Annotated in this window: 49 protein-coding genes (1 of these 49 running past the window's edge); 18 read left to right on the top strand and 31 right to left on the bottom strand. The window is 70.2% G+C overall.

The window, feature by feature from the left end:
* Window positions 1-237 precede the first annotated feature (237 nt).
* The 5 genes from FCK90_RS12810 to FCK90_RS15430 form a co-directional block, all read right to left on the bottom strand.
* A complete protein-coding gene (locus FCK90_RS12810; protein WP_158034750.1) occupies window positions 238-3,852 on the bottom strand; it encodes a proline dehydrogenase family protein in 3,615 nt (1,204 codons plus the stop codon).
* Between the two features lie 225 nt (window positions 3,853-4,077).
* Window positions 4,078-6,501 carry a polysaccharide pyruvyl transferase family protein gene (locus tag FCK90_RS12815; protein WP_158034700.1) on the bottom strand — a complete coding sequence of 808 codons (2,424 nt, stop codon included), beginning with the start codon at window positions 6,499-6,501 and terminating at the stop codon, window positions 4,078-4,080.
* 31 nt (window positions 6,502-6,532) lie between these two features.
* Window positions 6,533-8,683: a glycoside hydrolase family 15 protein gene (locus FCK90_RS12820; protein WP_158034701.1), complete on the bottom strand. Its 2,151-nt coding sequence runs from the start codon at window positions 8,681-8,683 to the stop codon at window positions 6,533-6,535.
* Between the two features lie 72 nt (window positions 8,684-8,755).
* Window positions 8,756-9,652, bottom strand: coding sequence for a hypothetical protein (locus tag FCK90_RS12825; protein WP_158034702.1), 897 nt, complete (start codon window positions 9,650-9,652; stop codon window positions 8,756-8,758).
* 201 nt (window positions 9,653-9,853) lie between these two features.
* On the bottom strand, window positions 9,854-10,006 hold the full coding sequence (locus FCK90_RS15430) for a hypothetical protein (protein ID WP_181954315.1): 153 nt from the start codon (window positions 10,004-10,006) through the stop codon (window positions 9,854-9,856).
* Between the two features lie 219 nt (window positions 10,007-10,225).
* Between FCK90_RS15430 and FCK90_RS12830 the strand changes: the two genes are divergently transcribed.
* Genes FCK90_RS12830 through FCK90_RS12840 form a run of 3 tightly spaced genes read left to right on the top strand, consistent with a single transcriptional unit; the run spans window position 10,226 to window position 13,211 of the window.
* Window positions 10,226-11,224: a type II CAAX endopeptidase family protein gene (locus FCK90_RS12830; RefSeq protein ID WP_246180357.1), complete on the top strand. Its 999-nt coding sequence runs from the start codon at window positions 10,226-10,228 to the stop codon at window positions 11,222-11,224.
* Window positions 11,221-12,510, top strand: coding sequence for a sensor histidine kinase (locus FCK90_RS12835; RefSeq protein WP_220433337.1), 1,290 nt, complete (start codon window positions 11,221-11,223; stop codon window positions 12,508-12,510). The genes FCK90_RS12830 and FCK90_RS12835 overlap by 4 nt, the downstream gene beginning before the upstream one ends.
* Entirely contained in the window at window positions 12,507-13,211 is a 705-nt protein-coding gene (locus FCK90_RS12840; RefSeq protein ID WP_158034703.1) for a response regulator, read from the top strand. Before FCK90_RS12835 ends, FCK90_RS12840 begins: the two co-directional genes overlap by 4 nt.
* A gap of 40 nt (window positions 13,212-13,251) precedes the next feature.
* On the opposite strand, the gene FCK90_RS12845 is transcribed toward FCK90_RS12840, so the two are convergent.
* The 5 genes from FCK90_RS12845 to FCK90_RS12865 form a co-directional block, all read right to left on the bottom strand.
* Window positions 13,252-13,662 carry a hypothetical protein gene (locus tag FCK90_RS12845; protein WP_158034704.1) on the bottom strand — a complete coding sequence of 137 codons (411 nt, stop codon included), beginning with the start codon at window positions 13,660-13,662 and terminating at the stop codon, window positions 13,252-13,254.
* A 116-nt stretch (window positions 13,663-13,778) separates the two neighbouring features.
* Window positions 13,779-14,375: a hypothetical protein gene (locus tag FCK90_RS12850; RefSeq protein WP_158034705.1), complete on the bottom strand. Its 597-nt coding sequence runs from the start codon at window positions 14,373-14,375 to the stop codon at window positions 13,779-13,781.
* An 88-nt stretch (window positions 14,376-14,463) separates the two neighbouring features.
* Window positions 14,464-15,006 carry a DUF805 domain-containing protein gene (locus tag FCK90_RS12855; RefSeq protein WP_181954316.1) on the bottom strand — a complete coding sequence of 181 codons (543 nt, stop codon included), beginning with the start codon at window positions 15,004-15,006 and terminating at the stop codon, window positions 14,464-14,466.
* Window positions 15,007-15,258: 252 nt separating this feature from the next.
* Window positions 15,259-16,140, bottom strand: coding sequence for a universal stress protein (locus FCK90_RS12860; RefSeq protein WP_158034707.1), 882 nt, complete (start codon window positions 16,138-16,140; stop codon window positions 15,259-15,261).
* Between the two features lie 138 nt (window positions 16,141-16,278).
* Window positions 16,279-17,658 (bottom strand): MATE family efflux transporter, encoded by a 1,380-nt coding sequence (locus FCK90_RS12865; RefSeq protein ID WP_158034708.1) that lies wholly within the window; start codon window positions 17,656-17,658, stop codon window positions 16,279-16,281.
* Window positions 17,659-17,826: 168 nt separating this feature from the next.
* Here FCK90_RS12865 and FCK90_RS12870 point away from each other — a divergent pair, with 168 nt between their 5' ends.
* Window positions 17,827-18,906 carry an ABC transporter permease gene (locus tag FCK90_RS12870; RefSeq protein WP_158034709.1) on the top strand — a complete coding sequence of 360 codons (1,080 nt, stop codon included), beginning with the start codon at window positions 17,827-17,829 and terminating at the stop codon, window positions 18,904-18,906.
* Here FCK90_RS12870 and FCK90_RS15435 read toward each other — a convergent pair.
* The gene (locus tag FCK90_RS15435; RefSeq protein WP_181954317.1) at window positions 18,895-19,062 is read right to left on the bottom strand and encodes a hypothetical protein; all 168 of its coding nucleotides are present in this window, start codon (window positions 19,060-19,062) and stop codon (window positions 18,895-18,897) included. The two genes, FCK90_RS12870 and FCK90_RS15435, sit on opposite strands and share 12 nt — an antisense overlap.
* A 174-nt stretch (window positions 19,063-19,236) precedes the next feature.
* Complete coding sequence (locus FCK90_RS12875; protein WP_158034710.1) at window positions 19,237-19,647, bottom strand: RNA-binding S4 domain-containing protein; 411 nt, start codon at window positions 19,645-19,647, stop codon at window positions 19,237-19,239.
* Window positions 19,648-20,110: 463 nt separating this feature from the next.
* Between FCK90_RS12875 and FCK90_RS12880 the strand changes: the two genes are divergently transcribed.
* On the top strand, window positions 20,111-21,052 hold the full coding sequence (locus FCK90_RS12880; protein ID WP_158034711.1) for an N-acetylglucosamine kinase: 942 nt from the start codon (window positions 20,111-20,113) through the stop codon (window positions 21,050-21,052).
* Window positions 21,053-21,065: 13 nt separating this feature from the next.
* Here the strand turns inward: FCK90_RS12880 and FCK90_RS12885 are convergent, their stop codons facing one another.
* Window positions 21,066-22,490 (bottom strand): hypothetical protein, encoded by a 1,425-nt coding sequence (locus tag FCK90_RS12885; RefSeq protein WP_158034712.1) that lies wholly within the window; start codon window positions 22,488-22,490, stop codon window positions 21,066-21,068.
* A gap of 332 nt (window positions 22,491-22,822) precedes the next feature.
* Between FCK90_RS12885 and FCK90_RS12890 the strand changes: the two genes are divergently transcribed.
* Together FCK90_RS12890 and FCK90_RS12895 are read left to right on the top strand one after the other, a co-directional pair.
* A complete protein-coding gene (locus tag FCK90_RS12890) occupies window positions 22,823-24,031 on the top strand; it encodes a hypothetical protein (protein WP_158034713.1) in 1,209 nt (402 codons plus the stop codon).
* Window positions 24,032-24,103: 72 nt separating this feature from the next.
* Window positions 24,104-24,745: a TetR/AcrR family transcriptional regulator gene (locus FCK90_RS12895; RefSeq protein ID WP_158034714.1), complete on the top strand. Its 642-nt coding sequence runs from the start codon at window positions 24,104-24,106 to the stop codon at window positions 24,743-24,745.
* 3 nt (window positions 24,746-24,748) lie between these two features.
* Here the strand turns inward: FCK90_RS12895 and FCK90_RS12900 are convergent, their stop codons facing one another.
* Both FCK90_RS12900 and FCK90_RS12905 read right to left on the bottom strand, forming a co-directional pair.
* A complete protein-coding gene (locus FCK90_RS12900) occupies window positions 24,749-25,423 on the bottom strand; it encodes a nucleotidyltransferase family protein (protein ID WP_158034715.1) in 675 nt (224 codons plus the stop codon).
* Window positions 25,416-26,045, bottom strand: coding sequence for a tRNA-specific adenosine deaminase (locus FCK90_RS12905; protein ID WP_158034716.1), 630 nt, complete (start codon window positions 26,043-26,045; stop codon window positions 25,416-25,418). Before FCK90_RS12905 ends, FCK90_RS12900 begins: the two co-directional genes overlap by 8 nt.
* Window positions 26,046-26,230: 185 nt before the next feature.
* Here FCK90_RS12905 and FCK90_RS12910 point away from each other — a divergent pair, with 185 nt between their 5' ends.
* From FCK90_RS12910 to FCK90_RS12925, 4 genes are all read left to right on the top strand, one after another.
* Window positions 26,231-27,331: an XdhC family protein gene (locus tag FCK90_RS12910; RefSeq protein WP_158034717.1), complete on the top strand. Its 1,101-nt coding sequence runs from the start codon at window positions 26,231-26,233 to the stop codon at window positions 27,329-27,331.
* Window positions 27,328-28,197 carry an FAD binding domain-containing protein gene (locus FCK90_RS12915; RefSeq protein WP_220433338.1) on the top strand — a complete coding sequence of 290 codons (870 nt, stop codon included), beginning with the start codon at window positions 27,328-27,330 and terminating at the stop codon, window positions 28,195-28,197. Before FCK90_RS12910 ends, FCK90_RS12915 begins: the two co-directional genes overlap by 4 nt.
* On the top strand, window positions 28,194-30,998 hold the full coding sequence (locus FCK90_RS12920; RefSeq protein WP_343029900.1) for a molybdopterin-dependent oxidoreductase: 2,805 nt from the start codon (window positions 28,194-28,196) through the stop codon (window positions 30,996-30,998). Before FCK90_RS12915 ends, FCK90_RS12920 begins: the two co-directional genes overlap by 4 nt.
* Before the next feature lie 98 nt (window positions 30,999-31,096).
* Window positions 31,097-31,624: a mycothiol transferase gene (locus FCK90_RS12925; protein ID WP_158034719.1), complete on the top strand. Its 528-nt coding sequence runs from the start codon at window positions 31,097-31,099 to the stop codon at window positions 31,622-31,624.
* 102 nt (window positions 31,625-31,726) lie between these two features.
* On the opposite strand, the gene FCK90_RS12930 is transcribed toward FCK90_RS12925, so the two are convergent.
* On the bottom strand, window positions 31,727-32,671 hold the full coding sequence (locus FCK90_RS12930; RefSeq protein WP_158034720.1) for a hypothetical protein: 945 nt from the start codon (window positions 32,669-32,671) through the stop codon (window positions 31,727-31,729).
* Between the two features lie 239 nt (window positions 32,672-32,910).
* Here FCK90_RS12930 and FCK90_RS12935 point away from each other — a divergent pair, with 239 nt between their 5' ends.
* Window positions 32,911-33,747, top strand: coding sequence for an HpcH/HpaI aldolase/citrate lyase family protein (locus FCK90_RS12935; protein WP_158034721.1), 837 nt, complete (start codon window positions 32,911-32,913; stop codon window positions 33,745-33,747).
* Window positions 33,748-33,846: 99 nt separating this feature from the next.
* Here the strand turns inward: FCK90_RS12935 and FCK90_RS12940 are convergent, their stop codons facing one another.
* The gene (locus FCK90_RS12940) at window positions 33,847-34,548 is read right to left on the bottom strand and encodes a transglycosylase family protein (RefSeq protein ID WP_158034722.1); all 702 of its coding nucleotides are present in this window, start codon (window positions 34,546-34,548) and stop codon (window positions 33,847-33,849) included.
* Between the two features lie 204 nt (window positions 34,549-34,752).
* Here FCK90_RS12940 and FCK90_RS12945 point away from each other — a divergent pair, with 204 nt between their 5' ends.
* Entirely contained in the window at window positions 34,753-35,460 is a 708-nt protein-coding gene (locus FCK90_RS12945) for a response regulator transcription factor (RefSeq protein ID WP_181954318.1), read from the top strand.
* A gap of 97 nt (window positions 35,461-35,557) precedes the next feature.
* Here FCK90_RS12945 and FCK90_RS12950 read toward each other — a convergent pair whose 3' ends face one another.
* From FCK90_RS12950 to FCK90_RS12960, 3 genes are all read right to left on the bottom strand, one after another.
* Complete coding sequence (locus FCK90_RS12950) at window positions 35,558-36,856, bottom strand: dicarboxylate/amino acid:cation symporter (protein ID WP_158034724.1); 1,299 nt, start codon at window positions 36,854-36,856, stop codon at window positions 35,558-35,560.
* 208 nt (window positions 36,857-37,064) lie between these two features.
* Window positions 37,065-38,570 (bottom strand): tripartite tricarboxylate transporter permease, encoded by a 1,506-nt coding sequence (locus FCK90_RS12955; protein WP_158034725.1) that lies wholly within the window; start codon window positions 38,568-38,570, stop codon window positions 37,065-37,067.
* Between the two features lies 1 nt (window position 38,571).
* Window positions 38,572-39,159: a tripartite tricarboxylate transporter TctB family protein gene (locus FCK90_RS12960; protein ID WP_246180358.1), complete on the bottom strand. Its 588-nt coding sequence runs from the start codon at window positions 39,157-39,159 to the stop codon at window positions 38,572-38,574.
* A gap of 118 nt (window positions 39,160-39,277) precedes the next feature.
* On the opposite strand from FCK90_RS12960, the gene FCK90_RS12965 reads away from it, so the two are divergent.
* On the top strand, window positions 39,278-39,634 hold the full coding sequence (locus tag FCK90_RS12965) for a universal stress protein (RefSeq protein ID WP_158034726.1): 357 nt from the start codon (window positions 39,278-39,280) through the stop codon (window positions 39,632-39,634).
* An 81-nt stretch (window positions 39,635-39,715) separates the two neighbouring features.
* Here FCK90_RS12965 and FCK90_RS12970 read toward each other — a convergent pair whose 3' ends face one another.
* Together FCK90_RS12970 and FCK90_RS12975 are read right to left on the bottom strand one after the other, a co-directional pair.
* On the bottom strand, window positions 39,716-41,356 hold the full coding sequence (locus FCK90_RS12970; protein WP_220433339.1) for a sensor histidine kinase: 1,641 nt from the start codon (window positions 41,354-41,356) through the stop codon (window positions 39,716-39,718).
* Complete coding sequence (locus tag FCK90_RS12975) at window positions 41,353-42,084, bottom strand: response regulator transcription factor (RefSeq protein WP_425481711.1); 732 nt, start codon at window positions 42,082-42,084, stop codon at window positions 41,353-41,355. The genes FCK90_RS12970 and FCK90_RS12975 overlap by 4 nt, the downstream gene beginning before the upstream one ends.
* A gap of 145 nt (window positions 42,085-42,229) precedes the next feature.
* Here FCK90_RS12975 and FCK90_RS12980 point away from each other — a divergent pair, with 145 nt between their 5' ends.
* Complete coding sequence (locus FCK90_RS12980) at window positions 42,230-42,706, top strand: VOC family protein (RefSeq protein WP_158034729.1); 477 nt, start codon at window positions 42,230-42,232, stop codon at window positions 42,704-42,706.
* A 27-nt stretch (window positions 42,707-42,733) separates the two neighbouring features.
* Here the strand turns inward: FCK90_RS12980 and FCK90_RS12985 are convergent, their stop codons facing one another.
* Window positions 42,734-44,668, bottom strand: coding sequence for a glycoside hydrolase family 15 protein (locus FCK90_RS12985; RefSeq protein ID WP_158034730.1), 1,935 nt, complete (start codon window positions 44,666-44,668; stop codon window positions 42,734-42,736).
* A gap of 59 nt (window positions 44,669-44,727) precedes the next feature.
* Between FCK90_RS12985 and FCK90_RS12990 the strand changes: the two genes are divergently transcribed.
* A complete protein-coding gene (locus FCK90_RS12990) occupies window positions 44,728-46,119 on the top strand; it encodes a glucose-6-phosphate dehydrogenase (RefSeq protein ID WP_158034731.1) in 1,392 nt (463 codons plus the stop codon).
* 97 nt (window positions 46,120-46,216) lie between these two features.
* Here FCK90_RS12990 and FCK90_RS12995 read toward each other — a convergent pair whose 3' ends face one another.
* The 3 genes from FCK90_RS12995 to FCK90_RS13005 all read right to left on the bottom strand — a co-directional run bounded on the left by FCK90_RS12995 (window position 46,217) and on the right by FCK90_RS13005 (window position 50,221).
* Window positions 46,217-47,413 carry an MFS transporter gene (locus FCK90_RS12995; RefSeq protein ID WP_246180361.1) on the bottom strand — a complete coding sequence of 399 codons (1,197 nt, stop codon included), beginning with the start codon at window positions 47,411-47,413 and terminating at the stop codon, window positions 46,217-46,219.
* Window positions 47,414-47,416: 3 nt separating this feature from the next.
* Window positions 47,417-48,400 (bottom strand): glycerate kinase, encoded by a 984-nt coding sequence (locus FCK90_RS13000; RefSeq protein ID WP_158034732.1) that lies wholly within the window; start codon window positions 48,398-48,400, stop codon window positions 47,417-47,419.
* Window positions 48,401-48,544: 144 nt separating this feature from the next.
* A complete protein-coding gene (locus FCK90_RS13005; protein WP_158034733.1) occupies window positions 48,545-50,221 on the bottom strand; it encodes a GMC family oxidoreductase in 1,677 nt (558 codons plus the stop codon).
* Between the two features lie 261 nt (window positions 50,222-50,482).
* Between FCK90_RS13005 and FCK90_RS13010 the strand changes: the two genes are divergently transcribed.
* Entirely contained in the window at window positions 50,483-51,442 is a 960-nt protein-coding gene (locus FCK90_RS13010) for a tripartite tricarboxylate transporter substrate binding protein (protein ID WP_158034756.1), read from the top strand.
* 25 nt (window positions 51,443-51,467) lie between these two features.
* Here FCK90_RS13010 and FCK90_RS13015 read toward each other — a convergent pair whose 3' ends face one another.
* The 3 genes from FCK90_RS13015 to FCK90_RS13025 all read right to left on the bottom strand — a co-directional run bounded on the left by FCK90_RS13015 (window position 51,468) and on the right by FCK90_RS13025 (window position 53,729).
* Window positions 51,468-51,929, bottom strand: a complete 462-nt coding sequence (locus FCK90_RS13015) for an SNARE-associated domain-containing protein (RefSeq protein WP_158034734.1) — start codon at window positions 51,927-51,929, stop codon at window positions 51,468-51,470.
* A 125-nt stretch (window positions 51,930-52,054) separates the two neighbouring features.
* Window positions 52,055-52,840 (bottom strand): VOC family protein, encoded by a 786-nt coding sequence (locus tag FCK90_RS13020; protein ID WP_158034735.1) that lies wholly within the window; start codon window positions 52,838-52,840, stop codon window positions 52,055-52,057.
* Between the two features lie 127 nt (window positions 52,841-52,967).
* On the bottom strand, window positions 52,968-53,729 hold the full coding sequence (locus tag FCK90_RS13025) for a helix-turn-helix transcriptional regulator (RefSeq protein WP_181954319.1): 762 nt from the start codon (window positions 53,727-53,729) through the stop codon (window positions 52,968-52,970).
* 236 nt (window positions 53,730-53,965) lie between these two features.
* Here FCK90_RS13025 and FCK90_RS13030 point away from each other — a divergent pair, with 236 nt between their 5' ends.
* A complete protein-coding gene (locus tag FCK90_RS13030; protein ID WP_158034737.1) occupies window positions 53,966-55,138 on the top strand; it encodes an acyl-CoA dehydrogenase family protein in 1,173 nt (390 codons plus the stop codon).
* Window positions 55,139-55,228: 90 nt separating this feature from the next.
* Here the strand turns inward: FCK90_RS13030 and FCK90_RS13035 are convergent, their stop codons facing one another.
* Complete coding sequence (locus FCK90_RS13035) at window positions 55,229-56,212, bottom strand: 2-hydroxyacid dehydrogenase (protein ID WP_158034738.1); 984 nt, start codon at window positions 56,210-56,212, stop codon at window positions 55,229-55,231.
* Window positions 56,213-56,521: 309 nt separating this feature from the next.
* A protein-coding gene (locus FCK90_RS13040) for a superoxide dismutase (RefSeq protein ID WP_158034739.1) crosses the window boundary here: on the bottom strand, window positions 56,522-57,065 show its 3' portion. Its footprint extends 77 nt past the window's final position; only the last 544 of its 621 coding nucleotides appear in the window; the start codon falls outside the window, past its right edge — the gene reads right to left on this strand; it ends in the stop codon at window positions 56,522-56,524.

The following is a 57,065-nucleotide window of genomic DNA, read 5'->3' on the forward strand; positions in this document are numbered from 1 at the left end:
CAGAAATCATAGTCTCCCCTAGCCAGCCAGGAGAGAACCGGCGGATGAGGATACCCCCGGCACTGCCTCTCCCTCGGCGGGATAAAAGGCTCCTGGCTTGTCGAGTTCTCGGGCGTCACCGTTGAACGCGCCGTACAGCATCATATGACTCCTGGGCGGCTACGCCCACCGGCGCGGCGATTTCTGAAGTCATAAAGACACCAGGAACGGGCGCCGAGGGGCAGGCGCCCGAATTCGTTATGAAAGAGTTGTCATCAGATCGGTCTTGAGCAATTCCATGTCCGGGAAGGGATTGCCGAATCTGTGCATGGTCATCGACACGGCCTGCTCGTGCAGCATCTCCATGAGCTCGACCCGTGCCGCTCCGACCACGGGGTGCGTGAGCACCGCGATCTCGGGAGTGCCTCCCAAGGCCGCGACCAGGTCGACGTCGGAGCCGATCAGCTTGATGCGGGCACCGGCGCTCAGATCCTCCGGTTCGGCGGTGACGATACCGCCTTCGGCAGCACCCGCTGCGCCGTGGCCGGAAGCCTTGGCCTGATCCCCGGACAAGGTGCCGGACAGGGCCTGCTCCCGGAAGTCCTCGTCGGTGCTCGCGGGCAATACCGCCGCGAAGAGCTTGCGGGCCACCAGCGGCAGCTCGTCGGAGATCCGCGGCGAGGGGCTGAGCACCACGTGGGAGCCGGAGCGCCCGGCGGCCAGGCCCACGCGCACGACGTCGGTCACCGGCGCATCCTCGGCCGCTCGCACCACGACGCGCCGTGGCCGGTACCGGAACAGGTTGACCTCGGCGGTGAGTGCCGTGGGGTCCTTCGCGACCCCGAACTCCTCGTCCCAGGCGCGCTGGTCGACCGCCGCGCAGGCCCGCAGCCAGGCGATGTCGGCCTCCGGCAGGGTCATGCCCAGCTCCGGGGAGTTCACCACCTCGTCCACCACGGGATGCGAGCTGCTGCCGGGGGTCTCTCGATGGAACCCCGCCTTGTACCACGTGCCCAGCTGGGCCAGGTAGTTCGGTCCGCCGGACTTGGCGCCCAGGCCCACGGAGGATCTCTTCCAGCCCCCGAAGGGCTGCCGTTGCACGATCGCGCCGGTGATACCTCGATTGACGTAGAGGTTGCCGGCCTCCACCCGCTCCAGCCACTGCCGGATCTCATCCGTGTCCAGTGAGTGGATGCCCGCGGTCAGCCCGTAGTCCACGGCGTTCTGCCATTCGAGGGCCTGGTCCAGGTCCTTGGCCTCCATGAGCCCCAGAACCGGCCCGAAGACCTCCGTGAGGTGGAAGAACGAGCCGGGTCGCACGCCCTTCTTGATGCCTGGGCGCCACAGCCTGCCGGTGTCGTCCAGCCGCCTGGGTTCCAGCAGCCACTCCTCGCCGTCGTCGAGCTGGGTGAGCGCACGGCGCAGCTTGTCCTCCGGCTCCTCGATGACCGGCCCCACCACCGCCTGCAGGTTCTGCGGCCAGTCGACCACCATGGACTCTGCGGCGTCCAGCAGCTGCCGCTCGAAGCGCTCGGATCTGCCCACGGAACCCACCAGGATGCCGAGTGAGGCCGCCGAGCACTTCTGGCCGGCATGGCCGAACGCGCTGGTGACCAGGTCCCACACCGCCTTGTCGCGGTCGGCCGCCGGGGTGACCACCAGGGCGTTCTTGCCGGAGGTCTCACCCGTGACGGGTCGCCCGGTGCGCCATTTCCCGAAGAGCTCCGCGGTCTCGTAAGCGCCGGTCAGCACGATGCGGTCCACGCCGGGGTGAGTCACGAGGGACTTGCCGGTGTCCCCCTCCACGGCCTCGACGAGCTGCAGGACGTCGCGGGGGACCCCGGCGTCCCAGAGCGCCTCGAGGATCGCCGCCGAGCAGCGCCGGGTCTGCGGCGAGGGCTTGTGGATCACCGCCGCACCCACGGCGAGGGCCGCGACGGTGGAGCCGCAGGGTATGGCCAGCGGGAAGTTCCAGGGCGGCGTGACCAGGACCAGGGTGTCGGGGTCGAAGACGGCGCCGTCCACCTGTTCGAGCTCGAGCGCCTTGCGGGCGTACCAGCGGCAGAAGTCCATGGCTTCCGAGACCTCGGGGTCGCCCTGCGGAAGGGCCTTGCCGGTCTCGGCGGCGGCCACCGCCAGCAGGTGCGAGCGCCGCTCCCCCAGCAGATCGGCGGCACGGTTGAGGATCTCGGCCCGCTCCCGCGCACCGCGTGCCCGCCATTGCCTGGCTGCGTAGCGGCCCTTCTCGACGACGACGGCCACCCCGTCCTCGTCGAGGTCCTCCGGGAGGGGAAGGGCCCTGAACCAGCGCCGGTCCGTGACCCGCTCGGCGATACCCTGCGCCCAGCGCTGATTGGCGGGGACGGAGACGTCCGTGTCGGGTTCGTTGGCGAACGGCTCGTCCAGGGGGATGTGCCCCCGGTACCCGCCCTGCTCCTCGGCCGCGCGGTCCTGGAGGCGGTGCGGCTCAGGGGCCCCTTCACCGCCCGTCGCGATGCCCTCGGCCAGCACCTGGTCCACGGCGGTCCGGAACCGGCCCGCTTCTCGTTCGAAGACCTCGTTGCCCGGCGCCAGCTCGAAGATCCCGGACATGAAGTTCTCGCTGGCGGCGTTCTCCTCCAGCCGGCGGACCAGGTAGGACACGGCCACGTCGAACTCCGCCGGACGCACCGCCGGCACGTAGAGCAGGATGGGCCCGAGGTCCTCGGAGACCGCCACGGACTGCTCCACGGCCATGCCCTGCAGCATCTCGAACTCGATCCGGCCCCCGACGCCGCGCTGTTCTGCGAGCAGATGCGCGAAGGCGATGTCGAACAGATTGTGCCCCGCTACGCCGATCCGCAGACCGGTCAGCCGGTCGGGGGTGAAGGCCCAGGCCAGCACCCGCTTGTAGTTGGCGTCGGTGGACTGCTTGGAGTCCATGGTGGCCAGCGGCCAGTCGTGGATCTCGGCGTCGACGTGCTCCAGGGCCAAATTCGCGCCTTTGACCAGCCGGACCTTGACCTGCGCCCCGCCGTCGGCCACGCGGCGTGCCGCCCAGGCGGAGAGGCGCTGGATCGCGCCCAGGGCGTCCGGGAGGTATGCCTGGACCACGATCCCCGCCTCGAGGCGGCTCAGTTCGGGACGGCTCAGCAGGCGGATGAAGACCTCGGTGGTGAGATGGAGGTCGGAGTAGAACTCCATGTCCAGATTGATGAACTTGGTTCCGGCCGGGGCCGCGGCCGCTTTGGTGTAGAGGGGCAGGAGCCGTTCCACCACGCGCTCGACGGTGCCCTCGAACCCCCAGTGCGACAGTTGCGCGACCACGGAGGAGACCTTGATGGAGGCGTAGTCGACGTCATCGCGGTCCAGGAGCTCGTCGACGTCGGCCAGGTGCTTGTCGGCCTCGGTGCCGCCCAGGACCTCCTCGCCCAGGAGGTTGATGTTCAGGGGGTTGCCGCGCTCGGTGAGCCGTGCGATGGCCTTGCCGAACGCGGCGGGACGGGCGTCGATCACGAGGTGGCCGACCATCTGGCGCAGGCGGCCCCGGGCCACCGGGATGACCACGGCCGGGGCCAGCCGGGAGAGGCTCCCGCCCGCCACGATCTGGGAGCGGTCCAGCGCGGAAAGGCTCCTGGGCGCCAGCTTCGACACCCGTTGCAGCGCCTTCGCAGCGGCCCTGCTGTCCTCCGTACGGATCACCCGGTCCACGAAACCGGTGGTGAACTCCAGGCCCTTCGGATCCTTCAGGATCGCCGCGAGCCGGTCCGCGCCCGGGGAGCTCGCCTTGCCCTCCTGGGCCAGCTGCTCAGCGCGCCGGAGCCACGTCTCCACCTGGTCGATCGCGGGCTCGACCAGATCGGCCAGGCCGGCCAGGGCGCCGTCGTCGTTCATGTGTCCGGTATCAGCGGGCTCGTGCGAGGTGTTCGACACGTGTGCGGCCTCCCTTTCGCCTCACCCTGGGACGGAACCGAGGCATTCCCACGGTCTCCGGCCTTCCGATTCCGCAGGGTCCAAGTGGGCCGGTGACAACACTCTAGGCGACTCAGGTGTCGGCCGTGTCACAGGGAAAGTCGTCTCATCACCACGCTTATGACCGTGTGATCGCTACCCGCCGGACTACCCCACGCCGAAGAACCTGCGCAGCTTGCGCTTGATGAATCCGAAGAACGAGTTGTCCGCCATCACGTCGGCCACGTGATGCAGTTCCCGCTGCTGTTCCCGGATGAGCACGGTGAGCTCCGCGTTCTGCCGCTCCAGCACGTCCAGGCGCTGCTGGAGGCCGTGGAACTCCCGGGCCAGGTACAGCGGCAGCCCGATCCCGTTCTGGCGGGTCCATTCCTGGAAGTGCCGCTCGCGCACCTCCAGGTCGTACCGGCGATGCCGCTCCGCCTGCGCGTGCATGGAGTTGCCCAGGTGACCGGCCTGGTCGGGGCGCTGCTGCCAGAACGCCAGGGGCCGGCCGTCGATGAAACCGATGGTCGAGGCCTGGGCGAACCGGAGGTGGAACTCCCAGTCGCCGACGGCAGGCAGGGTCTCGTCGTACTCCCCGATCAGCCGGTGCATCTCCCGCCGGTACAGCAGTGAGATCGGCACCCCGCGGTTGATCATCACCAGGTCGGACAGGGTGATCGACTGCAGGTCCTTCCAGAAGGTCTCCCGCCCCGTCTCGGTGATGACCGGCGGGTCGGCGGAGAGGTCGATCTGCTCGTAGACGATCTCGGTCCGCACCATCACCCCGCCGTCGTCGCAGGAGGGACGTTCCAGATAGGCCACGGTGCGCTGGAGGAAGAGGGGATGCCACCGGTCGTCGTCGTCATGGACGCAGACGAATTCGCTGTCCGCCGCGTGCAGGCCGATGTTGGAGGCCGCCTCCATCCCGAAGGCCCGCCGGTTGTGGATCACCGAGACCCGTCCCGCGAACTCCCTCTCCCGCGCGGCCACGAGGGCCTCGACGGGCTCGGGATCGCCGCCGTCGTTGACCAGGACCAGCCGCCAGTCGGCGAAGCTCTGCGCCAGGACGTCGTCCAGCGCACGCTCCAGCAGCAGGGCGCGGTCCTTGGTCCGCATGATGATCGCGACGGCGGGCCGGTGCGATTCCGGGACCGGGGCCAAGGGGCGGGTCCAGTCCCGGCGCAAAGCGCGGGCGATCTCGGTGCCCGCACCCGAGGCGGGCACCTCCTGGACCCCCGACGGCGACGGCGCGGAACCCGTGAGCCCCACCGTGACCGCGTCCCACCACGCCGCCGAGACCTCCCGGACGTCCGCCCGGCGCGCCAGCAGATCGTCCGCGACCTCGCGGTGGGCCTCCACGGCTTCGCGGGTCCACTTCTGCGCGGCATCGCGCAGGTCCCAGGCCACGGACCGCGGGGTGATCAGGGCGGCGAGGGGCACCACCTGGCCGGTGATCCCCCACGTGGCGCAGGCACCGGTCATGCGCACCTCGGCGAACTCGTCCACCGCGATGGGCAGGACCGTCGCCCCTCCGGCCAGGCCGAAGACCACGGGGTGGTAGCGGGAGGAGACCACGAAATCGGCCGTCAAGGTCCGGCGGAGGCTCACGGCGGCGGGCTCGATCTCGTACTGCACGGATTCGCTGTGCATCCGCCGGGCGATCCGGCGGTGGAACTCCTCGTCATGGTCGTGCTCGCCGAACTGTGCCAGGTGCGGGACGAACTCCACGGCGCCGCCCGTCCGGTGCACCAGGGCGTCCAGGACGACGGCGAAGGCCTCCGCCGCCTCGCTCTTCTCGAACGCTCCTGCACCCGGGGCGAACGTCGCCACGATCCGCGGGCGGGTGGGGTCGGAGGGAACGAGATCCGCGGAGGCGGGTTCGGCGTCCGGCCCCTCCGAGACGGTCTGGTCGATCGTCGGCACCACGGAGGTCCGTGCGCTCGGGGCGTCCGAACCGTGCTTGGCCCAGGGCGCCGACAGCGCATCGAGCGCCCAGCCCACGGCGTCGTCCGGGCAGGAGCGGATGCCCTTGTGACCGGGGCACAGCGTCCGGGCCAGATGCAGGGACTCCGCCTCCCGCAGCCCCACCAGGACGGCGCTCTCCAGGGTCTGGCGCAGCACCTCCCGGTCGGGCGCGGACAGGGAGGGCCCCAGGGTCTGGCCGCTGATCACCACCGGCTTGCCCGCGGACCTGGCGATCCGGGCCACCGCGGCGCGTTCGTACAGCAGCCAGCCGAAGCCGGAGTTCATGTTGCCACCGCCGGCGATGAGCACCGCGTCCACGCCGCGCAGCGCCTCGATCAGGGCGAAGACCGGATCCGAGTCCGGCAGGACGCCGGTCTCCCCGGCCAGCACCCGGTCGATCTGGGCCAGCCGCCGCTCCCGCTGGGCCGGCGGCCACGGGAAGGGCAGGGCCGGGACGGTCTCGACGCTCTCGAAGTACGTCAGCGTCTGCGCGGCGTCGCGGGTCAGCACCACCAGGTCCGTGACCCCGCGGGCCTGGAGGGCAGCGACAGCGGCGTGTCCCATGGCCTCGTCGCCAACGTGGTAGTTGGCCTGGCCGATGTCGTTGAGGATCGCTACGCGCATGGGGGGAATTTTCCCACAGCCGGAGGTGGGCTCAGGTCTCCCGGGCACGCCGGTGGACGGCCGCGTTGCCGGCCTCACGCAGGTTGTCGTCGAAGGTGGGGACGGAGATCTCCCTCGTGCCGTGGGTCAGGTCCGCACCGTACGGCAGGGGATCGTCGTCGGGGTCGTCCAGCAGCTGCGGCGCGGCGGACCGGCCCTCGGCGCGGTCGATCGCGGCGATCGCCTGGATCAGGCTCAGGTGGGGCAGGGCCTGGGGAATGTTGCCCAGCATGCGCCCGTCCTCGCCGGGCACTCCCTCGTAGGCGGTCGAGAGCAGCCCCAGGTCGTTGCCCCTGCTCAGCACGGCGCGCACCACCTCGCGGGCTCGTTCCACCTGCCCGCTGCGAGCCCAGTTCATCGCCAGCCACAGCGTGACGCTCAGGTGCCCCACGTCCTCGCCCGCGAAGCCGTCCTGACCGATCTGGCTCTCGAAATCCTCGGGTGCGCTGCCCGGCGGCCGGTGGATGTTCTGATAGCGGCGCAGCAGGCCGCGGCTGTCGCCGAGCTCCGCCGTGATCCGGTCGACGGTCCGCGTCATGCGCTCGTCGTCCCAGGAGACGAAACCGACGGTGGGCAGCAGCAGCAGGGAGGCGTCGACGTGGGTGGAGCCGTAGTGCTGCACGAACGTGCCCACCTCGGGGTCGTAGCCGGAGGTCCAGATCTCCAGTGCCAGCTGATCGCGGTGGGTCTCCCACATCTGCAGGTCGCCGTCCAGGCCGTGGGTCCTGACCGCATCCACGCCGGCCTGGAGCGCAGCCCACATCATCACCCGCGAGTGGGTGTAGAACTGCGGTTCGCCGCGCATCTCCCACAGGCCCTGGTCGGCGTCCTCGTAGTGGCGCAGCAGGTGGCCCAGCAGGGCCTTCTGCAGGGGCCAGGACAGCTGGTCCTCCTCCAGGCCGCGACGGCGCAGCTTCTCGAAAGCCACCATGACGTGTCCCACGGTGTCCGACTGGTACACCCGCGACGCCGAGTTCCCCACTCTCACGGGACGCGACCGTTCGTATCCGGGCAGGTCCAGTGAGTGCTCGGGCGTATCCCGCTCACCGCCGAGCCCGTAGACGTTGCGGATGTCCCCCGGCTCTCCCGCGAGGGCGCGCAGCAGCCAGTTGCGCAGCTGCAGCGCCTCCCGGTCGTGACCGTGGTCCAGCATGACCTCGAGAGCGAAGGCGGCGTCGCGGACCCAGGAGTAGCGGGAGTCCCAGTTGCGGTCGCCGCCGATCCGTTCGGGCAGGGAGGTCGCCACGGAGCCCACCAGCCCGCCGGTGCGCTGATGCATCAGGGCCCTGATCACCAGGAGGGACCGGCGGATCTCGGCCTCATGAGCGCTGGCCTGCAGGCTCCCACCGGCGTCGTGGGCCGCGCCGCTCTCATCGGCGTCGGCCTCGTCCCGCCCGTCCGGGGACGCCTGCCGGGCCTCCCACTGCGCATCCCAGTCCCGCCACAGCTCCTTGGTCTCGCGCAGCTGGGCGCTGATGTCCCTCGGCGTCGGCGGCGTCCGATGCGAATCGAAGTGCGTCAGCACGAAGTCCCTGGTCTGCCCCGCCGAGACCGTGAACCTGCCGACGTGCCGGGGCCCCTGCTCGTCCCGGACGAACGCCGGCATGGGCTTGCCGTACAGGGCCATGGAGTCCGGCCCAGCCATGGCGATCACGTCGGTCCCGTCGGATTGCCCGGTCTCCGGATCCGGCGCCGATGCGAACTGCGAGATCCAGGGGACGATCTGCCCGTAGCCGAACCGCAGGCGGATCTCCTGGTGCATCTCCACCTCGCCCGTCAAGCCCTCGACGCGGCGCACCAGATCCAGGTCGGGCGACAGCGGCATGAAGTCGGAGATCCGCACGGACCCGGTGTCGGTGATCCACACGGTCTGCAGGACGAAGGTGTTCTCCGAGTAGGAGCGATCGCCCACGCGGCAGTTCTGCCGCCATTCGGGCTCGGGGAGGTCGGCGCCGTCGTCGTCGACCGTCGCCGACGGCGCCAGGAGCCACCTCCCGTCCTGGGGCGCGCCCAGGAGGGCGCCGAACACCGACGGGGAGTCGAAACGGGGGACGCACATCCAGTCCACGGATCCGCGGCGGGACACCAGCGGACCCGTCTGCATGTCGGACAGCAGAGCGTAGTCCTCGATCAGGGAAGCCATGGTTTTAATCTCGCACATTCGAGACGGGTTCGCAGACCACCGGATCCCGCGTGGCCCTGCCGGCCCCGGACCTCAGCTACGGCGACGGCGCCCGGCCACCACCATGGCCCACGCCAGCGAGGCGACCGCGACCAGCCCCGCCCCGATGATCACCACGGGATTGGCGCCCGCCCGGGTCATGGCCAGCCGGGACTCCGCGCTGGCCTGAGGTTCCAGGATCTCGGCGTCCTCCGCGGCGGATCGTTCCTGCGGGGTCTCTTCGTCCGTCCAGGTCTGCCCGGGTATCAGAGCGGAGGATTCCGACCCCAGGACCATGGAGGCCATGGGAGCGTCCGCCGGGGTCTCGGCCGGGTCGACCATGACCAGGAGGGAGTCACGGGCGGCCAGACTGGGTTTGACCTGCTGATCCTCGGACCGCACCTCACCGGACTCCACGGTGATCGGTTCCCCCTCACGGGTATGGCCCTTCACGGTCACGCCCATGGACTCCACTTCCGCGACGTCCTCCGAAGGCACGGCCACGTTGAAGCTCCCGGTCTCGTCCACGTACGCGGTGCCGAGCTCCTCGTGCGTCTCGGAGTCGGTCAAGGTCACCGTGGGCTCTTCCACCAGCTCCTGGCCGACGATGGTGCCGACGAAGAGCATGCTGGTGCTGGCGCTCTCGCCGGGATAAATGGTGAAGTCGGTCTCCTCGGCGGGGCCGGGTTCCGCACCTCCGGTAGCCCCCGGATCCGGCGGCAGGGTCTCCGCGGGCGCCGGCGGGGTGGTCTCAACCGGCGCGGTCTCAACCGGTACCGGCTGCGGGGCGGCGGTCTCCACGACCTCGGGGGCGGGAGTCGCCACCGGGGCGGGCTCGGTGGTCTCGACGGCCGCCGCGCCCGGGGCCGCGACGACCACAGCCCAGCTCACCGCGAGCATGGCGAAGCCGCTGCGGATGATTCCGCAGCGTCTGGGCTTCGCCGAGGGCATTGCCAGATCCTTTCTGGCGCACCGTGACGGCCTCTTGGTCTTCGAGCAGCGGGGAGAGCATGACCAGGGGACGTAACGGCAGCTGTGGTGGTGGTAAGAGAACCCTACTGCGTTCAGCCGTCCGGAGGGCCGATAACCGCGAAGATGGCAAGAATTACCGATCCCCGGCTTCAGACAGAGTCATCGGGGTGTCCGTGCCGGTCAGGTGGCGTCCGTCTGCTTGGGGTCCTGCGACTTGAAATGGCGCAGCGCGATGTGCAGATTGCCCGCCTGGCGCAGCAAGACCACGCCGCTGGCGAAGGCTGCTCCCGCCAGCACCACTTGGATCAGCGTTGCCATGTCGAAGTTGTTCATTGCAGCCCTCCGTTCTGTTGTTCCCTAATGCAATCGTCCCACTTGCATGTTGTATTGACCAACAGTTGCACGGTTATTGCGTCAAGATTCGATGAACCGCCGGGAATTCCTGCGTGATCAGGAGACCGGGGTTCACGGCATTGCGACTTTGGATTGAACTCCTCCCATGGGTTCCTGCGGCGCTCGATCGGTTCGCCGGACGTCCATAGCGTCGACAGCATGAACAAGAACAAGCACCGCCCACCCGCCCCTGTCGCCTCCCTGATGCCCGCCACCAGGCCGAACCCCATGGTCCGGCTCGGGCGTCTCATCCGCCGGCACCCGCTGATCGCGTTCTTCGCGCTGGCCAACGCCCTGAGCTGGACGGCGTGGTTGCCCTACGTCCTCTCCTTGAACGGATTGGGTGTCCTGCCGTTCCGGGTTCCGGAGATCCTGGGCACCAGCCAGTTCGCCGGAGCATTGCCTGGCGCCTACCTCGGGCCGATCACGGCCGCGTTCCTGGTGACGGCCATCGTCGACGGACGGAACGGGTTGCGGGCGTGGGCCGGACGGCTATGGCGCTGGAGGGTCGCCCCGCGCTGGTATGCGATCACGCTGCTGGCCGCACCCGCTGGCATGGTCCTGACGGGCATCGCCTTCTCGGGCGGTCAGATCGCGGCGCCTTCCCTCGCGGCGATCAGCGCCTACGCTCCGATGCTCCTGCTCCAACTCGTGACCACAGGCCTGGCGGAGGAGCCGGGGTGGCGCGACTTCGCGCTACCGCGCCTGCAGAGCCGGTTCTCTCCCCTCAGCGCGTCGTTCATCCTCGGCCCGCTGTGGGCGCTGTGGCACGCACCGCTGTTCCTCACCGAATGGGGCGGGTATCCCGACGCCGCCTGGTGGCGTCCCCTGGCCTTCGCCGGCTTCTGCATCGCGTTCAATATCGTGATGTCGTGGGTGTTCAATCGTTCCGGGCAGAGCCTGCCGCTCTCGATGCTCATGCACGTCAGCGTGAACACCTTCGCGTCAGTGCTGTGGTTCGAGATGTTCCCGGCGTTCGACGAGGACGGCTTCTTCGCCGCCCTATTCGTCGGCGCGGCGGTCGCTGCGGTCGCCATCGTCATCGGTACGCGCGGGACACTCGGGTGCACCATGGCACCGTCGTCCTCAACGGCCGGGACTGGAATCGCGTCGGCCGAACGGGCCGAGGAGCACGGCACCACCAGGGTCTCCCCGTGAGCCTGCACACCGTCGCCGCCACCCGTTACCATGAACGGGTGGCGGCGGAGCGACTCGACCTGGGAGGAACCGCGGTCATCGCGGCCGCAGCCGCATTGGTCTCCCTCGGAATCCTCGGAATGATGGCGATGGTCCTCCGCGAGGATCCCGCCGGGGACGCTCCGGCCGTCACGGCCCTGGCGTTGAGTTCGACGACCGCCACGGTCTCGCTCCAGTCCCTGACGCTGCTCTGGCTGGCCCGCGCCCCGGGCGTGAGCCTCCTGATCGCAGCCGGCCTGCCGGTGATCCTGGCGTTCCTCGTCCCCAACGAGCTGTACAGCACGACCGCGGTCCCTGTGGCGGTGGCGGCGTTCTCGGCGGGGCTCCGGATGCCCTTCCGCCGAGTGCGCCGGTCGGCCGCCGGGGCGGCCATGCTCTTGGGCGCCGGCCAGGTCGCGAACAATTTCGGCTCCGGCCGATCGGATCCGTTCGCGGTGCTGCTGGAGTCCCTCGCCCAGGCCGTCATCGTCGTGGGGCTGCCCCTTGTGCCCGCCATGGCCATCGCGGCGCAGCGCACGGTCCGGGCCGCTCAGAGCGAGACCATCACCGCTCTGAGACGTGAGCGCGACGCTCAGGTCGGCGAAGCCATCGCGCTCGAACGGGCGGCGATGGCGCGCGAACTGCACGACATCGCCGCCCACCACCTCTCCGGAATCTCGCTCATGGCCTCCGCCGTCGCCCGCCAGGTCGAATCCGACCCGGGAGGCGCGCGAGCCGGAGCCATGCAGATCCGGGAGCAGAGCACGGCGATCCTCCAGGATCTCCGCCGCCTGGTCGGTCTTCTGCGAAGCGAGACGGACGGCGAGTCATCGGTGAAGACCCTGGCCGCCCTCCCGGCGCTCGTCGAGTCCGCCGAGCGCACGAGCGGTACGGTCCTCCTGGATCTCCGTCTCGCCGACGACCGAGATCCATGGCGGGGCATCGGCCCCCTCGCCCAGCTGGCGGCCTACCGTATGGTGCAGGAGTCGCTGACGAACGCCGCGCGCCATGCACCGGGGGCAGCTCGCACCGTCGTCGTCGACGACACCGATCCCCGGCACCTGCTCCTGAGCGTGGGCAACGCCTCCTCGCCAGCATCGCTCCGCTCGGTCGACGGCACCGGATTCGGTCTCATCGGCATGCGGGAGCGGGCCACACTGGTCGGCGGCGCTTTCGAGGCGGGCCCCACCCCGGGCAACGGATGGAAGACTCTGATGACCATCCCCCGTGATTCCGGGCATCGTGACGCACAGGAGGCATCGCCGTGATCCGTGTCCTCGTGGCCGACGACCAGCCACTCGTCCGCGCGGGCCTCTCGGCTCTGTTGGGCGCCGAGAACGACATCGAGGTCATCGGAGTCGCCGAAAACGGTGTCGAGGCACTCGCTCTCGCACGTCAGCTGGTACCGGATGTCGCCTGCCTCGACATCCGGATGCCTGAGATGGACGGCATCGAGGTCGCGACCCGCCTCTGCGGCCCCGACGCCGACCCGCGGATCCCGGTGCTGGTCCTGACCACCTTCGATATCGACGACTACGTATTCCGCGCGCTGGAGGCCGGCGTGGCGGGCTTCCTGCTCAAGGACTCCGACCCCGATGAGATCCTGCGCGCCGTTCGTCATATCGACGGCGGGCGCGGCACCCTCGACCATGCGCTCACCCGCCGCATCGTCGATGAATACGTTCAGCATCGCCGTCTGCAGCCCGTCTCCGCCGGACGAGCACTGGAGATGCTCACCGCCCGGGAGCACGACATCCTGCTCCTGCTGGCGGAGGGAATGTCGAACGAGCAGATCGCCGCGTCCCTCTTCGTCGAGGTCGCCACCGTGAAGTCGCATCTCACCCGGATGCTTCCCAAACTGGGGGTGCGGTCCCGCTTGCAGGCGGTCGTCTGGGCGTACCAGAACCGCGTCGTGGAGGTTCCCGACCCTCCTCGGGATCGGCCCGGCCGAGATCGAGGCCCCCGGTGATGCCGTCAGCGGCGGGGCTTCGGGCTCCCCGCGGGTCCTACTACTCCGGGTACTTGCGCCGGCCGTACTGCGGGCCCTCGTCGCCCTCGTCGCCCTCGGGCGGAGTCGCCGGCCGCTGCGGCTTCGAGGTGTCCTGCGCCTGGCCGGACTGCCGCTTGGCTCGGCGTTCCGCATAGAGCTTGGCGGAGGACCGGTTGACCCCGGACCCTTCGCCGAGACCGGGATCGTTGGGCTTATCCAGCATCATCAGGGTCGCGCAGACCACCACGGAGGCGATGAAGGCCACTCCCCCGACGATCAGCCCGAGGTCCAGGCGCATGCCGTCGTCCGTACCGCCGGCGGCCACGAAACTGGTCACACCGCCCGCCACCAGCGCCAGCACAGCCGAGACGGCAAGGGGGCCCTTGACGTCGGGCGCGCGCCGTTGCGACTTACGGGTCTGGCGTGACACTTGGGGGTCCTCCTGGAATGGCCTCGGGCTCACCCGGGGGTCTCCCGGGCTTTCAGCACACCGGCCTAGTCTACGCGGCCACGGGAGGGGCACTCCACGCGCCGCTCCTCGGGCGGTCAGGCGTCGTCGGGTCGCGCTGAGACCTCGCGCTGCCGTGCGTCATGCCGCAGGGTCAGCCCCGAAATCAGCAGGAAGACCCCGGAGATGATCGCGGAACCGCCCGTCACGCCCAGGACGGCGTGCATGTCGATGCCGGAGACGAGCAGCACCCCGATGGCCGCCCCCGTTCCCACCAGGCCCGTGAGCAACCAGTCACGGCCCAGGGGATGCGACCCGCGCCGGGTGGAACCGACCCACAGCTCCGGTAGGCCGATCAGGACGAGCACCAGGGAGACCACCAGGGACAGTCCGGTCAGGGATCCGCCGAAGGCGATCGTCGCCACCGCCCCCAGCAACGCGAGGTAGCCGGTGGATCGCTGCGAGGCGTCCAGGGCGCCCAGGCTCAGGCTCTCGTGCCCCGACCCCCGGCGCTCCGTCCACAGGATGCCCAGGCCGGTGCCCGCGAACCACAGCGCCAGCAACCACGTCCCCGTCGTGTGCGACGGCTCGGTGATGAAGATGGTGCAGGCCGCGAAGGCCAGGGTCACGCCGGCGCGTACCAGGGTGGGAACGGCCAGGGCGCGGAGTGCGGCGGCGGAATGCTCCTGGGTCACGGAGTCCTTCTTTTCAGCGATACCGGTCGGCGATCGCGCCGGCCGGGCCGGGTGGCGATCATGTCCCAGCCACTGTAGACCGATCCGCTCAGGCGTCGAACGCCGCCCCGGAGGGATCGGGCTCCATGGCGCACAGGACCAGCAGGATGATGCCGCCGACACCCGGGATGAAGGACAGGAAGTAGTACCAGCCCGATTTACCGGTGTCGTGCAGGCGACGGACGGTCAACGAGATGTTGGGGACGACCAGGGCCAGACCGATCAGGCTGATCACCGCGAGCAGTCCGAACATCATGGAGACCGCCCCGGCATTGGGCTGACCCCCGGCGCTGTTCTCCGCGCGGGTGACGACGACGACCACCGCGACCACCCAGACGACCGCCATCGCGAGCAGCAGCAGCACCTGAGCCAGGTAGGCCCACCAGAACTCGGACCGGGAGGCCCGGCCGGAGAACTGGGCGTACTTGCGGAAGAAGTTCCTGACGGCACCCGCGAAGGTGACCGGCTCACCGGGCTGGGACCCGGTGGGGTACGGGTAGGGCTGCCGGCCGTAGGCGGCCGGGGTGAACGAAGGTGCGGATGCGCCGGCATGGCCGGGTGAGGATTCCTGGGGGTCGATGCCGTAGCTCATGTCTGCTCCCTGGTGAGGGCCGATTTTGACAAAGGCAAACGTAGACCCGGGAGCAGGCGGCCCCATGCACGTGACGTTAAATTACAAGTGCAAATGTATGGAAAGACAAAAGGATTTGGGGCCGGGGCCGACACGGCGAGGGCGTGCGCTCGAGCGCCTTCGTCATCGAATGCACACGAGCACACGCCCTGAGCGCCGGGGCGGACCTACCCCGTGCCCGTTCCGATGGGCTGGGGTAGGCCGCTGGCCGCGCTATTCGGCGTCGGCCTCGTACTTGTTGGGAACCACCATGACCGGGCAGGCGGCGTCCACGAGGACGGCCTGGGAGACCGAACCCACCAGGAGGCCGCGGAAGCCGCCATGACCGCGGGTGCCCAGGACCACCAGGTCCGCGGATCCGGAGGCTTCGACCAGGGCATCGGCCGGCCGACCGGAGAGCACGTGAACGCTGGTGTCCAGCCCCTCCGCCTGCTCCAGCGCGACCTTCTCCACCTCATGGCACAGGGTGCGCGCGGGTTCGGTCAGCTGGTCGGCGATGGCCTTGTCCAGTTCTGCCGAGCCCGACGGCAGGGAGGTGATCGTGGGGATCACGGTCACGATCGACAGGCTCTTGCCGTGCCGCGCGGCGTACCTGGCGGCGTGCTTGACCGCGGGGGACTTGGGCCCCAGCTTGTCCACGGCCAGCACCACGCGTCCGGAGAAGTCGCCCTCCTGGGGCTCCCAGCCGTCCGGCAGCACGATCACGGGGCATTTGGCGTGCGCGGCGGTCGCCGCCGACACGGATCCCAGGCGACCTCGGATGCCGTGCAGGCCCCGCTTGCCCAGGACGATCAGCGAGTTGCTGCTGGAATCGTGCACCAGGACGCCGGCCACATCGCCGCGTTCCAGGACGCCTTCCGCCTTGACGCCGGCATCCAGCGCCTTCTGCACACCCGCTTTCGCGGTCTCTTCGGCCTCCTCCTCGATCTTCTCGAGGAACGGGCCGGTAATCGCTGCATCGGCAACGACGGGGCGGCCGGTCGAGACCACGACGGTCATCCGCGCATCAGATGCCTTGGCCTCGTTGATGGCCCAATCCAATGCCTGCTCCGCAAATGCAGAGCCGTCATACCCGACGAGAATCTTCTCGGTCATCACACAGCCCTCTCTTCTGGGTTTAGGGAGGACGAGACGTTTGGGACGGTCACCCAGATCGGCGCCTTCGCCTCTCCGTTTCCATTCTATGTTTTCTGCTGTTCGCGGGCCCGGGAAAATGGCAACGTTTGGCCACCGTCAGGCCCGCAGGAGCCATCGGTCGCCGTGCGCCCTCAGCCCGAGGGTCACGGCGCGCGCACCCATGAATCCAAAGGCGTAAGCCGCCCACAGCCACACCAGCCCCGTCACCGAACTCAGGTGCGCGAGATGCACCGCCGCCAGCAGCGGCAGGTAGACGATCAGGTTGATCACCCCGGCGACGGCCAGATAACGGGCATCCCCGGCACCGATCAGCACCCCGTCCAGCACGAAGACCCAGGAGGCCAGGGGCTGGCCCACGGCGACGACCAGCAGCGCCACCGAGAACAGACTCTGCACCTCCTCCGCGGGGGTGAGCAGGGGCGCCGTCCAGGGCAGCAGCAAGCCGACCACCAGGCCTGTGACCACCCCGAACCAGAGGCCGAACACGAGGATTCTGCGGGTCAGATGCCGTACCTCGGCCCGTTCGTCCACGCCCTCCTGTCCGGCGGCGGTGAGCCGCCGCGCCCCGGTCTCCTTGCCGACCAGTGCCTGGGCCGCGATCGCGAGCGCGTCCAGGGCGTAGGCCATGACGTTGAAGATGGTCATCACCAGCTGGTAGGCGGCGAGGTTCTCCGGCCCCTGGGCGGTGACCACCACGACCGTCAGCAGAAGCGCCGCCCTCAGGGAGACGGTGCGGAGCATGAGCCAGCTCCCGACCCCCATGAGCGAGCCGATCCGGCGGGCAGTGGTCCCGATGCCGACGCCGTGGCGCCGGGAGCGGACGGTCAGCAGGACGACGAAGGCCGCGGCCATCAGCCACTGCGTGGCGCTGGTGCCCATGGCGGCGCCCGCGACGCCCAGCCCGAGGCCGTAGACCAGGAGCACGTTGGTGCCGACGTTCACGACGGCGCCGGCCGCCGCGATGATCAGCGGCGTCCTGGTGTCCTGCAGCCCCCGCAGCACACCCATGCCCGCGGTGACCATGAGCATGGCGGGCAGGCCGGGCAGCGACCAGTGGAGATAGGTCGTGGCCTGATCCAGTACGGCGCCCTGGCCGCCCATGGCCGTCAGCAGGGCCCGGCCTCCGGCAGCACCCGCCCCGGCGAGCAGGACGCCCAGCAGGGCTCCCAGCCAGAGCCCGTCGCGGCCGACGGCGAGGGCCTCGGCCATCCGGCCGGCACCGAGGTGCTTGGCGACGGCGGGGGTGGTCGAGTAGGCCAGGAACACCATGAGCCCCACCGCGGTCTGCACCACCGCCGTCGCCAGGGCCACGCCTGCGAGCGGATCGGTGCCGAGGCGGCTCACGATCACGGTATCGGCCAGCAGTAGCAGGGGCTCGGCGATCAGGGCGCCGAAGGCGGGAATCGCCAGCCCCAGGATGCGGCGGTTGAGGCCGGCTCGCGGCACGGTTCGCCGCTGCACCCGGGCACCGCTCATGGACTCATCGCTCCCTTCATGCCGCCGCTCATTCCCTCGTGCGCCCGGACGCGGCGTCCGGGCGCGATCCGCGCGTGCTCCACCAAAATCGTGCCCCACCGTACCGCTCCTGTCCCCGGTTGCTAGCCTGGCGGATGTACTTCCCCTCTCCGGCCCCAGGAGGAGCCCATGGCCCGCTCAGTCCGGGGTCGTCTCCACCACGGTTCCCTGCCTTCCTGGCCCCCTCTGCGCGTCCGGGCGCTGGTCAACGGGCTGTGCCTGGTCGCGTTCGCCTGCGCCCTGCTCTATCTGACGTGGACGATGCTCAGCTTCCGCGTCCACGACGCCTCCGGGACCGCCCCGATCCTGAAGGTCCTGGCGATCTGGTTCGCCGTCGGATGGCCCGTGGGGTGCCTTGCGATCGGCCTCCACCTGATGCTCACGGCGTTCACCTCGACCGATCGCCTTCTGCTCGCTCACGGGGCGGCATCGTGGGATCCCGGGGAGCACGAGGACGTCCTGCGGGGCGTGCGCGTGCGCAATTGGAAACCCGAGCGCGGTCCGGACTCGGGTGCCTTCTCGGCCAGGACCCTGGGGTGGGTCCCCGTGCAGACCCCCGTGGCCCTCGTCCCTCTGCTGGCAGGCATGGTGGTCGCCCTGGGTCTCATGATCTGGGTCGCCACCGGATACGGCGGTGCCTCCGCGATCCTGCTCGTGACCCTGGCGTGGCTCGGCTGGCGCACGTGGCGGGCATGGACGGCGCTGCAGGACTACCGGGTGGATCAACGCCGCCGGGGAGCGAACCCCGGGAGCCGGCGGAACTCGCCCGGCTCCGGTTCCCGCACCGAGTCCCGTGGCGACATCGGTGGCGAGACCGTCATCACCGCGGACGAGGCCTGGGACGACGACGAACCCTCCTACCGGCCTCCGCCGCACCCGGATCCCTATCAGCGCGAGCTGCAACTGCGTCAGGCCATGGCCGACGACGACCACCGCAACGGCGGCGGCAACGATGTCCGGGTGGAGGCCTCGCGGCGATACGACGACCCCGAGGACACCACCGATCTGATCCCCGTGTACCGCGACCCCGATCACGGCCCCGAGTACGCGGACCACGGCCGTCAGGACGAACGGCACGACCGGCGCCGCTCGCGCAGACGCGCGTCCCGCGGCGCCGGGCACGAACCGGACACCCAACCACAGGTGGTGCTGGTGGACCGGTCGGCGGAACGCGCCCGCCGCGCCCGCCAGCGCAAGTCAGGGGGGTAGCTCCGGCGGGGAGGCGGAGGATGCGGCACCCACGACCCGCGGTGCGGGCAGGCGCGGGGGCAGGCCCGAGGCGACGGGCCGGGGCCGCAGCAAGGGCCTGCGCTCCCGCGGCACCGACGGCGCTGCGGCGGAGACCGCCGCACCCGACTCCGCCACGTCGCGCGCTCCCTCCCGCCGGAGGACGGGCGCCCCGTCCAAGGCCGAGGCCGAACGGGACATCTACGAGCGACGGGACGAGGCCGCGTCGATCTTCGGCTACCTGTGGCGCCGGCCTCAGGACGACTGACCGCCGCCCGCCCCACCGTGGCCCGTCTCAGGGCGCGGCAGCGGTCAGTGGCCCCGAAGCTCGTCGAGCTTGCGCCGGTCCTTCTTCGTGGGTCTGCCGGCACCGGGATCGCGACGCGGGACCGCCGCCCGGATCTGCGGGGGCGGCGGCGCGGAGAGGTCCTCGTAGCACTCCCGGGCGACCGGGGCCCCGACGCGCTTGAGGATGAGCTTCCGGACGTCGAGGACCTGCTGCCACCCCGGACGGCGGACGACGACGCGGTCCCCCACCCGTACCGCCTGGGAGGCCTTCACGGGGGCGTCGTTGAGCCGCACGTGACCCGCGCGGCAGGCCGTGGTGGCAGCGGCGCGGGTCTTGAAGATCCGGACGGACCACAGCCAGACGTCCAGGCGGACGCTGGAGGGACCGGAGTCCTGGGCACCTGTGACAGGGCTCGAGCTGTGCGGTGAGGCCATGTCCGTCATGGTCTCCCCGGCCGGGCCTCAGGGCAAATAACCGTGTCACCGGGACGTGCCACGAAGCCTCCACCCCGGCCGAAAAAAATCTCGGAGAATGCGCAGTGGTCTTGATCACCCGGAGACCTGGACGTAAATTACCCGTAGAAGTTGTCGAGCGAGAGGAGTTCGAATGGAGATGCGGACACTGAGCGAGACCGAAACGGGCAAGGCTGCAGAAGCCGTTTGCTAATAGGCCGGAGCAGTACGCGACCGTCGCCAGGATGACGAATTGAACCCGTTGGAACCGAACGGGACATCAAAAGGCCGACGACGCAGTCAGCGACGCAGGCATAAACCATCGAGATCAAAGCACGGTGGCAATGCCGAACCCGCAGTAGGATCAACACAACAGGAACCCCGTAGCGATCGCGACGCTGCGGGGTTTTCCCGTGCCGACCATCAGACCCATGAGGACGTCATCATGCAACGCACGCTTTTCGGTTTGGACATCGGTGGTACCTCGACCCTCGGCATACGGGCCGAGACGCAGTCCGGTTCCGCCCGGGATCCTGGAGACCCCGGCACGTGGGAGGTCCTCGGCACGGCGAAAGGGGGTAGCGCCAACCCCCAGAACGTGCCCCTGGAGGCCGCGCGCGAGGAGATCCGGCGCACGCTGGCCCAGCTGGGCATCGACGAGGCGGTGGACCCGGAACAGGTCAGCGTGATCGCCGGCTCCGGTGGCGTCGACACCCCGGCCGACGAGCGGCGACTGCGGGAGATGATCGCAGCCGCCGCACCGGGGATCGGCCCCGGGCAAGTCACGGTGGTCCACGACAGCAGGCTGATCCTGGCCGCCGGAGGCCTGGACACGGGCATCTCGGTGATCGCCGGCACCGGCTCCGTGGCCTGGGGGCGGACCGCGGACGGCACCGAGGCGCGAGCGGGCGGCTGGGGCCACCTCCTGGGCGACGAGGGAAGCAGCTGGTGGGTGGCCCGCGAGGCCGTGCGACGGGCCCTGCACCGCGCCGATTCAGGCGTGCCGGCCGATGACCTGGACCGCGCCGTCGTCCGGGCCCGGCAGCTCGAGGACCGGACAGCGCTCATCTCCGACTTCCATCCGGATCCGGACCGCACGGAGTGGGCGGAGCTGGCGACCGTCGTCGATCGCTGCGCCGAGTCCGGCGACGTGGATGCACGCGCGCTTCTTGGGCGGGCCGCCTCGGAACTGGTCGACCTGGCCGGGGCCGTCGCCGAACGGCTCGCGGTGACCGGGCCGGTGGTGATCGGCGGCGGTCTGGCGGGACATTCGCGCTGCGTCCAGAACGCGTTCGTCTCGCTGGCCGCCGACCGCGGCCTGACGGATATCCGCCTGCTCGACGTGGAACCCGTGATGGGCGCCCTGCACCTGGCCGGCTCTCGCTGAGCCGGCCAGGCGGTCAGTTGTCGTTCATGATCTCGGCGACGGCGGCGTCACGGGCCATCTGCTCGGTGGTCTCCTCGAAACCCCATTTGCCGTCGGCCTCCACGGACACCAGCCACAGGCCCTCGCCGTACTCGGTGTAGAGCGCGGTGCGGCCGATCTCGTTGGCGGCCAGCTCCTGGTCGCCGTACGTCCCGTCCTCGTAGTCGGTGGCGGCGTAGACGATGAAGTTCGAGGTGCCGTTATGGCTCATCTTGTACCAGGTCGAGCCGTCCTTGACGTCCACCAGGAAGGCAGCGTTCCCGTCGCCCTTGATGCTGCCGCCCTCGACCTTCTGCAAGGCATCGAGGCTGTAGACCTTGAGCTCGAACTCAGCGCCCTCGTCCTCGGAGCGGACCTTGGTGATCGGGTTGCCCCGGTCGAAGGAGTAGGTCGACTCCAGCTGCACGTTCGGCTCACCGCGAGTGGCCCCGCTGATGAAGGCGTCGCTGCCATCCGCGCGCTCCGCCTCGAACGACAGGAAGCCGTCTCCCGTGTTCTCGACCGAGATCAGCTGGGGCGCATCGTCGCCGTCGGGGCGGGGCAGCTCGAACTCGCCGTCCTCCTGGGTGAAGGTCTCCACGGGATCACCGAGGTCGCCGATCTCGGTGGCGCCCTCCGGGTCCACGTTGATCCGGGTCGCCTCCTCCGAGACGGAGGGGTCGTCGGAAGCGCCCTGGGTGGCCTCGGCGGTGGCCATCCCGCCCGGTGTGACCTCGTCCCCGCCGTCGGGGGTCTGCGCCTGGGTCTGGGACTGCGTCTCCTCCCCACCGGTGGTCTCGCTGTCCGAACCGCGGAACACCCCGGTCAGGGCCAGCACCAGGATCAGCATGACCACGACCAGCAGGATGATCACGGCGCCCAGGATCCACGGGAGCTTGGATCCACCGTTCTTGCCGTTCCCGGGGCCGCCGGGACTGCCGGGACCTCCCGGCCCACCCGGGCCGCCGGTGCTCGGCGGGAAACCGGAAGAGCCCGCCGCCTGGTACTGCGGGGCGCTGCCCTGCGGAGTGTGCTGGCCCGCCGCCCCGGCGGCGACGTGACCGGCGCCGGAGTCCCGCCGGGTGGTCTCAGAGCCGTGCACGGTGCTCTGCGCGGTCGGCTCCTCCGCGGCGGACTGGTGCTTGGGCATACGGCTCGTACCCGTCCCCGCTCCCTGGTCCCCGAAGGACGGAGCGGAGGGGGAGCCGTCGGCCGCGGCAGCGCCGGAGGCCGCCTCCGCGCCCTCCGTGGTGCTGGTCGCGGAACCCGCGGAGTCGGCGGGCGCCTGTTCGTCGTCGAGCCAGACCTGCCAGCCCTCCGGGGCTGGCCCCCAGGCCGGATCGGGCTGCCATCCCGGCGGCGGTTCCCACCCTTCCGGCGGCTTGGGCCAGTTAGGCGGGGGGTTGAAGGTGCGAGCCATGGGTACTCCTCATGACGTGGATCAGACGTACGGATCTGGTTCGGGGAGCCGGCGCCCTGAGGATGCATGGAGGGCGCGCTGACTGGAAACCAACGCCACGTAGCCCGGCGGACAGTATCGGTAACACTTCACTGTAATCGAGACCGGCAGCCAATTCGGGTTATCTCCATGACACTGCACATAGATGTGCGCGGCCGTCTTTTTCGCCGCTTTTCGCCCAGAGCGGGGATGGCTAGGGCCTCGGGAGAGGGCAGCGTAGGCTCGGATCAGGAACCACACTGGTGTTTTCCAGTTCGCTCGCCCGACCACAGAACCGAAAAAGGTGATTCCCAGTGGCCGACGTCAGCCCTTCGGCAGCCAACGACGCTCTCCGGCGGCCCTCCGCCTTCACGGGGGACCCAGCTGGCCTGCAGCGGAACCTCGCCTCCGCCGGGGCTGAGGCGCAGAGCACCCTGAGCGCAGTGGTCACGGGGCCGGGGAACACCGCGGCGGACCGGGTCGCCGCCGCCGTCATCCTGGCCGCCCGTTTCGACGACGCGTCCGGCCTGAATGCCATCGGCTCCGAGGAGACCGGGGACCCGGAGGTCCTGGGGCTCCGCTGGTCCGAGGACCTTCGCGCGAAAGCCCGGACGGCCGTGGGGCAGTCGGTGATCGTGTCCCTCCTGACCTGGGCGTCGACCGCCACCCCCGCCGAGCCTCCCCTCGCTGCTGCCCGCGCGGCCGCCGAGCTGGGCGTCGACGACGACGGCGCCATCTTCCAGAAGGTCTCCCAGCGCGCCGTACAGCTCGCCCAGCAGCGGGGCACGAGCAGGGCGCGGAAGGACGAGCTGCGCCAGTTCACCGAGTCCCTGGGCCGCGCGGACCAGCGGGCCCGGCAGTCCAGGGCGACGTCGGCCCCCGGCGCGGCGGAGGCATCGTCCCCCGGAGCCGCGGAGGCGAGCACGCCCCTCTCCCCGAACACGCCACCGGACGCACACCCGGCAGACGGGCCCTCGCCCGAGGCATCGTCCGGTCCCGCACCGAGGGCGGGCCCGGACCCGGCGGAGGCGGAGCGGCCGCCGTCGTCGTCGTCCGGTGACGATCACCCCGAGCACGCCTCCGACGCCCAGCCCTCGCAGTGGTCGGCCCGCGACGACCACGCCCTGAACGATCTGCTGGGCCATGGGAGTCCCGGGAAGCCCGCCGCGAACCAGCCGCCGGAGCCCCGTGACGATCCGGACCACGGGAAGCCGGTCGGCTTCGGCGACGCACCGGCGGGCGGCACGCCCGCAGCCGGGAACGACCAGGACGCCGGCGCATCCGGGCCACCGGACGAACCACGCTACGGAGACCGGTTCGAGGACAAGCAGTGGAGCGGGGACACCGACGAGACCCAGGATCCGCCCGGCCCCGGCCCGCGCCGCGCCTATGACCCCCGCGCTCTCTTCGACGGCCCCATGTCCCCCACCCAGAAGGCCGACGAGAAGAACGTCCTGCGGAACTGGGCCATCACGGCGGCAGTCCTGGTGGGCATCCTGATCCTGGTGGGCCTGCTGATCTGATCTGAGGCGGCTCCGGCCTCCGCTCCGTGCCGCGCAGTATGTGAGTTGCCTCACACTGGGTATCTTGGTGCCATGATTGGCCACACCACTGCCGTGTCAGGACCCCTGTCTCGCGCCGAGGAGACACGTCAGCGCTTCGTCGAAGCCGCCGTCGCGCTGTTCCGAGAACACGGATACAGCGCCACGTCCATGTCCCAGGTGGCGGCCGCGGCCGGTTCGAGCCGGGCCAACCTCTACCTGTACTTCCATTCGAAATCCGAGATCGTGCTGGAGTGGATGCTGACCCTGCGCCCCGAACTGGAGCGGATCTACCTGCAGCTCGACCAGCTGGCCGACCATTCGCCGGACTCCTGCCGGAACTGGCTGACCCGGGTGGTGGCGTTGTGGCGGGCCCATCCGGCGGAGCTCGACGCCATGGAGCAGGCCACCAGCGAGGACAGCGATGTCCATCGCAGCCGCCTGCAGATGTGCCGGAGGACCGCGGCGGAGTTCCCGGCCCTGCGCCGCGCCCCCGACGGCTCCGAGTACGCTTCCGGGACGCTCAAGGCCCGGCAGGCCCACATGCTCTGCCTGATGCTCGGGACCGAGCGCTGCCTCTCGTCGCTGGTCCTGCACGAGGCCGTCCCGGAGGAGGAGTACTTCCTCGACGCCCTGGCCAGCCAGTGGTCGGCGCTGCTGCAGCCGCAGGTCGAGACCTCCGGCAGCAAGATCTGACCCTCAGGGACACCGGTGGTCGCGGACCCTGGCCTTCCACCGGTCCAGGTCCTCCGGGAGATCGAGGTCCGAGCCGTCGTCGAGGTCGGAGCAGTCCACCAGGTCCACGAGACCCGGATGAGAGCGCAGCCATGAGCGGGCCCCCGCATCTCCGCGCGCCAGGGACGCAGCTTCTTCCAGGAGTCCGCCGGGGAAGACCACGGGGTGACGGGGGCCGCCTCCGTAGTCCGCAGCGACCACCCTGCCCGGTACACGGGCTGCGAGGATACGCTCCACGATCTCCCCGCTCAGGCCCGGCTGGTCGACGACGGCGACCAGCACCGCCCGATCTCCTCCCGTCCCGGCCGCCAGGGCCCGCACCCCAGCCCTGAGCGAGCTCGCCATCCCGCTGCGCCAGAGGGGGTTCTCCACCGCGGTGACCCCTGACGGGTGCACGCGGTTCAGGAACGTTCGCACGTCCGCAGCGCCCGCGCCGGTCACGACGACGACGTCCCGGCATGCCTCCGCCAGGACGGCCACGGTGTGCCCGAGCAGCGTGCGCCCGCCGGGTGCGATGCGCAGCAGCGCTTTCGGCCCGAGGCCCAGGCGCTCTCCGGACCCGGCGGCGAGCACCAGCCCGCGGAGTTCGCAGGCCGCAGGCTTCCCCCTGGACGTTCCCTCTTGCGGAGGGTCAGACATTCGTCCCGGTGCCGCGGGCGTTGTAGACCACCACCTCGCCCGCCTCCTTGGCGGCCCTGTAGTCCTCGAAGACCGCGAGCGCCGAGAGCCGGTCCACCTCGGGCACCACCTCGATGCCCCTCTCCTCGAACTTCCCGATCCAGTCCTCCGGCATCGGCCCCTCGTCGAAGCCCGTCAGCTCCTCGACCTCGTCACCGTGGCCGGCCAGCACCAGGCGGGTGATCCCCGACCACATCGCCGCCCCGTAGCACTGGACGCACGTGCGCCAGTTGACCACCAGCTCGGTCGGCTCGCTCCCGGCTGCTCCCAGGTCCCACTGGCCGCGTTCGACCTGGGCCAGGGACAGCGCCACGACCTCCGCGTGAGCGACCGACAGCCCGGAGGCCAGTACCCGGTTCACGCCGGCGGCCACGACCTGTCCCGTCTCGCGGCCGACCACCAGGGCGGCGAAGGGGCCCCCGCCGCCGTCGCGCCAGTTCAGCTCCGCGAGCCGGTTGACCAGTTGGACCTTCTGCGCGTCGGAGGTCAGCCGCGCCGGGAAGGCCCGGAGCTCTTCCCCGACCCAGCCGGGAACGGAGCAGCCGAAGGATGCGATGGGAGCCGGTTCGGAGGATGCGTTCATGGCCCCATCACACACGGCCGGTATGACGAACGTGTTGCGCCCGGGTACCGGAACCACCCGGGCCCGGCTTCACAGAGGGGAAACGCGGAGCAATCGTCGTGAAACCTCGTCTCCCTAGTCTCGCGCCATCAGCATCCGCACGGCGGCTGCACCCGCCTGCACCCGCCTACACCCAGGGAGGGATCATGCTCGAGATTCTGAGGGCATGCCTGGAGTCCCGGAGTTCCCGGCTGGGCATCGCCACCATCGTGGACGTGTCGGGGTCGGCTCCCTCCGGCGCCGGGACGTCGATGGCCCTGACGGAGGAGGAGGCCGTGATCGGGTCGCTCTCCAGCGGGTGCGTCGACTCGGAGGTGCTGGAGGCCTGCCGCGCCGCCCTGGAGGACGGGAGGTCCTCGATCCACGTGTTCGGCTACGCCCCGGAGGACCCGTTCGGGATCGGCCTGGCCTGCGGTGGCACCATCACGGTCGTCGTCGCCCCGGCGGACCGGGTCACGCTCCTGGGGCTGTGTCCCGCTGCCTCCGGCCACGGGATCGCCCGCCTGGCCTGGAGCGGCGGGGAGGGAACCAGCGAGGAGGAGGCCGCGGATCCCGTGGCCAGGTGGCGCTGGAGCGACGCCGGGGCCGGCGAGAGCCGGGACGACCTGGGACGCCCCCTCCCCGCGCTGCACGCGCACTACGAGTCGCTGTCCCCCGCCCCGCGAGCGCTGCTCTACGGCGTCAATGCCTTCAGCGCCGCCGTCGCCCGGCAACTGCTCGTCCTGGGGTACTCGGTGGAGCTCTGCGATCCCCGGCGGGCTTTCACCGACCCCGCCCGGTTCCCCGGCTGCCAGGTGGAGGTGGAGTCCCCCATCGCGCATATGACCGCCCGGGCTGGGGAGCTCACCGCCTCCGACGTCGTCCTGATGCTGGCCCACGACACCCGCTTCGACGCCCCCGTCCTCGATCTGGCGCTGAGCTCCCGGGCCGGGTACGTCGGTGCGCTGGGTTCCCGCGCCACGGACGCCGCTCGGCGCGCGTCGCTGCGGGCGCTGGGGCACGCCCGCAGCCTGGCCGCGCTGCACTCGCCCGTCGGACTGGACCTGGGCGCGCGCACCCCGCCGGAGATAGCCGTGGCCATCGCCGCGGAGATCGTCGCCCGCCGCCACGGCCGCGAGGGTTCCGTGTCACCGCTGCACACGACCACCGGGGCGGTCCATGCCCGCCGTGCCGGTGCGGCGGCGGAAACGCTCGCCGGATCCGTGCAGGCCGGCGAGCACCCGGAGGTGGCCGGGTCATGGACATGAGCGCTGTGACCGCATGGGCCGAGAGCACCGATCCCGACGACTTCCGGCCCGCTGACGCCTGGCTGGCCGGCGGCACCGTGCTGTTCTCCTACGGCTCGGATTCCATCACCCGCCTGCTGGACATCACCACGGCGGGCTGGCCTCCGATCGCGCTGCACGACGACGAGCTGGAGATCGCGGCCACGTGCACCATCGCGGAGCTCTACGAGTACTGCGGCCGGGAGGAGACCATCGCGGCCCACCCGGCCCTGCGCATCGTCCGCCCCGCCTGCGAGTGCTTCGTGGCGTCCTGGAAGATCTGGCACACCTCCACCGTGGGCGGCAACGTGGCCACCGCGCTGCCCGCCGGGCCGATGACATCGTGGCTCGCGGGTCTGGGGGCCGTCGCCAGGATCTGGGAGCGCGGTGGCGTGGTGCGGGACATCCCGGTCGCCGACCTGGTGGTCGGCAACGGGCGCACGGCGCTGACCCCCGGGGCGCTGATCCGCTCGTTCCACGTCGCCGGGGTCGCGTTGAGGAGCCGGGCCACCTTGCGCCGGGCGTCGCTGACCTCCCGTGGACGCTCGGCGGCCCTGCTGGTGGGACGCACCGCACCGGCTGCCGGGCAGGCCCAGGCCGCAGGCACGATCCGGCTGACGCTCACAGCCAGCACCCCGCGACCCCTGCCGCTCGAGCTGCCCGCGTCCCTGACGCCCGACGAGGCCGCGGCGGCCCTGGACCGGGAGGTGCGGGAGAGCCCCGGGGGCTGGTTCGAGGACCTCCACGGCGCACCCGCCTGGCGCCGTCACATGTCCCTGCGCTTCGCACGCGAGATCTTCGCGGAGCTGACCGGCCCGGCGCCGGCCGACCCCCTGGAGATCACGTGAGCCCCGGCCGGATGCGCCTCGATGGACACGAGGTCGAAGAACTCCCCCACCCCGGCCAGTGCCTGCGGACCTACGTACGCGAGCACGGTGCGACGGGCGTCAAGAAGGGATGCGACGCGGGCGACTGCGGGGCCTGCACCGTTCACCTCAACGGTCAGGCCGTCCACTCCTGCGTGATCCCGGCCATGCGTGCCGTGGGCCAGGAGGTCACCACCTCGGCCGGGCTGGGCTCACCCGGGCAACCGCACCCCGTGCAGCAGGCCTTCGCCGCCGCCCAGGGTTTCCAGTGCGGGTTCTGCACGTCGGGGATGGTGATGACCGCTGCCGCCATGACGGAGGAGCAGCGGGCGGACCCGGAGCGCAGTCTCAAGGGGAACCTGTGCCGCTGCACCGGCTACTGCTCGATCCGCGACGCCCTGGAGGGCACGGTCAACACCACCCCGGACGGCGGTCCGGACGCCGGCGGCGAGTGCGGACGGACCATGTCCGCCCGCGCACCGGGAGCCGAGGAGGTGGTCACGGGCCGCGCGCGCTTCACCCTGGACCTGCCGCCGGGGGCCCAGCAGGCGGTGGCCCACCTGAAGGTCCTGCGCAGCCCGTACGCCCATGCCCGCATCCGGAGCATCGACACCACTGCCGCACTGGAGACTCCCGGCGTCCTGACGGTACTGACCTGGGAGGACTCTCCCGACGTGCTGTTCTCGACCGGCCAGCACGAGCAGCGCACCGACGACCCGGACGATACGAGGGTGCTGGATCGCGTCATGCGTTTCGCCGGCCAGCGGGCCGCCGTCGTCGTCGGGGAGACGGTGAGAGCCGCCGAAGCCGGGGTCCGCGCGCTCGTGGTCGACTGGGAGGTGCTCCCGGATCTGCAGGACCCGGAGGCGGCACGGAGGCCCGGCACGCCCCTGGTGCACGGTGACAAGGACGGCGGGCGGGCACGGATCGCCGACCCCGCGAGCAATACGGTGGCCGAGCTGCACACGGAGGTGGGCGACGTGGAGGCCGCGCTGGCGGCCTCGGCGCACGTCCACGACGCCGTCTACACCTCCCCGAGAACCGCCCACGTCACGATGGAGACCCATGCCTCCGTGGCCTGGTTCGACGACGACGGGCGGCTCACCATCCGCACCTCGAGTCAGGTCCCCTTCCTGACGCGGCGCACGTTGTACCACGTCTTCGGCCTCCCCAAGGACCGGATCAGGGTGGTGACCGGCCGGGTGGGCGGGGGCTTCGGCTCCAAGCAGGAGATCTTCACCGAGGACCTGGTCGCCCTGGCCGCACTCAGGCTCCGCCGCCCCGTCCAGCTCGAGCACACCCGCGGCGAGCAGTTCACCTCGACGGCGACCCGGCATCCCATGCGGGTCAGGGTGCGCCTGGGATGCGACGCCTCCGGCCGGCTGACGGCGCTGCATCTGGACGCCCTGATGAACACCGGGGCCTACGGCAACCACGGGGTGGGCGTGATGTTCCACGCCGTGGGCGAGTCCACGGCCATGTACAGAGCCCCCGCCAAGCGCATCGACATCGCCAGCGTCTACACGCACCAGGTCCCGTCCGGGGCATTCCGCGGCTACGGCCTGAGCCAGACCGTATGGGCCGTGGAGTCCGCGATGGACGAACTCGCCCGCCGCGCCGGGCTGGAGCCGGGGCGGATGCGCCGACTCAACGCCATCGGGCCGGACGATCCGCTGGTGACCACCCACGCGGACCCGGCGCGGTCCTCCGAACGGGACGTGGTGATCGGCAGCTACGGCCTGGACCAGTGCTTCGACCTGGTGGACGCGGCCCTGGCCCGCGGGCGGCGGGGGCCTGAGGGCAACGCGCCCTCCGGGGACTGGCTGCTCGGCGAGGGCACTGCATTCTCGGCCCTCAACACCATCCCGCCCAACGGGCACCGCTCCGACGCCCGGGTCACCGTGCGCACCGACGGGACGGTCGGGCTGAAGGTCGGCACCGCCGAATTCGGCAACGGGACCTCCACGGTGCTGCGCGACCTGGTGGCCGCGCGGCTCGCCGTGCCGCCCCGGGCGGTGATCGTGAGCCAGTCGGACACCGACCTGGTCGAGCACGACACCGGTGCCTACGGCTCCACGGGGATCACCGTGGCCGGCCGCGCCGTCGAGGAGGCGTGCCGGAACCTCCTGGAGCAGGCACAAAGCATCGTGGCCGCCCGATGGGGCGTGCACCGGAGCCGGCTGGAGGTCGTCGACGGCGGTCTCTCCGCCTGGGACGGCCCCAGTGTGACCTGGTCGGATCTGGCCCGGTTCCACGCCGCCCGCGAGCGGGAGCTGTCAGCCACCGGGACCTGGCGGGGCACGCCGCGATCGGTGGCCTTCAACGTCCAGGGGTTCCGGGTGGCCGTCCATCCCGGGACGGGGGAGCTGCGGATCCTGCAGTCGGTCCAGGCGGCCGATGCCGGGACCGTGCTCAACGAACATCAGTGCCGTGGCCAGATCCAGGGAGGGGTCGCCCAGGCTCTGGGAGCGGCGCTGTTCGAGGAGGTCCGCCTCGACCCGGGCGGGACCGTCACCACCACGATCCTGCGCAACTACCACATCCCCGCCATGGGGGACGTGCCGCAGACCGAGGTGTACTTCGCGGACACCTACGATCCCCTGGGGCCGTCGGGGGCCAAGTCCATGAGCGAATCGCCGTTCGACCCCGTGGCCCCCGCGCTGGCCAACGCCATCCAGGACGCGACGGGCGTGCGGCTGCGCTCCATGCCCATGCGCCGGGATGTCCTGTGGGAGGCGCTCTCGGGAGAGGCGGATGGCCGCAGAGGGTGTCGCCAGGCCTAGTCGACCTGATATTGATGGAGGGCACGCGCAAGGGTCAGCCGGGCTCCCGGTCCGCTGCAGCGCGCCCCGTCATCATCGTCACGACTATCGGAGGTCGTATGACAGCCGCCCAGGAACTCTTGACCGACGCCGCCCGGCGCGCCCCGGAGACCGCTCGCCTCGTCCTCGACGGACTGAGCCATACGGCCGCGCACGAACCCCCCGGCGGGATCCAGAATCCGGTGGCCTGGCTGATCTGGCACGCCGCCCGCCAGCAGGATGTCCAGGTATCCCAACTGGCCGGCACCGAGCAGGTCTGGGACCAGGGCGACTGGGCCGAGCGGACCGGGGTGAACCGGTCCTCCGGCGACATGGGCTTCGGCGACTCCGCCGAGCAGGCGACTTCTTTCCTGGCGGAGAACCCGCAGGAGCTGGGCGGCTACCTGGAAGCCACCGTGCAACGGACCGTCGCCTACATCCAGACCCTCGACGACGAGTCCCTGGCGGAGGTCATCGACTCCTCGTGGGATCCGCCGGTCACCCGCGGGGTCAGGCTCGTCAGCACCATCGACGACGCCGCTCAGCACCTGGGACAGGCCGCCTACGCCCGTTCGCTCGTGGAACCGGGCTGGAAGGCACCGTACTGATCCGCGCCCGACGGAACGACCTGGCGAGAAGCCGGGTCGACGGCAGCTGAAAGGCCCCGCCCGCGGACCTCCGAGGTTCACGGACGGGGCCTTCGCCGGTGATCAGGCGGCCGGGGTGCCCGAGTCGGCCTCGGCCTCCTCCGGCGAGGAGGGCTCGAGGGTCCAGCCTGCGTCGGCCTCGACCACGATGTAGTACTCGCCGGCGCCGATGTCGAGGTAGCCGTAACCGGTGCCGATCTCGTTGAAGGTGTACTGGGTGCCCTCACCGCCGGGCTCCGTGTCCTCGCCGTGGACGATGAAGTTGCCCTCGCCGTCGTGGCTCGCCTTCACCGTGGCGTCCTCGTCGCCCTCCCACTTGACCACTCCGAAGCCCTCGCCGGTGACGGTCTCCCCCGGCTCCGCGGTCGGGATGGCATCCACCTCGTAGAAGCTCATGGTGAAGGTCTCGTCCGAGTCGCCGTCGATCTCGTACGACTTGGTATTGGTCTGGCTGTACGGCGAGTAGGGGTCGACGAAGTTGATCGAGGTCTCCCCGGTGTCCACGCCGTCGAGCACCTCTCCGTGGTCCGCGGTGCCGTAGATGTAGGTGTAGGGGCCCGACGAGGTGTTCTCGAAGACCACCACGATCGGGCCGTCGTGCTCCGGCACCTCCACGGTGTCGCCGCCCTTGCCCTCGACCGTGGCGATCGGCTCGCCCTCCAGCTGGGTGGAGTCGACGTCGCCGCTCGACGCCTGGCTGCCGCTGGTAGCCGTGGACCGGGGGGCGCTGGTGCTGCCGCCCGTCTTGTCACTGGAGGCGGTGCTGGACTGGGTCGGCGCCGCGCTGGTGGCCTCGGAGGTCTGGGTCTCGGCCGGGGCCGCGGACTGCGTCTCGGTCTCCGCGGTCTCCGTCTCCGCGGTCTCCGTCTCCGCGGTCTCGGTCTGGGTGGTCTCGGTCGGCTCAGGGTCGCCGTTGCCCTCGGGCACGCAGCCTGCCAGTCCGAAGGACGCGGTCAGCGCGAGCAGACCGAGGGTCAGGGGAGTGCGGAGGGTGCTGTTCTTGGACATGGGAAGCTCCTTGAGAAGAGGGTTCGACAGGTCTTCTGTTTCGTTCTGGTGGCCTGGATCACCGGCACATCAGTAGTGAAACACCTCATGTTCCCTATTGCAAATACAGCGTACTTCATACTCTGTAATGCTTTTGCAAACCTCGGGCCCTCCGGCGAACCACGGATCGTTCACGGCACGGACCTGCAACCGCCCGGGCCTCGCTGCCCCTGCGTGTGCGTGCCTTCTAGGCTGGAGCCATGACGACGACGCTCCTGAGCACAGCCCGCACCGCCTTGTTCACCCCGGCGACCAGGCCGGACCGGGTGCTCAGGGCCGCTGATTCCGGAGCCGAGGTCGTCATCGTCGACCTCGAGGACGCCGTGGCCGCAGCGGACAAGGACCGGGCGCGGGAAGCCCTGGTGCAGTTGCTCTCCGGGGGGCATGAAGCGGGCGTCCTGCGCGCCCCTATCGCGGTGCGGATCAATTCCCCGCGGACGGAAGCCGGCCTCCTGGATCTGCAGGCCCTGGCGGGGCTCGACGATCTCGACCTCCTGGACGCCGTCGTGGTCCCCAAACTCGAGGATCCCGAGCAGATCCGGGAGGTCCGGAGCGCGATCCCCTCCGTTCCCATGGTGGGGACCATCGAGTCCGCTGCGGGTCTGCTCTGGCTGGAGGTCCTGGCCGCGGAGACGGGCCTGATCAGGCTCACGACGGGCACCCTCGACCTCGCCCAGGACCTCAGCTGCACCCTGGACTCGCGGACCATGGACGCTGCGCGAGCGCGTCTGGTCATGGTCTCCCGGGCCAAGGGGCTGGCCGGGCCACTGGACTCCCCCACGCCGCAGTTCCGGGACCTGCGGCCCGTCCAGGTGGCCGCACGGCTGGCCAAGGAGGACGGTTTCACGGGGAAGTCCTGCATCCACCCGGCCCAGGTGGCCGCGGTAGCGGGAATCTTCGCGCCCACCCCGGACGAGATCGAGTGGGCGCGTTCTGTGGTCGACGCCGACGACGGCGCCACCGCGGTGGACGGCTCCATGGTCGAGGCGCCTGTGATCGCACGCGCACGCGCCATCCTGCGGGATACGGTCGACTGAAAGAGCACGGACGGCCCCCGCGCGGGCCACGGATGGACTCCGCGGCCCACGCGGGAGCCGTCACTCATGCCGGGCCCGTATCAGCCGGCGGACGCCGGATCAGCAGGCACCACCGGGCCCGGCTGCGGCCCCGGAGCCTTCAGCGGCGGGAGCCGCACCACCGGACTGGAAGTCTTGGCCCGGTCCTCCGGACTGGCCCGGCTGGACCGTCTCGGAGCCGGTGGCGGGAAGCGCAGCGGCCTCCTGGACAGGTGCAGCCGCCGCAGCGGTAGAGGCAGCGGGAACGTCTTGGACGGTCACGGCGGAACCGGAGCTGCTCACCGGGTCCGCGGCCGAGTCGTCAGCTGAAGCACTGACTGAAGCGTCGACTGAAGCACTGGCCGAAGTGCTCTCCGCGCCGGTGGACGACTCGGTCGTGGCCGATGCGCCGGCCCAGCAGGACTGGGAGGCGAGCCACGGGGACGTGCCCTGGGCGTCGTACAGCTCCACCGCTGCGGCGTCCTGGACGGACTCCGGCGCGCTCGCGGCGGTGGTATAGCCGGAGGACGCCGAGAGCGACTGCCACGTCGAATCCAGGAACTGGTATGCCCCGGAAGCCCCCGAGGAGGCGTTGACCGCGCTGTAGTCGCCGCCCGACTCGCAGGTCTTGATCTGCTCGAGCACCGGGATCCCCGTGTCGGCGGCCTGCGCCGGTGCCGCGGCGAGGGCTGTTCCCAGCACCACGGCGGCACCGCCCAGTCCCACCGAGCTCCGGCGCAACAGCGAACGGCTACGGGTCGTCGTCGAGGTCGTGTTGGTCATGAGATGTTCTCCACGTCGGTTGAGCGATTGAAGGTCGTGTCATCGGCATCCGAGCCCATGACGGTGCCGACCTTCCATGCCGTGGATGTCCGCCCGGTGTCCGGGACATGAGGGCAGGACATGAACCATCCACCCCGAGGCGGTCTCAGCCAGGATCTGAGATCGCCACAGGCCCGGCACAGGCCTCCTGCCCATATTCCTTGCATGCGAATTCTCTTGGTGGACCTGATGAGCGGCCCCGGACCGGCCGGTGAAGCCCCGGGGTGGGCCGATGGCACCGACAGCGTGCTGCGCGTGACGCGCCCTTCGGAGCTGTCCTGGACCTGCGTCGACGTCCAGCCCGATGCGGTGGTGATCCATGTCGATACCGCCGGCACCTACGACACCCTGGTCGTCCGCTCCTTGCGCGGCGAGCACATCCACACGCCGGTCTCCGTGCTGGCGGAGGCCGCCGACGGCGAGTCCGTGGCCCGTGCCCTCGACTCCGGTGCGGACGACGTGGTCCCGGCGCCCGTGAGCGTCGTCGAGATGAGGGCCCGGCTCCGTGCTCTCATCCGGCGACCGGCCGCCTGGGAGCCCGACGAGCTCGCCAGCGGGCCCCTGGCCGTCGACCTGCTGGAGCACCGTGCGCAGGCGCACGGCCGGGAAATCGGCCTCACCCCGGTGCAGTTCCGGCTTCTCGTCGCGCTGATGCGCAATGCCGGGCGGACGCTGACCCGGGACCAGCTCCGCGACTCCGTGTGGGACCCCGCCGCGCGGCTCGGGTCGAACGTGGTCGACCAGGCGGTCTCCGGGCTGCGGACCAGGCTGGACGAGCACGGGGTCCGTCATCACCTCAGGACCATCCGCGGCGTCGGCTACCGGCTGGAGGCGCCACGGCCCGGGAGCCGACGGGAGAACCGGGCTGCCTGACCCTGCCGTCCGATGCTGAGGAACAGCGAACCCTCGCCGGTGTCCCGCATCGGACCGGGACGCGGGACACCGGCGAGGGTTCAGCGGATACCGGGGATCAGTCGGCGTTGTCCGCGGCGGCGAAACGCTCGCGGTACTGCTCCTCGTCGATGTTCTCGGCGGTGACCTGCTTGTTCCCGTTGTAGATGTCGCGGTCGATGTCGTCCGTGGAACTGGCCACCAGCATGGCCACCATGGTGTCGCCGTTGACGTTGAGGAAGGTCCGGAAGATCCCGGCGAACCAGTCCACGGCGATCAGCAGGCCGACCGCCTCGAACGGCAGCCCCAGGGAGGTGGCCAGGAACATCGCCACCACGGGGAACCCGCCGGGCACGGTGATGGTGCCCATGTTGAGCAGGATCGCCAGCAGCATCCCCAGGAGGATCTGCCCGAACGTCAGGTCCACGCCCCCGGCCTGGGCCAGGAACATCACGACGATCATGTAGTTGAGCACCGCGCCGTAGGACCCCATGGTCAGGCCGACCGACAGGGTGAAGTTGGCGACGCGCTGGCCCACGCCGACCTTCTCGACCGTGTTGCGCAGCACGGTCGGGAAGGTGAACGCGGAGCTCGTGGTCGTGATGGCGATCGCGGTCTGCTCGGTGAGCTTGGCGGGCAGCTTCCACGGGTTGAGCCGGGTCCGCAGGGTCACCACCACGACGAACAGCGCCGCGATGATCACCACTCCCAGCAGCGTCGTGCCGAGATAGGCGGCCGTGGTGGTGACGACGGCGAAACCCACCTCCCCGGCGATCGAGGCCAGCAGGCAGAAGACGCCGATCGGCGCGAGGTACATGACGAAGCGGATCATCGTGAGCACGATCTGCTGGACCTGCTCCAGGAAGTCGAGCACCAGCTTGTTACCGGAGCGTGCCGCATAGCTGTTGAGCGCCAGGCCGAACAGGAGCGAGAAGACGATGATCGGCACCATGTTGGCCGTGGACATGGCCTCGAAGACGTTGGTGGAGACGAAGTTCAGCAGCGTGTCCTGCCAGCCCGTCGCCTCCGAGGCCGACTCCTGCAGGGATGCGTCGAGCTCCCCATTGAAGGACATCCCGGCGCCGGGCCGGATCAGGACGCTCAGCCCCCAGGCCAGGACCGCGGCGACGACGGAGAAGCCGATCATCCAGCCGAAGGTCCGGCCCGCGAGCTTGCCCATGCCCGTGCCGGTCATCGAGCCCGTGGCCACGATCACGGAGGCCATCACGAGCGGGACGATGGACATCTGGATCAGCCGGATGAACATGTCCCCGACGAACTGGAGGTTCCCCGCCCAGGGACCCATCACGAGGCCGAACAGAATGCCCGCGACTGCGGCGATGCCGATGAGCGCGGCTGGATGCTTCAGAACCTTCAAGATGATCGTCCCCTTCGTACCGTGGTTCGAACTATCGAACTCGGTACGGGTTTCAGAGGACGGTCGCGGGTGTTAAACCCGCATGACGGCCGGGGCCGGGCCCCCGGGGCAGCACCGGTGACGACGCCGGCCGGTCACCTCGCGCTCATGGCCCGTCTCAGGGCGCGCGGGGTGACCGGCCGGCGTCGCTGACGCTGCGGTCGGGGTCTCAGACGTCGCGGCGCATCCGGTTGACCACCTTCGAGCGGACGGTCAGGAGGATGATCAGCAGCAGGACGCCGTAGAGGACCAGCGGGATGGGACCGGAGACCAGGACGGACCAGTCGCCGTCGGAGCTCAGCAGAGCATCCCGCAGGCTGGACTCCGCGAGCGGCCCCAGGACCATGCCGATCATCAGCGGCGCCAGGGGCACCCCGTGACGGCGCATCAGGAAGCCCAGCAGGGCGAGGCCGAGCAGCAGCAGCAGGTCGAAGATCCGGCCGGAGGTCGCGTACACGCCCAGGCCGCAGAAGACGGTGATCCCCGCGTACAGGTACGGCTTGGGGATCAGCAGCAGCTTGGACCACAGCGGCGCGAACGGCAGGTTCAGGATCAGCAGCACGACCATCGCCACGAAGAAGCTGGCCAGCAGCGCCCAGACCAGGTCGGGTGCGCGCTCGAACAGCAGCGGCCCCGGCTGCAGACCGTACTGCTGGAAGGCCGCCAGCATGATCGCCGCCGTCGACGAGACCGGCAGGCCCAGGGCCAGCAGCGCACCCATGGCGGTGCCCGTGGTGGCGTTGCCCGCGGCTTCCGGCGCGGCCAGGCCGCGGATGGCGCCCTTGCCGAACTGCGGGTCCTTCCGGCGACGGTCCAGCCGGCGCTCGACGTCGTACGCCATGAAGGTCGGCACCTCGGATCCGCCCACGGGGATCACGCCGAACGGGAGGCCGATCGCGGTACCGCGCGCCCAGGCGGGTGCGGCTTCCTTGAGCTCGGCGCGCTTGAGGAACGGACGGCCCGAGGCGTTGATCTGCTCGCCCTCGCGATCGCGCTTGATCCGCGACGCGACGTGCAGCACCTCGCCGAGGGCCAGGATCGCGACCGTCACCGTGATCAGCGAGATGCCGTCGAAGATCTGCGGGGCACCCAGGGTGAACCGCTCCACGCCGGTCATGGCGTCGATACCCACGGTGGCGATCGCCAGGCCGATGATGAGCGAGGCCAGGCCCTTGATCGCCGAGTCGGCGACCACGGACGAGGTTGCGACGAACGCGAACAGGGCCAGTGCGAAGAACTCCTGCGGCCCGAACAGCGCCGAGAGCTCGGCCAGGCGGGGCGCCAGGAAGACCACGACCACCGATGCCGTCATACCGCCGATGAAGGCACCGATCGCGGCGGTGGCAAGGGCCTGCGGGGCTCTGCCGGCCAGCGCCATCTTGTGCCCCTCGAAGGTCGAGGCGATGGCCGAGCCCTGCCCCGGCGTGTTCATCAGGATGCCCATGGTGGAGTCGCCGAAGAGGCCGCCGAAGTAGACCCCGGCGAACATGATGAAGGCCGCCGTGGGATCCAGGGCGAAGGTCATCGGCAGCAGCAGCGCCACGGCCATGGAGGAGCCCAGGCCGGGCAGAACGCCCACCGCGGTGCCGAGCAGACAGCCCACGAGCACCCACAGCATGTTCATGGGTGTCAGCGCACCCTGGAACCCCTCAGCGAGAAGACCCAGTGATTCCATGTCAGAGCCCTCCCAACAGGCCGGAGGGAAGGTTCAGGCCGAGCCCGACGGCGAAGCCCAGGTAGATCAGGCTCGAGAAGACCAGGGCCAGGGACAGGTCGAAGATCGGGCGCTTGCTGCCGACGCCCCGGGCCACGCACCAGAACAGCAGTGCGCCCGCCACGATCCAGCCCAGGAACTCGATGCCCACGGCGAAGATCAGGAATCCGCCGACCAGCCACGCCACCGCCTTCCAGTCCGAGTAGAACCGGTACTCGACCTCGTCCTGCTCGGGGTGCTCGGGCTTGCGCAGGATCTCCAGGACCAGCAGGAGCGCCAGGAGGTAGCCGACGATGGCCAGCAGCATCGGGTAGAAGCGCGGTCCTGGGAAGTCGGTGTCCTCGCCCACCGGCATGGTCACCATGCCGTAGACCAGGTATGTGCTGAGGGCCGCTAGGACCGCCGGTACGACGAGACCGCTGCGGCCCGCCCAGAACCCTCCACCGCTGCGCCTTTGCTCGGTGTCGGTCGGACGTGGCGGATCGGCGGTCGGGCCCGAGGGTTCGGCCCAGGGCGCCTCCGACGCGCCTTGAGTGGAAGCTGAGCTCACGCTACTCCTTGTGATGTGGTGCAATGACTTGCCGGTGCGTCATCGGGCGTGCAACTCTGCCAACCCCTATGATTCAAGTCACAGCCGATCATATGCCACATCGAGGTCTGGAGGACGAATGACCGTCGTCGTTGCCCGTAGCAGCACCCCCGAAAGCGAAGCCGCCCTGGCCGCAGGACTCGTGGAGGCCAAGCGCCGAGGGGAGGATGCGATCGTCTTCCATCTCGACGGCGACAGGCAGGAGACCGAGCCCCAGCAGATCGACGGCGTGTCGGTCACCCACCGTTTCCCGCAGGCCCGCGGGCGCGACGCTACGGGCGACCTCCTGGATGTCGCCGAGGAGGTCGATGCCTCGCTGATCGTCGTGGGCATCAAGCACCGCAGCCCGGTCGGCAAGCTGTTCCTGGGCAGCTCCGCCCAGCAGCTCCTGCTCGAGGCCGCGGCTCCCGTCCTGGCCGTCAAGGCGCCGCGGTAGTCATCAGGCGGCAGTCGCCGCCCTGCGGCAGCGGGCCGTTCTCCCGGCATGGGAGAGCGGCCCGCTGGTCTTTCCGCTCCGTCAATCCCCCCGGTCCGCCAGTGGCAGCCGGACCGTGAACCGCGTGCCGTGGCTGCGGCCGGTGCCGAGGTCCATACGTGGGGAATCCACCGTGGCGCTGCCCCCGTGCGCTTCGGCCACCGTCCGGACGATGGCCAGGCCCAGGCCCGTGGATTCCTCCGCCGGGGCGGCGACGGCTCTGGCGGGATCCCCCCGGGCGAAACGGTCGAAGAGGTGCTCGTGGAAGCGGGCGGGGATACCGGGCCCGTCGTCGTCGACGTGGAGCACCGCCTCGCCGTGCTCCACGGTCAGCTCGGCCTGCACCTCGGTTCCTCGGGGCGTGTGCTTGCGGGCGTTGGAGAGCAGGTTGCCCACCAGCTGCGCCAGCTGGGCGGAGTCCCCCGACACCAGCACGGGCTCGTCCGGGACCCTGAGGTCCCACCGGTGCTCAGGACCGGCCGCGGTGGCGTCCATGACGGCCTCGGCCACGATCTCCCCGAGGTCGACCGGCGCGGACTCCGGGCTGCGCCCCGCATCCAGCCTGGCCAGCAGGAGCAGGTCGTCCACGAGCCCACCCATGCGGTACGCCTGGGCCAGCAGGCGCTCCAGGGAGACACGGCCTTGCGGGCTCAGCTGCTCGCTGAGCCGGATCATGTCCGCATAGCCGCGCACGGAGGCCAGGGGCGTGCGCAGTTCATGGGACGCGTCGGCCACGAACTGTCGCAGCTGCGACTCGGAGGCGTTGCGCCGCTGCAGGGCGTCGTCGACGTTGGCCAGGAGAAGGTTCAGGGCGTGGCCGACGTCGCCGATCTCCGTGCCGGGCCGCGCCAGGTCCCCGCGGACGCGGTAGTCCCGCACCGGGGCCTCCCCCGTCTCCATGGGCAGGGCCGCCACCTGAGCCGCGGATCGGGAGACCTCCGCCAGCGGGCGCAGCGAATACCGGACCCACCACAGGCCCAGCAGTCCCGTCACCACCAGCGCGGCGGCGGACCCGCCCAGCACGGTGGTCACCAGGACGTCCTGGGTATGCGTGACCTGTTCCGACGGCAGGCCCGTGACCACGAACCGCTGGGCGCCGGCCTGCTGCCCGGTACCGTCCTGGCCGGTACTGCCCTGGCCGGCGTCTCCGGAGCCGGGATCCCCGTCACCGATCGGGCCCACGGCCCCGACGCGGTAGTGCCCCAGGGACAGATCCACCCCCACCAGGTCGGCCTGGTCCGCCTCAGGGGGTGCGACCGCCTCGGAACCGTCCGTGAGCCCGAGGCCCATGAGGGCGTCGACGTCCTCCGCGGGCAGCTGCTCCGCCGTGCCCTGCGCGTTGAGGTACGTCGCCTTGTGCACGGCCCCGTCGACGACGTCCACGGAGAGCACCCCGACGGGCTGCCCCGGGGTCTCCAGCGGATCACGGTCCAGGTCGCCGGGCGAAGCGCTGGCCGCCGGGGACGGTGCCGGCTGGCCGCCCGGCGCTTCGTCGCCTCCCGTGAAGGCCGCGGAACGGGCCATCGCCTGGTGGACGGCGTCGTCGAGCTGGGTGTCCAGGGTGCGCTGCGCCTGGACCAGGATGAACGTGCCCGCGGCGGCCAGGACCGCGGCCAGCAGGAGGACCACACCGGCCACGCTGCGGAAGGCCAGGGTGCGGTGGAACGGCACGCGTCCCGTCATGAGGCCGGGCGGATGACGTACCCGGCGCCGCGGACGGTGTGGATCATGGGTTCGCGGCCGGCGTCGATCTTCTTGCGCAGATAGGAGATGTAGAGTTCCACGATGTTGGCCTGCCCGCGGAAGTCGTAGTCCCACACCGCGTCCAGGATCCGGGACTTGGAGAGCACCGCGCGGGGATTCTCCATGAGGTAGCGCAGCAGCTGGAACTGGGTGTCGGTCAGCTCGATGGGCTCCCCGCCGCGCGTGCAGTCACGGGTGCTCACGTTGAGCACGAGATCGCCGACCACCAGCTCGTCCGCGTCCTGGGCGGTGACCCCCGAACGCTCCGCCAGGCGGTGCAGCCGCAGCAGGACCTCCTCGATCGAGAAGGGCTTGGTGACGTAGTCGTCGCCGCCGGCCGAGAGACCGGCGATGCGGTCCTCCACGGAGTCCTTGGCCGTGAGGAACAGGACGGGCACCGCCGGCTGAGCACGGCGGATCTTGGCCAGGACCTGCGGCCCGTCGAGCTCGGGCAGCATCCAGTCCAGCACCAGGACGTCCGGCACGAACTCCCGGGCGCTCTCGACGGCGGCCCGGCCGGCGTGCTCGATCCGCGTGTCCCACCCCATCATCCGGCAGCCCATGGCCACCAGGTCGGCCAGGGAGGGCTCGTCGTCGACGACGAGGACCCGCACGGGGGAGCCATCCGGGTGGGACAGGGCGGGGAGGTTCAGGGAGGGCAGGCTCACGATGCTCCTTGGTGTTCCGGCGTCGTCGTTGCAGAGTATCCCCCGATCTTCCCGGATGCGCAGGATCGGACATTGACCGGGGTCCCCGGATGCCTACGCTGAGACCACACGGACGACGCGGTCCGCACGGTGAAAGGAAGAAGCCATGCCCAAGGTCTACACCTCCCTGTGGTTCGACGACGACGGGCTCGATGCGGCGGAGTACTACGCCTCCGTCATCGAGGACTGCGAGGTCACCAACGTGGTCACCGACCCCGGCGGGAACCCGCACACCACCCCGGGACAGGTCCTCGTGGTGGATTTCCGGATCGGGGAGCAGAAGTTCCAGATCATCAACGGCGGCCCCGAGTTCGTGCTGGACGAAGCCGTCTCCATCGTCCTGGAGTGCGCGACCCAGGAGGAGGCCGACCGGTACTACGCGGAGTTCACCCGGGAGGGCTCCGAAGCCCCCTGCGGCTGGTGCAAGGACAAGTTCGGGCTCTCCTGGCAGATCGTGCCCGCCGAGGTCAACGAGCTCTTCGCCCTCGAGGACCGGGAAGCCGCCAGACGCGCCGTCAAGGCCATGCTCACCATGACCCGCCTGGACGCCGCGGCCATGCGCCGGGCCGCCCTGGGCGAGTAGTCAGGGACAGCGGCCGAGAGCTGGAGCTCAGTACCGGTGGTCGTCCTGGTCGATGCCACCGGCCTGATGGTCGACGGCATCGGCCAGGCGGACGTAGCCCAGATGGCTGAAGGCCTGGGGGAAGTTGCCGGCCAGGCGGCCGTGCTCGGGTGAGTACTCCTCGGCCAGCAGGCCCAGGTCGCTCGAGCAGTGGTCCAGCTTGTCCAGGATCGCGTTGGCCTCGTCGATCCGCCCCGTGTGCGCGTACTGCTCGCCCAGCCAGGCCAGGCAGATCAGGAACGGGTACTCGTCTCCCTCCAGCCCGTCCATCCCGGACCGGGTCCGGTAGCGGTGCAGGAAGCCGTCCTGATCCAGCAGGTCCCGTTCGATGCGCTCGGTGGTCGCGACCATCCTGGGGTCCCCGGGATCGATGAACCCGGTGTGGGGCAGCTGCAGGAGGGAGGCGTCCACCTCCTGGTAACCGGGGGCGGAGCCGTAGGTCTGCACGAACGAACGCAGGTCCTCGTTCCAGCCCTCGCGGTGGATCTCCTCGTGCAGGGCCTCGCGCAGGGTGCGCCATCGCGACCGCTCCTCGTCCGTGGCGGACACGCAGGAGTCCTCCCGGGCGTTCTCGACGGCGCGCAGGCCCTCGTTGAAGGCCGCCCACATCATCACCCGGCCGTGGGTGAAGTACGCGGCCTCGCCCCGCATCTCCCAGATCCCGTGGTCCTTGCGGTCGAAGTTGTCCGCGCAGAAACTCAGCAGGTGCTTCTGGAGGTTCCAGGACCACGTGTCCTCCGCCTCCCCGGCGTCCCGCAGGGCGGCGAGCGCGAGCATGACCTCCCCGACCACGTCCGCCTGGAACTGATCCACGGCGCCGTTGCCCACGCGGACGGGGCGGGAGCCCTCGTAGCCGCCGAGATGCCCGAGCTCGGTCTCGGGCAGTTCCCGGCGGCCGTCGATGCCGTACATGATCTGCACGCGCCACGGGTCGCCGGCCACGGCGCGCAGCAGCCAGTCCCGCCACAGCTTGGCGCCCTGGGTGTAGCCGTGCTCCACGAGGGCCTCGATCGTCAGGGAGGCATCGCGCAGCCAGGTATAGCGGTAGTCCCAGTTGCGCGAACCGCCGAAGTCCTCGGGGAGCGAGGCCGTGGGGGCCGCCACGATGCCGCCCGTGGTGTCGTGGGTGAGCGCCCGCAGCACCATCAGGGAGCGCTGGACCATGGCCGATCGGCCGCCGCGGACCTCGATCCGGCCGGACCACCGGGTCCAGAACTCCATGGTCTCGGCGATCGCGGTCTCGGCGTCCACGACCTCCGGGACGGGCTTCCAGGACTCGGCCCAGGCGAGCGACCAGTCGGCGGTCTGGCCCGCGCCGAGCTCCATCCGGCAGCCCATCCGCGAGCTGTGCTCGCCTCCCGCCGGGACGTCGTGGTGATACCTGGAACCGTTGTCCCCCTCGTGCACGGACAGCAGGGGACCGCGCAGCACCAGCATCTCCGGCCCCGCCACGGAGACCAGGCCCTCCCCACCCTCGGGCAGGTCGGCCTTCCGGGTCCAGGCGCCGCTGCGCCCGAAATCGGGCCGGATCCGCAAGTCGTGCTCGATGGTCACCGTGCCCTCCGTGCAGGTGACCTGCCGGATCACGTTGGCCTCGCGGACGCCGGCCGGGAGCAGGTCGACGACGACGGCCTTGCCCGTGGCCGTCTCCCAGTAGGTCTCCAGCACGAACGAGCCGTCGCGGTAGCGCCTGTTGACCACCTCGCCGCCGTCGATCGAGAGCCGCCAGCATCCGTCGTCGGCGTCCCCGAGGATCGCCGAGAACACGGCGGGCGAGTCGAAATCGGGGAAGCACAGCCAGTCGATGCTGCCGTGCCGGGACACCAGGGGCCCCGTGTGCAGGTCCGACAGGAGCGCGTACTCCCCCAGGGGAACGGACCGGGCGGCATCGACGGGGGCGGACGGAGCGGAATCCGGGGTCATCGACCAATCTCTCTGCACGGAGGGCGCGGCGTGGACGGTTCATCAGTAGCCTACTGTTCATGGCCAACTCACAAGACACCGACCGGAACGAACATCGTGATCAGCCCACCACGCTGGTGATCGCCGGCGCCAACGGGGATGTCACCCGTCGTCTGCTGCTGCCCGGCCTCGGAGAGGTGCTCACCCTGGAACCCGGCCGCGAGGTCACGGTGATCGGCACCGCCCGCAGCGAGGACCCCACCTGGTCCGAGACGGTCCGGGAATCCTTCGCGTCAGTGGATGCCCACGGCCCCGCCGTCGAGCGGGCCTGCAAGACCACGCGTTACATCGAGGGCGACACCACCGATCCCGAGGACCTGAACGATCTGCTGGAGGCCACGGAGGGTCGCGTGCTCCTCTACTTCGCGCTTCCTCCCGCGGTCACGGAGAAGGCGCTGCACGCCCTGGCAGAGGTCGACCGCCCGGACGATCTCTGGATCGCCCTGGAGAAGCCCATCGGCACCGACCGGGAGTCCGCAGCCTCCCTGAACCGGGCAGTGGGCCGGATCGTGCCCGAGGACCGGATTTTCCGCGTCGACCACTTCCTGGGCATGCCCGCCGTCCTCGACCTGGTGGGGCTGCGCCTGGCCAACCGCATCCTCGAGCCCCTGTTGAACCGGGACCAGGTGGGCGGCATCGAGATCGTCTTCGAGGAGACACTGGGCCTGGAGGGACGCGCGGACTTCTACGAGGGCACCGGCGCGATCCGCGACATGCTCCAGTCCCATCTGCTGCAGGTCATGGGCGTACTCATGATGAACGCCCCCGCGGCGCTCGACGACGACGAGATCCCCGCCCTGATCGCGCACGTCCTGCGGCACACCAGGCCGGCGGGCACCGTGCAGGAGACCACGGTGGCCGGCCGGTACACCGCGGGCTCGGTCGATGGGCGGGAGCTGCCGGACTACGTGGCGGAAGAGGGCGTGGACCCCGAGTTGCGGACCGAGACCTTCGGGCAGCTCACCGTGGAGGTGGACACCTGGCGGTGGAACGGCGTTCCCGTGACCCTGCGGTCGGGGAAGGCCGTCGGCAATCCGCGCCAGGAGATCATGGTGCACTTCAAGCCGGCACCGCATGACTACGACAACTACGGCTCCTGCGCCCCCAACACCTTGCGGATGGGGTTCGAGAACGCCGAGATCACCCTCGAGATCAACGCCGGCGGTCCTTACGACGCCCGGGGCCTGAGCCGGCTGAGCCTGACCTCATCCACCGGTCCTCAGCCGTTGAGCGCCTATGGCAACGTGATCCGCTGGCTGCTGGACGGCAACCCGGCCTTCTCCGTCTCCGGAACGGCCGCCGAACAGGGGTGGCGGATCGTGCAGCCCGCGGTGGATGCGATCGCAGCGGGCGAGGTGGCGCTGCAGGACTACCCCGCGGGCTCCTCGGGCCCCCGCAAGCCCATCGCCTGACCAGTTCTGGCTGGTTTCAACACGGATAAGTGCAGATTCGCCCGCCGGATCTGCACTTATCCGTGTTCGGAACGTGCGGGGCGTGCGATCCGGGGCCTCAGCGGTCCCTGATCACCCGTTCGGCGCCGGAGACGGCCAAGACGCCGCAGGCTATCCAGATGGCCGCGGCCGGTCCCAGCGGTGCCGCCACCAGGCCGGCGAGCATCGGCATGCCCACCTGCCCCAGCCGGTTGCCCATCAGCCGGACCGCCAGCGCCGATCCCCTCCAGTGCTCCGGCACCGCGGTGGTGATCATCGACATGGTCAGCGGCTGGCCCAGTCCGAGGAAGAAGCCGCCGACGGCCAGGAAGATCGCGGCCAGCCATTCATGGGTGATCACCCAGGGCGGGAAGACCAGGGTGACGGCGGCGACCAGCAGGCAGGTCTTGAGCAGTCCGCGGCGGCTGAACCGTATCGAGAGCCATGGCAGGACGACCCTCGAGAGGATCGAGGCCCCGCCGCGCACGGCCAGCAGCACGCCCACCACCACGGGGGCGACGCCGGCTTCCTCGCCCACCACCGGCAGGAAGGCCGTGAGGATGTCGATCATCGCCAGCAGGCCCAGGGAGGTCACCATGTACGGCACCACCCCTCGGGTGCCGAGGATGCGGGGGATGGAGGCAGCCGCATCGTCGTCGTTGCGCGGCCGCACGGGGCGCAGGGGGACCGCTTCGAATCGGAGCGCCGCGGGGACGACGGCGACCGCCGCCAGGATCGCCCCCACCCACAGTGCGAGATGGATCCGCCCCAGGCTCTCCTCTCCGCCGGTGACCGAGGCCGTTCCCAGGAGCGCCCCTCCCAGGATGGGACCGATCATCTGCCCCAGGGAGTAGGACGCCGTGAACCAGCCGAACCCCGCGTCCAGCTGGTTGTTGGTGGCCGTGCGGGCGATCGTGGTCTGGCCGCCCACGGTGAACGCCAGGTGCCCCATGCCCAGCAGGGCGCTGGCGAGGGCGACCCCCAGGACGTTGGGGGAGAGCATCAGGCCCACCCCGCCGAGAGCCAGCATGATCACCCCCGCCACGATCATGATCCGCAGGGAGGCCATCCGGTCGGAGACCTTGCCCAGCCACACCGCCGCGAACAGCGGCAGCAGGGCGTAGGCCGCGGTGACCAGGCCGATCGTGACCGGCCCGGCATCCAGTGCGATGAGCTTGTACGAGGTGACCGGGCGCAGCAGGTTCAAGCCGCTCTGCGTCAGGGCCCCGGCCGCGCACAGCAGCCAGAGCCAGGTCATGGAACGCTGACCGCTCACCCGCTAGCGACCTGTGCTCCGGCCGGCGACCGTGCGGCCGGCCTGGCGCATGGCCCGGTCGTCAGTGGCGACGAGGACCTCGGCGAAGTTCGACCGGTACTCCCCCAGATCGTCGTCCACGGAACCGACGACGGCGATCACCGGAAGCCCCGGGCGCAGCCTGCCCACCCGGGCCAGCACCGCGTCGATGATCTTGCCCTGTCCCGTCTGGGCGTCGAGCCTGCCCTCGCCCACGACCACGGCGTCGGCCTCCCCCACGTGGTCGTCGAAGCGCACGAAGTCCAGGACGTAGTCGGCCCCGGAGACGAGCGCGGCGTCGTACTGCGCCCACATCCCGCCGGAGAAACCGCCGGCCGCTCCCGTGCGTTCCACGCCCAGCGGGTTCCTGGGCAGTTGCCCGGCCTGCCGGCGCAACCGCGCCGTGATCCGCTCGACGGTCGCCGGGTCGGCGCCCTTCTGAGGGCCGAAGACCTCGCCCGCTCGCTCGAAAGGGGTCGTGACGTCGGTGAGCACCGTGATCGGCACCGACCCCAGGCCACCGGCCTCCTCTATGGCCCGGATGGCGCCTTCCGCGCCGTCGCTGGTGGCCGAGCCCCCCGCGGAGACCAGGATCTCCGTGGCACCGTGCCCGACAGCCGCGAGGATGAGCTGGCCGGTGCCGTAGGTGTCGGCCTCGTAGGCGTCGCGGGGACCGTCGTGGGCCACCGTGATCCCGCTGGCCTGGGCCAGTTCCACGATGCCCACGCCCGCGGGCGTGATCGCGTAGCTGCCGGTGACCGGCGCTCCCCACGGGTTGCGGACCTCCGCCTCGAAGAAGCGCGCATCCGCATTGGAGGCGAGAGCGGTCAGGGTGCCTTCGCCGCCGTCGGCAAGGGGGAGCTCGACGGCGGTCTGGCCGGTTTCCCGCACTCCGCGGGCGATCGCGGCGGCCACCTCCACGGCTGTATACGTGCCCTTGAAACTATCCGGGGCGATCAGCACCTTCATCCAGACTCCTTGCGACGTGTCGGGTCCCGTGCTCCCGCGCCGCGTCCACCGGGCAGGGCCATGGTGCGCGCCGGGCACCGTGTGCGCGGACCCTGTCCAAGCTACCGGAAGCAGGCTCCCGGGATGCTGCCGTGCCGGTTCCGGTCAGCCCTCATGCGTGTCGCCGTACATGTCGCCGGTGGAGGGGACGGCGACGAAGGGTCTCGGCTCGCCCAGGACGGCGCCCACCCCTTTGCTCGCGATCATGGCCGTGGGCGCGTTGGTATTGCCGGTCGGGACGGTCGGCATCACCGAGGCATCGATGACCCGCAGTCCGTCCAGGCCGTGGACGCGCAGGTCCTCCGGGGAGACCACCGCATCCGGGCCCGTGCCCATCCTGCACGTGCCGACCTGATGGTGGTAGGTGGTCACCCACCGCTTGACGTAGGCCTCCTCCGCGGCCTGATCGGCCACCTCGGCGCCCGGGTAGACCTCCACCGCGCCCCAGTCGCCGGCGAGCGCCGGTGCCGCCACCATGGCGCGCGCCTGGCGCAGCGAGGCGATCAGGGCGGCCAGGTCCCTCGGGTCCGAGAAGATCTCGGGATCCATCTCCGCCGGGTCGGAGACCCTGGGGCCCGTCAGCCGCAACGTACCGCGCGAGTACGGTCGCACCAGGCCCGCGTGCAGGGTGAAGGCGCTGGCAGGGCCGTCCATGCCGTCGTCGTACATGGGCACGCTGAAATGGATGGGCTGGGTGTCGGGGAGGGGCAGCTCAGGGTCGGAGCGCCAGAAGAGATGCGTCTGGGTGACGGACCAGTCCGTGCCGGGGTGCTCGATCTCCCGGGTCGTGGTCTCGGCGATGACCGGGGCGAGGAGGTGATCGTGCAGGTTCTCGCCGACGGGCAGATCCGCCAGGACGGGGAGGCCGAGCTCCTCCAGGTGGTGAGCGGGGCCGATCCCCGAGCGCAGCAGGATCTTCGGCGAGTCCAGGGCCCCGGCGCACAGGATGACCTCCTCCGCCCGTTCTTCGCGCCCCTCCCGGTCCGGGTCGTCCAGCGGCGCGTACTCGACGCCCACCACCGTGTTCCCCTCCAGGACCAGTCGCTGGATGACGGCCCCGGTGATGACCGTGAGCAGCGGGTTGTCGACGACGGGCTTGAGGAACGCCATCCAGGTGTTGAACCGGCGGTCGTCGCGCACGTTGATCTGCTGCTGGGAGATGCCCTCCTGATCACCGGCGTTGTAGTCCGGGTTGTACGCGACGCCGACCTGCCCGGCGGCCTCGATGATCGAGGCGAAGATCGGGTTGAGCCGGTAGTCCTGCCTGACGGGGATCGGCCCGCCGTGGCCCCGGGTCTGCGCGGGGGTCTCCCCCGGGGCCGGGGTGTAGTCCTCCAGGGCCTCGAACCACGGTTGCACGTCGGCCCAGGACCAGCCGGGGCAGCCGTCGTCCGCCCACCCGTCGTAGTCGGCTGCCGCCCCGCGGACCCAGATGGCGGCGTTGAGGGCGTGGGAGCCTCCCATGACCCTGCCGCGGGGCCAGTGGATCACCCGGCCGTCCGAATGGGCCTGGGGAACGGTCCGGTAGTCCCAGTCCTCCGGGGAATGCCACAGCTCCCCCAGTCGTGACACCTGATGTATCGCAGGGTTCTCGTCATAGGCGCCGGCCTCGAAGACCGTCACCCGATGTCCGGCTTCCACCAGCCGGCGGGCCACGATGCAGCCCGCCGTGCCGGCGCCCACGACGATGAACGACCGCCGCCGCTCGCCGTCGGCGCCCGCACGGGCCTCTCCCTCGTGCTCGGCGTGGTTCCGTCCTGGGGTACTGGGGCTGCGCGTCATAACACCTTATAGTGATATGAATCACGCACGGGCGCTTGTCCGTGGGTGCTGTGAAGTGTCACCTGCGCGCACCCATGGCACCCCGCCCATCCGCCCCGGCGCGGTCACCGCACCTGTGAGCCGTGTCATACGATGACGTATGACCAGTCGATCCACTGAAGGACTCCACCCTTGAGCACCACCCCCTCCACCCCGGCCGACGGCTCTGACGCCACGCAGACCCCAGCCGGATCCGCGCCCAGGAAACGGCGCCCCATCCTGATGACGGTCTGGGCCATCTGCGCCGTGGCAGTCGTCGGCGTAGCAACCGCGTTCTCCGTCCAGGCCGCCGACGAGGGCGAGGACATCCGCGCCAACATGACCTTCCTCGCCCCGGCCGGCCCCGGTGGCGGCTGGGACACCTTCATGCGCGAGATGCAGCAGGCGGACACCGTCAACGGGCTCGTGGGCAACGTGCAGGTGGTCAACGTGCCGGGTGCCGCGGGCACCATCGGCCTGGGCCGGATCTCCACCATGGAAGGCGACGCCTCCGCGATCATGGTCACCGGCGCGGGACTGGTCGCCGGCGTCGAGCAGCTGAACGCGCCCGTCTCGCACGACGACGTCACCCCCATCGCCCGGGTGGTGGAGGAGTACGACGTCGTCGTCGTGCCCGCCGATTCCCCGTACGACACCATGGACGACCTGGTGGCCGACTGGCAGGAAGACCCCCGCTCGATCGTGTGGACCGGCGGCGGTTCCTTCGACCAGCTCGTGGTCTCCGAGCTCGCCATCGCCGCTGACGTGGACCCGGCCTCGGTCGCCTATCTGCCCAACTCCGGTGGCGGCGAGGCCACTCAGGCACTCATCACGGGTACCGTCCAGGCCGCCTCGTCCGGTTACCAGGACGTCGCCGACCAGATCGACGCCGGTCGCCTCAAGGCCCTGGGGCTCGCCGCCCCGGAGCGCATGGAGGAGCTGGACACCCCCACGCTGATCGAGCAGGGGTATCAGGTCGACCTGGCCAACTGGCGTGCGATCGTGGCTCCCCCGGGGATCACGGACGAGGAGCGCGAGGATCTGACCGCCCTGGTGCGCGAGACCGTGGAGACTCCGGAATGGCAGAGCGCGGTCGACCGCAACTCCTGGACCGAGGTCTACCTGGACGGCCCCGAGCTCGAGGAGTTCCTGAACACGGAACGAACCCGCATCGCCAACCTCTACGAGGAGATGGGCATGTGATCCGCGGCCAGCGGGAGCCCGGTGCTCAGGTGGCGCTCCGGCGCGTGAGCCGGTGCACCAGGAAGACCGCCAGCCCCACCGCGAGCACCACGGCCGCGGTGATCCAGGGGTTGGCCAGCCAGGCGTAGACGACCGCCATGCCCACCGTGCCGTAGATGCAGCCCCAGATGAAGGTCCCCACCAGCATCGCGGGGATCCAGCGGCTGAGGGGCATGCGGGTCAGCGCGGTGGTCAGGATGACGGCCGTCTGGAATCCGATCGTCAGGAAACAGGCGGGCACGGCCAGCACGCCACACCTGTTGACGAAAGCCGCGGCTCGCAGATAGACGGGGGATTCCATCACGCGCTGCACGAACCCGAGACTGCGGCGGGATCCCTCGGCCGCCGCCCGTCCCAGGCCGAAGATGACCGAGGTCCGGATGATGGCCACCAGCCAGAAGAACAGGATCGCCCATACCAGGGGGAGCGATTCGATCCAGGAGAGCACCCCACAACCCTAGTCCGTCGTCCTGGAGGGCTGTGACGGGCTCCCCGGGACTTCAGGACACGGAAAAGTGCATTTCCCCGGCGGAGAAATGCACTTTTCCGTGTCCTGAACCCCGGACGCAGGTTCTACAGCGGCTGCTGGAGCTGGAACGTGGCGCCTTCGGGATCGACGACCGTCGTGATCCGGCCGAACTCCGTGTCCTCCGGGCCGTCGGTGGCCTTGCCGCCGGCGGCTTCCAGCCTCTGTATCGCTGCGGCGGAGTCCTCCACCATGAAGTAGGTCCGCCAGTAGGACCGGCCGTCGTCGAAGAACGCGTGCGCATCGCACAGCCCGGCCAGGGCGTTGTCCCCTGCACCGTTGGTGACGTACTTGAAGTCCTCCGTGCCGCCTTCCGGACCCATCCAAGCGATGTCCCAGCCGAACACGTCACGGTAGAAGGGCAGGTCGGCGTCGAAGTCCGAGGTCATGGCCTCGAACCACACGGCGGTCCCCGGTGTGAGCGGGAGCTCGAAGCCCGCGAACTCCACCGCCTGCCACAAGCCCAGCGATGCCCCCGACGGCGTGGTGAGCACCGCCATGTGCCCCGTTCCCTCGACGCGCATCGGCCCCATCTCCAGCCTGCCGTCGGCGGCCTGGGCATCGGCGATGGTCTTCTCGATGTCGTCCGTCGCCAGATAGAGGGTCCACACCGACGGCGCCTCGATCGGGTTGCCCTCCCCGTCCATGGCGCGGACGAGCCCGCCGATCGGCACACCGTCCTTCTCGATGATCGTGTAGTGGCCGTATTCCTCGCCCTGGTCCTTGAACTGCCAGCCGAAGAGGCCGCCGTAGAACTTCTGGGCTCCCTCGACGTCCTGGACCATCAGGTCCAACCAGGCCGGTGCCCCGCTGGGGTGTGCTTGTGCTGACATGACTGCGATCCTTTGCTCTGCGAGCGGGCGGCGGGTCTGGGCCGTGCGGCCGATGACCGCCCTTGATGCTCTGAGCCTAGGTGGCGGCGATCACGGTGTGGTGTCCGATCCTGCTCTCCTGAGGCCCTCAGCCCCGCGCCAGGGAGGGCAGCGCCGTGAGGACGGGATGCTCCCAGGACATCGCCTCCCGGAACTCCAGGCGGATGGCGTCCCCAGGCCGCACAGGTCCTGGGTGCATGGCCACCAGGGGTTTGAAGGCGGCGAGCTGATGCATCGGATCGGTCGAGGCGGCATAGGCGGTCGCCAGAACCCACGGGGCCGCGGGGGTGACGGGGAGGAGGAATTCGCCCTGCCCGCGTCGCAGCACCCCGGACACCGGCCTGCCCAGGGGCACCGGCTGCGGGTAGGCACCGATCCAGACCAGGGGTTCGCGGTGCACCAGGTCGTCCCGAAGGCGGGCGCGGACGCCGTCGTCGAACACCACGCGCCCCGTGACCGTCCCGGAGGCGAGCGACCCCAGCGTGAAGGGCTGGATCTCCGAGTCCGCCAGGTGATCCGCCACGACGCGCAGCTCACCCGGCGCCACGGCGACGGCCTGGGAGAAGCGGCGCGAGAAGGTGCTGACGGAGTTGAAGCCGACCTCGTGGCAGACGTCGATCACGGGGAAATCGTGTTCCAGCAGCAGTTCCTTGGCGCGGTGAAAGCGCATGGCGGCCACGTACCGTGCCGGAGTCGTGCGGAAGACCTTGGCGAACAGCCTGCTGAAGTGGAACGGGCTGTAACCGGCGGAATCGGCCAGGTCACCGACGGAGACGCCGGTGGCCAGATGGTCTGCGACCACGCGGGAGGTGGTCAGGGCGAATCGCTCCACGAACGGATCGAGCTCCACGGACTCAATGTATCCGCCGGGCAAGGCCCTGTCACCACCCTCCCTCTCCCCTCCCTCTCCCCTCTCCCTCCCCTCCTCTCCCCGCCGAGTGTCCGATCCCGTACCGGAAATCGCGGAAAATCGGTATGCAATCGGACACTCGGCGGGGAGGGGGAGGGGAGGGGTCATGCGAGGATCGTCACAGGCAACGTGGTCCGCCGCCTCGGCCCGGACCGCTGAGAGGAAAGGCCGCGACCATGAGCGAGCTCTACCCGGATTGTGACCCGTACGGCGTGGCCGACGTCCTGACGGAGGCCGAGCGCGGCCCGATCCTGCGCCTGAGATCGGTCCTCGAATCGCAGATCCAGCCGCTACTGGCCGAGCACTGGGAAGCCGGCACGTTCCCCGCCGAGGCGGTGCGGCGGTTGCAGGACCTGCAGCTGATGCACCCACCCGAGCTGGCCGCCGAGACTCCCCGGACGCTGTACCACGGCTTCCGCATCTTCGAGATGGCCAGGTGCGACGCCTCGATCGCATCCTTCTACACGGCGCAGGCCGGGCTGTTCCGCACAGCCTGCAGGGTGGGCGGCTCCGCAGAACAGTTCGCCGCGTGGGATCCCCGGATCCAGTCGTTCGAGATGACCGGGGTGTTCTGCCTAACTGAGCCCGAGCACGGCTCGGACATCGCCGGCGGGCTGTCGACGGCGGCCCGGAAGGACGGCGACGACTGGATCATCGACGGGGTCAAACGCTGGATCGGAGGGGCCCTGACCGCGGACTACCTGTGCATCTTCGCCCGCGACGTCGCCGACGCCCAGGTCAAGGCGTTCCTGGTCCCGCGCGAGGCCGAGGGGGTCACGCTGGAGAAGATCCACGGCAAGACCTCCCTGCGGATCATGCAGAACGCGCACATCACCCTGTCCGGGGTACGGGTTCCGGAATCCGCTCGCCTGCAGAACTGCAACTCGTTCAAGGACGTGGCCGCGATGCTGCGGGTCATGCGCTCCGACGTGTCCTGGATCGCGACGGGCCTCCAGGCCGGTGCCTACGAGGCCGCACTGCGGTACACCCGCGAACGCGAGCAGTTCGGGCGCCCGATCGCCGGTTTCCAGCTCGTACAGGAGAAACTGGCCCGGATGCTCGGCAATGTGACCGCCTCGCTGTCCCTGGTCTCCCGGCTGGCGGAGAAGCAGCAGGAGGGCGCCTACCGCGACGAGGACTCGGCCCTGGCGAAGATGTGGGTCTGCTCCAGCATGCGCGAGACCGTGGCGCTGGCCCGCGAAGTGGCGGGCGGCAACGGCATCACGCTGGCGGCCGACGTCGCCAGGTTCCACGCGGACGCCGAGGCCGTATACTCCTACGAGGGCACCCACGAGGTCAACTCGCTCATCGTCGGGCGCGCCGTCTCCGGCCGCTCGGCGTTCGTGTGAGCCGCCCCCTTACGGGCCATGCATCACAGACGGGGAGAGTGAACCCGGAGGCCCCTCCGCGGTTCGCCCTCCGCGCCTACGCCGCTCAGCTCAGCGCGCGACCTCCCGGTTCACGGGGTACGGAGGGACCCCCCCGCGAGCCATGGCCAGGGCGTTCTCGGCGCACATCTCGCCCATCCGCGCCCGGGTGGACCGTTCGGCGGAACCGATGTGCGGCAGCAGGAAGGTGTTGGGCAGTTCCGCGAGACCATCGGCCAGATCGGGTTCGTTCTCGAAGACGTCCAGGCCGGCGGCCTCGATGGTTCCATTGCGCAGCGCCGTCACGAGCGCCTGCTCGTCGACGACGGGTCCGCGGGCGGTGTTGACCAGAATCGCGGTGGACTTCATCCGCACCAGTTCGTCCGCACCGATCAGATGCTTGGTGTCGGGGGTCAGCGGGACGTGCAGGGAGATGTGATCGGAGGTCTCCAGCAGCTCGTCCCACGAGACCTGCTCGACCTTGCCGGCCAGGTCGCCGAGTTCGTCGTCGGACACCTCACGATCATGCGGGGGCCGCTGGACGAAGACCACCTCCATACCGAAGCCCAGCGCACGCCGGGCCATGGCCTTGCCGATGCGGCCCAGCCCCGCGATGCCCAGGCGGGTCCCGGTGATGTCCGCGCCGAGGAGCAGCTCAGGGGTCATGCCCTGGAACTGACCGGAGCGCACCAGGCGCTCGCCCTCGTGGGCGCGCCGCGCGGCGGCCAGGAGGAGCAGCATCGCCGTGTTGGCAGAGGCGTCCGAGAGGACGTCGGGGGTGTTGCCCACGAAGATCCCGTTGGCGGTCGCCGAGTCGACGTCGATGTTGTTGTAGCCCACCCCGAAGTTGGCCACGCCCTTGATCTTCGCTCCGTCGAGGACGTCCGCGGTGATCTGGTCCGAGAGCTGCGTGATCAGGACGTCGTACCGCCCGCTCGCAGCGACCTCCTTGAGCTCCTCCGGTCCGTAGCCATGAGCGATCTCCACCTCCCCGACTTCGCGCAGCATCTCCTCGGCGGGTCCGGGCAGCGGGGCGGTGAAAAGGAACGACGGCATGAGTGGTCACCTCTCTGTTTCGCCCTCACGGGCAGCATACGGCCGGGCGTCTGCGCTCGGCCCTGAGCACCCCTCCATGCTCTCACTCCGCGGCGACGGCGTCAGTCCAATCGCCTGTGCCAGGCGAGTGGTCGATTCGATCGGGCATCAGGACTGATGGGCGATTGAAGTGACCGGTCGGCCAAGGACGGCCACCGGAATGCCGGCTCGACAGCTCGGGGAGCGGGTGCACACAAGAAATCGCGGCTACCGACTGCGCAGTCGGTAGCCGCGATGACCCGTGACCGGTGAGGTCACGCGGGCAGGCGATCAGATGATCGAGGAACCGCCGGCGCGGGCCTTCTCGAGGCGCTGGGCGACGTCCTGCCAGTTGACGATGTTCCACCATGCCTTGACGTAGTCAGGCTTGACGTTCTGGTAGTCCAGGTAGAAGGCGTGCTCCCACATGTCCAGCTGCAGCAGCGGGATGGTGGCGAGCGGGACGCCGTTCTGCTGGTCGTACATCTGCTCGATGACCAGGTTGCCGCCGATGGGCTCGTAGGCCAGGATCGCCCAGCCGGAACCCTGGATGGTGGTCGCGACGGCGGTGAACTGGGCCTGGAAGGCATCGAAGGAGCCGAAGGCGTCGTCGATGGCGGAGGCCAGCTCGCCGTCGGGCTTGCCGCCCCCGTCCGGGGACATGTTCTTCCAGAAGATCGAGTGGTTAACGTGACCGCCCAGGTTGAACTGGAGGTCCTTCGACAGCTTGGCGGCACCGGCGGAATCGCCGTTGGCGCGAGCCTCCTCCATCTTCTCCAGCGCGGTATTGGCACCGGTCACGTAGGTGTTGTGGTGCTTGGAGTGGTGGAGCTCC

The organism is Kocuria coralli, from assembly GCF_008831305.1.
Lineage (GTDB): Bacteria > Actinomycetota > Actinomycetes > Actinomycetales > Micrococcaceae > Kocuria > Kocuria coralli.

Coding starts and splice junctions, on each gene's coding strand:
- FCK90_RS13030 (WP_158034737.1), top strand. CDS start 53,966: ATGAGCGAGCTCTACCCGGATTGTGACCCGTACGGCGTGGCCGACGTC.
- FCK90_RS12860 (WP_158034707.1), bottom strand. CDS start 16,140: ATGACCGAGAAGATTCTCGTCGGGTATGACGGCTCTGCATTTGCGGAG.
- FCK90_RS12875 (WP_158034710.1), bottom strand. CDS start 19,647: ATGGCCTCACCGCACAGCTCGAGCCCTGTCACAGGTGCCCAGGACTCC.
- FCK90_RS12985 (WP_158034730.1), bottom strand. CDS start 44,668: ATGACCCCGGATTCCGCTCCGTCCGCCCCCGTCGATGCCGCCCGGTCC.
- FCK90_RS12895 (WP_158034714.1), top strand. CDS start 24,104: ATGATTGGCCACACCACTGCCGTGTCAGGACCCCTGTCTCGCGCCGAG.
- FCK90_RS12855 (WP_181954316.1), bottom strand. CDS start 15,006: ATGAGCTACGGCATCGACCCCCAGGAATCCTCACCCGGCCATGCCGGC.
- FCK90_RS12930 (WP_158034720.1), bottom strand. CDS start 32,671: ATGTCCAAGAACAGCACCCTCCGCACTCCCCTGACCCTCGGTCTGCTC.
- FCK90_RS13005 (WP_158034733.1), bottom strand. CDS start 50,221: ATGACGCGCAGCCCCAGTACCCCAGGACGGAACCACGCCGAGCACGAG.
- FCK90_RS12830 (WP_246180357.1), top strand. CDS start 10,226: ATGAACAAGAACAAGCACCGCCCACCCGCCCCTGTCGCCTCCCTGATG.
- FCK90_RS12810 (WP_158034750.1), bottom strand. CDS start 3,852: ATGAACGACGACGGCGCCCTGGCCGGCCTGGCCGATCTGGTCGAGCCC.
- FCK90_RS12910 (WP_158034717.1), top strand. CDS start 26,231: ATGCTCGAGATTCTGAGGGCATGCCTGGAGTCCCGGAGTTCCCGGCTG.
- FCK90_RS12980 (WP_158034729.1), top strand. CDS start 42,230: ATGCCCAAGGTCTACACCTCCCTGTGGTTCGACGACGACGGGCTCGAT.
- FCK90_RS12900 (WP_158034715.1), bottom strand. CDS start 25,423: ATGTCTGACCCTCCGCAAGAGGGAACGTCCAGGGGGAAGCCTGCGGCC.
- FCK90_RS12940 (WP_158034722.1), bottom strand. CDS start 34,548: ATGACCAACACGACCTCGACGACGACCCGTAGCCGTTCGCTGTTGCGC.
- FCK90_RS15430 (WP_181954315.1), bottom strand. CDS start 10,006: ATGAACAACTTCGACATGGCAACGCTGATCCAAGTGGTGCTGGCGGGA.
- FCK90_RS12815 (WP_158034700.1), bottom strand. CDS start 6,501: ATGCGCGTAGCGATCCTCAACGACATCGGCCAGGCCAACTACCACGTT.
- FCK90_RS12990 (WP_158034731.1), top strand. CDS start 44,728: ATGGCCAACTCACAAGACACCGACCGGAACGAACATCGTGATCAGCCC.
- FCK90_RS13035 (WP_158034738.1), bottom strand. CDS start 56,212: ATGCCGTCGTTCCTTTTCACCGCCCCGCTGCCCGGACCCGCCGAGGAG.
- FCK90_RS12870 (WP_158034709.1), top strand. CDS start 17,827: ATGGCCCGCTCAGTCCGGGGTCGTCTCCACCACGGTTCCCTGCCTTCC.
- FCK90_RS13020 (WP_158034735.1), bottom strand. CDS start 52,840: ATGTCAGCACAAGCACACCCCAGCGGGGCACCGGCCTGGTTGGACCTG.
- FCK90_RS12905 (WP_158034716.1), bottom strand. CDS start 26,045: ATGAACGCATCCTCCGAACCGGCTCCCATCGCATCCTTCGGCTGCTCC.
- FCK90_RS12925 (WP_158034719.1), top strand. CDS start 31,097: ATGACAGCCGCCCAGGAACTCTTGACCGACGCCGCCCGGCGCGCCCCG.
- FCK90_RS12935 (WP_158034721.1), top strand. CDS start 32,911: ATGACGACGACGCTCCTGAGCACAGCCCGCACCGCCTTGTTCACCCCG.
- FCK90_RS12965 (WP_158034726.1), top strand. CDS start 39,278: ATGACCGTCGTCGTTGCCCGTAGCAGCACCCCCGAAAGCGAAGCCGCC.
- FCK90_RS13000 (WP_158034732.1), bottom strand. CDS start 48,400: ATGAAGGTGCTGATCGCCCCGGATAGTTTCAAGGGCACGTATACAGCC.
- FCK90_RS12865 (WP_158034708.1), bottom strand. CDS start 17,658: ATGAGCGGTGCCCGGGTGCAGCGGCGAACCGTGCCGCGAGCCGGCCTC.
- FCK90_RS12880 (WP_158034711.1), top strand. CDS start 20,111: ATGCAACGCACGCTTTTCGGTTTGGACATCGGTGGTACCTCGACCCTC.
- FCK90_RS12915 (WP_220433338.1), top strand. CDS start 27,328: ATGAGCGCTGTGACCGCATGGGCCGAGAGCACCGATCCCGACGACTTC.
- FCK90_RS12825 (WP_158034702.1), bottom strand. CDS start 9,652: ATGCCCTCGGCGAAGCCCAGACGCTGCGGAATCATCCGCAGCGGCTTC.
- FCK90_RS12885 (WP_158034712.1), bottom strand. CDS start 22,490: ATGGCTCGCACCTTCAACCCCCCGCCTAACTGGCCCAAGCCGCCGGAA.
- FCK90_RS12820 (WP_158034701.1), bottom strand. CDS start 8,683: ATGGCTTCCCTGATCGAGGACTACGCTCTGCTGTCCGACATGCAGACG.
- FCK90_RS12955 (WP_158034725.1), bottom strand. CDS start 38,570: ATGGAATCACTGGGTCTTCTCGCTGAGGGGTTCCAGGGTGCGCTGACA.
- FCK90_RS12945 (WP_181954318.1), top strand. CDS start 34,753: ATGCGAATTCTCTTGGTGGACCTGATGAGCGGCCCCGGACCGGCCGGT.
- FCK90_RS13010 (WP_158034756.1), top strand. CDS start 50,483: ATGACGGTCTGGGCCATCTGCGCCGTGGCAGTCGTCGGCGTAGCAACC.
- FCK90_RS12970 (WP_220433339.1), bottom strand. CDS start 41,356: ATGACGGGACGCGTGCCGTTCCACCGCACCCTGGCCTTCCGCAGCGTG.